Origin of the sequence: Flavobacterium aestivum, from assembly GCF_026870175.2 — a bacterium.
Classification (GTDB): Bacteria; Bacteroidota; Bacteroidia; order Flavobacteriales; family Flavobacteriaceae; genus Flavobacterium; species Flavobacterium aestivum.
The window spans coordinates 403,699-460,882 of sequence record NZ_CP113977.2 but is presented as its reverse complement, the minus strand read 5'-3'; the positions used below and the strand labels follow the sequence as shown (position 1 = coordinate 460,882).

The following is a 57,184-nucleotide window of genomic DNA, read 5'->3' as shown; positions in this document are numbered from 1 at the left end:
TTATTCCTTTAAAAAAGGTACTAAATTAGGGTTGACGATTCCGTTGAGAAACCCAAAAGATGATGCAGGAATTAAGGATAAGGCCAAAAGAGATGCATTGCGATACAAAGGAATTGTTCTGCATTTGTTGGTTGTAGATGGCAAGGATGGTGAAATGAAAATAAAAATGGGAAGTCTGTCAGATAAAAATAAATCAACGGCTAGTAAATAGATTCACTTAACATTTTGAATAGAAATAAAATCAAAAAAATAAATATAAACTTCATATGAAATGAGCGTGACCGTAAATTGGTCGCAAACACCAATGATGATATGCGAATTACATATGACCTATAAAAAATAATAAATATCAACATATGAAAACACTTTTTTTAAGCTTAGCGGTATTGGCATTAGTTAGTTTTGACTCTTTGCGTTATAATGAATTGGATGAAAAACAAGAGATTAATAAAACTCTCGATGCATGGCACAAAGCTGCAGCTGAAGCGAATTTTAATGCTTATTTTGGAACGTTGACGGATGATGCGATTTACATAGGAACAGATCCAACAGAAAATTGGGATATGAATGCTTTTAAGGCTTTTGCAAAACCTTATTTTGACAGGGGGAGAGCCTGGAATTTTACAGCATTGGAACGTCATATTTATTTTGATAAATCGGGTAAGTTGGCTTGGTTCGACGAGCTGTTAAATACACAGATGAAAATTTGTAGAGGTTCTGGTGTGCTTGTAAAGATCGGTAAGGAATGGAAAATTAAACACTATGTTTTGTCCATGACGGTTCCAAATGACAATACAAATGCAGTAGTGAAAATTAAAGAAGGGATAGAGGATGTCGTGATAAAAAACCTTCAGGCGAAGAAATAAGAATGATATTAGGAATCTTCTGAAAACAGTAATTCTACTAGATGGTCATCTCTTAGATAGATATCATTATAAAAACAGATTTCCCCGGAATCATTAACCCATGCTGTAAAATAGCTAATATGAATTGGGATTTTATGTTTGAGCATACAAGTGGTTTCCTTTTCTCCTTTCATGGCATTGTTGATCTTGTCAATAGGCCAGTCGGGATTATCTTTTAAAATTACAATAGCCAATTCTTTGGCCTTTTGTACATTGATGCAGCCATGACTAAATGTTCTGTATTCCATATCGAATAGATTTCGAGCTGGAGTGTCATGAAGATAGATACCATTGGGATTAGGAAAAATAAATTTAACCAGTCCCAAGGAATTATTTATTCCGGGCTTTTGTCGAGCATTTCCGTTGTTCCATTCTATATTGTGTTTAGTTAGATAATCTTTGTCATTATCCATTTGTACTTTTAGTTCACTTTCAATAATGCTTTTGGGAATATTCCAGTAGGGACTAAACACAATACTGTTTATATTAGCACTAAAGACAGCGGTTTCGGTAATAACTTGTCCTAAAAACACATTCGATTCCAGTTCCTTTTTACCATTTTTTTTATAAACTAATTTAAAGGATGGAATATTTATAATTACATATTCGTTGGCATTAGCTAATTTTGGATCAATCCATCTACAGCGTTCCATATTTATCATAATGGTTTTAATGCGTTCTTCGGCAGGAATGTTCATTTGTCTAATGTGTCTATATGTAATGGTATAATTAACCTTAAAGCCGTTTCTTTTTTTAAAATTCAATACGCCGGCCATCATCTCATCATCATATATATTGAGTTTGGAATCCCGTTTTAAATTTCCGTTAATGGTGAGCCAATGTCTGATTTGGCCAATGACTTTGGAGCTGTCATTTGGTTTCAATTCTTCTGCTTGGGAAATGGAATCTATGTAATTCCAACCACCTTCTTTTTCTATTTGTCGGTATTTTTTTAAAACATCCCGGAGTTTGTAATATTGATCGAATACTAGGTTTTCATTTCTATTTAGCAATTCTGGATTGACTAATAGGGAATCCAATAGATTTGCATAAGAAATATTCTTTCTTGGGATAAACCAGCCTGTTTCCTGTATTTTTTTAGTGTCCATACCGTAAAATACTTTTTGAGCATAAAAAACGTATACGGTAGATAACATTATTTCGGTATTGATTTGGGAAAGTTTATTGATCGGTTTATCATAAAGAAGCTTGTCAAATTTATCTTTATAAGGCAAACGGGAATTTAATCCTTCTTCATCGAGAAGATTTGCTTTAGTATATAATACATCGGCAAATTCGATAAGTCCAGTGCGATTATACCAAATTGACTTAAAATTTCTTTTTTTGTATATAATAGTAACGTCTGGTTGGTATTTTTTTAGAGAAGGATATTGTTTGAAAAAACTAGAAATGGCAGTTTTATCAATATTAAATGCAGATTTATTCTGTTGCGATTGAGCCAAAGAAGTGCCATCAATCGTTAGATTTTCTATTCTGTCACGGTAGAAAGAAATGAGCGAAAGAGTCAATACTATAATTATTATGAATAAAACTTTTTTTTTCATCAAATAATTATTTTATATAAAGGTAAGCAAATTTGCTCTTAGCTAAAAGTAAAAGGAGGCGAAGTTTGCTGCAGAATGACTTTGGTTGAATGTTTTTCGATACCAGTTTTTGGTTCAAAAAAATGACTTGAGGAAATAGGTAGAATATGTTTTTATAGAGATAAAGATGTTCTTCTTAAAAATACGGGTTAGTGATTAAAATCTTCATTTTTTCTTTATCAAAGCTTTCGGTCTTATATAATTGCTTAATTTTGCCGAAATTGTAATTATATCGTGGGAAGTAAAAATAAATTAAAAAGGTTCAAAGAAAACGAAACATTCAATAATGTTTTTCAACCAACAAGAGAAGAAGTAGTAGGTGATTTATTTCCGCTAAAGGGCAAATGGAATTCAGATTTTTTCAAGAACGAAAATCCATTGGTTTTGGAATTAGGTTGTGGTAAAGGTGAGTATTCTGTTGGATTGGCCGAAAAATACCCCAATAAAAACTTTGTAGGAATCGATATCAAAGGAGCTCGTTTCTGGCGTGGTGCAAAAACTGCGGTAGAGACAGGTTTGCATAATGTAGCGTTCATCCGAACTCAAATTGAATTAATCAACCACATTTTTGCTGAAAATGAAGTTGATGAAATTTGGATTACTTTTCCAGATCCGCAAATCAAATACAAGAGAACTAAACACAGAATGACCAATTCTGAGTTTTTGAAATTGTATAAAAAGATATTGAAAAAGGATGGTGTTGTAAATCTTAAGACCGATAGCGAGTTTATGCATGGTTATACATTAGGATTGCTTCATGGAGAAGGACATGAGGTTTTATACGCAAATCATAATGTGTATGTAAATGAAGGAAGTCCAGAAGAAGTTACTGCTTTTCAGACATTTTACGAAAAGCAATATTTGGAAATTAATAAAGCAATTACGTATATTCGTTTTAAAATAAAATAGTATTTAGATTACAGTATTCCTTTTTATTTGCTGATGCAAATTATTTTTTGAGGATAAACTGAAAACTGGGACTGCTTCTTAATATTTTTATTGAGGAGAGACTAAAAACAAAAGATGGCTATAGTATTACCCTTTTTTTTTGGATTTGTTGCTGCTGCGGTTGGTATAACACCGCCAGGTCTTATCAATATGACTGCTGCAAAAGTAAGTTTGAAAGATGGCAGAAATGAAGCTATTTCTTTTGTCATTGGTGCTACGATAATAGTTTTTTTTCAAACTTTTTTGGCTCTGTTATTTGCCAATTTTATTGATAGCAGACCTGATATTATAAATAAGCTTCAGGAATTTGGGCTTTTTATATTTATAGCATTGACTATTTATTTTTTTTGGAAAGCAAAAAGACCTAAAATTTCTAAATCTGAAACAAAAACGCACAGTAAAACAAACCGTTTTTTTCTTGGGATGTTACTGTCTGCTTTAAACTTATTTCCTATCCCATATTATGTTTTTATAAGTATTACTTTGTCATCATATGGGTATTTCTTTTTCAATAAAGGATTTATTTTTTCTTTTGTTTCGGGCGTAGTTATTGGATCATTTTTGGTTTTCTATCTTTATATTTTGTTTTTCAAAAAAAGGGAGTCCAAATCCTCTTTTTTGATGAATAATGGGAATTACATAATAGGAACTATTACCGGTTTAGTTTCTTTATTTACACTGTTCAAACTTGCTAAAGTGTATTTTGGATAAATATCATGGAGACCACAAGCGATAATTTTTTCGAAAGGGTTTATGCAGTTGCAAGATGTATTCCGTACGGAAAGGTTACTTCCTATGGAGCCATTGCTAAGGTTTTAGGATCTGCACGTTCTGCTAGGATGGTAGGATGGGCAATGAATGCAGCCCACAATCTTGAGGATGTTCCGGCTCATAGGGTAGTGAATAGAAAAGGGATGCTTACTGGTAAACACCATTTTGATGGAACTAATCTCATGCAGCAATTACTGGAAAGTGAGGGAATTGTTGTAGTTGATAATCAAATTATGAATTTTGAATCTGTTTTTTGGGAACCCAAGATGATTGATTAATTTCTATGATGCCTGTTTTTTCTTTTTTAACTAAAAAGTATACTCTTCAAAAATACATTTACCACTATAGCTTTTATTGTAGACCTCCATCAATAAATCCAATCCAAATCCTTTAGAATTAGAACTTAATCCGTTATCTTTGCAATCTAAAATTAGTTTAAATAAAGATAATTTTCAAAGTCAAAATCTTGATTCAAAATCATAAAAAATAGCATCAGAATCAAATAAAAATAAATAGTAATTACGCATGAAATTAGATAGAAAAGACATTCTTAAAGCATTAGAAACAATAACTATTGCTGGTGAAGGTAAAAATATGGTAGAAAGTGGAGCCGTTGCAAACGTAGTCACTTTTGGTGATGAGGTTGTTGTTGATTTGGTATTACATACACCAGCAATGCATATTAAAAAAAGAGCTGAGGATGATGTTAGAAAAACGATATTGGAATTAGTTTCTCCAGAAGCCAAAATTAAAGTAAATATAAAAGTAGAGGTTCCTGAAAAAAATGAAGTCAAAGGGAAAGCAATTCCTGGGATAAAAAACATTATCGCTGTGGCTTCTGGAAAAGGAGGTGTTGGGAAATCAACAGTAACGGCAAATTTAGCAGTTACATTGGCTAAGATGGGATTCTCTGTTGGTGTTTTGGATGCTGATATTTACGGGCCATCAATGCCAATTATGTTTGATGTAGAAAATGAGAAACCGATTTCGGTTGAGGTTAATGGAAAATCAAAAATGAAACCTATTGAAAGCTACGAAGTAAAAATGCTTTCGATAGGATTTTTTACTTCTCCAAGTCAGGCAGTAATTTGGAGAGGACCAATGGCTTCTAAGGCTTTGAATCAAATGATTTTTGATGCAGATTGGGGAGAATTAGATTTTATGTTAATAGATTTACCTCCAGGAACAGGTGATATTCATCTTTCGATTATGCAATCATTGCCAATAACGGGAGCGGTAGTTGTAAGTACTCCTCAAGCTGTTGCTCTTGCTGATGCCAAAAAAGGAGTTTCTATGTTTTTGTCAGAAGCAATAAATGTACCGGTTTTGGGAATCATTGAAAACATGGCTTATTTTACACCGGAAGAATTGCCGGCAAATAAATATTACATTTTTGGTAAAGAAGGGGCAAAAGACTTAGCTCAAGATCTTGGAGTTTCATTTTTAGGTGAAGTGCCAATTATTCAGTCTATTCGTGAGGCAGGAGATTATGGTCGTCCAGCTGCATTACAAACAGGTTCAGTAATCGAAGGCGTTTTTGAAGAAATTACACGTAATGTGGTGAGTGAAGTAGTGAACAGAAATGAAAATTTAGCACCTACTGAAGCTATAAAAATTACAACAATGGCTGGATGTTCAGCTGTTAAGAAATAAACTTTTAAGGGGAAAATAAAATAGTTATGAAATTGCCATAATTTCAGAAAAACATAATTTGAAGAATGGCAATTTCGTATTCCTGTAAAAATAAATAGTATCTAGATATGAAAACAGAAGAATTAACCAAAAACGTTCTAATGGCGCTTGATGAAATCAGGCCTTTCCTGAACTCAGATGGAGGTGATATTACCCTCATTTCTATTGATGAAGGGAAGCATGTAAAAGTGCGTCTTGAAGGAGCTTGTACCAGTTGTAGTGTCAATCAAATGACATTGAGAGCAGGTGTTGAAACGACTATTAAGAAGTTCGCACCACAAATAGAAACGGTTGTTAATGTTTTGTAAGAGCATTGAAAAAGAGTTTGTTGTTTGTTTATAACACACTCTTTTTTTATAAGAAGTATATTAACTACATTTTTTTGTGGAATTAATACTATTATAAATGATGGTGACTGAATAGGCTCTTGTTAAATCCTTAATTTGTACTTGTTAAATTGAGATAAAAATGAATTTTTTAGATAATTATTAATGGTGAATTGTCAATAAAACTGCGGTTTTCTCTTTTATATCTAAAAATACATGTAAATAATTCAAGTATTTTTTCTTTGAAAATTCAAATAAAAATATACATTTGTAACACTAACCTACAACCTTGAATTATGAAGAAACAGTACTTATTAATTATTTTATTTTTATGCTTTTATAAAAATTACGGACAAGAACCAATACAAGAGGCATATGTGTCCAAAACATTAGTCAATGTTGATGAAGAGTGGAGTGAAGTGAATTACTCTTCGATGGTTAATGTTATGTCGAATAAGAAAGGTCAATTAAAGATTGTCAACGCTGAATTTTTGACTGAACTTAGTAATGGTAAAGCCAAAATGATAGAAGGAAGCGCATACAATTCTGCTGAGTTTACTTTTCAAACACTAACAAAAGAGAAAACAGAAAAAAATGGTTTGGTATACCTAACCTATGAGGGAAAACTAGTGTTTAAGACCCATGACGGGGCTTATGCGCCATCCTCAAAAATTGTTTTTATAATAAATCAAGCTGATATTATTGGTTTAAAAATTCTTAATAATGAAAACAAAAAAGAATTTCTATTAAACCTTGAAATAAAAGGATAAAGTTGTAGCTTAACAGCTTCAAACTAAAATACAAATTACAAGAATGGATGTTTTAATAAAAATCAAAGATAGAGAAGGAGTTGTTCATGAATTACAAGCGCCTACAGACATGGCGATGAATATAATGGAATTATGTAAAGCTTATGAGCTTCCTGTTGAAGGAACTTGTGGAGGAATGGCAATGTGTGCTTCTTGCCAATGTTATGTTCTTAATGATGTAGCGTTACCAGAAATGGGAGATGATGAAGAGGCAATGCTTTCTGAAGCTTTTTATGTAAAATCGAATAGCCGATTGGGATGCCAAATACCAATTACCGAAAATCTAGAAGGATTGGAATTAGAATTAGCTCCAGAATATTAATTAGAGTATTTAGTATCTAAGATTTATAGTTAATTAAAAAAAAGACATTCGTTCTAAAAACGAATGTCTTTTTTATTTTTAAAAATTATCGGAATAGCTTTTTGTCTGTAAAGACTCCTAACTTTTGATAAAAAAACAATCGAACAAGTAAGTTGTAAACTTTTCGAAAAGATGTAAGCAGTTTTGAGTTTGGGTATTAAAAGCCTTTTATAGCTTACATCAATAATGTAGTATCATTTTTAGTTCGTTGATTTATATGATCGAAACTTTAAGATGGTTTTATATCATGTGAAATTTCCGCGTTTATCGTTATTTGTTCTTCGATAGCATCCCATAGCCCTATTCTCTTTTCTAAGGCTAAAACCGAAATTTCTTGTACTTCTAACCACTTTTTTTGATTATCTCCGCAAAGATCAGTAATCATTTTCATTGCCATTGGGCCATGTTCATCAGCATCTAATTCGATATGTCTTTCAAAATAATACAGTAGCTTACTTAAATCGCTTGCTGGGAAATTGGCTTGAAAATTTCTCAATATTTCAGTGAACATACTTGGAATTAAATCTTCTCTACCAAAAGTAAATGCAGCAGCTATTTCATGTGGCTTTCCTTCTTCAATTACTCTGAAAGTAAAGTCAAGGAATGCTTTAATGTTTGGGTGTAAATTACTTTTTTTAATTGCAACAAATATATTTTGAAACGAATGAACCTCTTCTAAAAAACGGTCTATTGCTATAGTTTGAGCACCACAATCTTGCATAGCTTCGATATACATTTCAAAATGGCTCAAACGGCGTCCATCAATGCTTAAATCACTTTCTTCGGCAAGTACGATTTCATTAATCAAATACCTTATTTCCGGATTGGATGTTGCAGTCCACGGTGTTGTAGTACAGGTTAATTTTGCTTGTAAGGCTTTTAATAAAGACATGAAATCCCATACAGCAAATACATGATTTTCTAAAAATCGATGTAAATCATCTAATGTATTTACTTTTTTATATAAAGGATGATTTAATAATTGTTGTTTTTGGATTTGAATGCTTGAGTTTACTGTTGCAATATTCATCGTGGTATATTTTTGTGCAAAAATAAAAAAGCTTCTCGTTACCAAGAAGCTTTTATTATCAATTTTATAAATACTTTAATAGTTTGCTATCTTATTTGAATGCTGGGATTCCTGTTACATCCATTCCTGTGATTAACAGGTGTATGTCGTGTGTTCCTTCGTATGTAATTACTGATTCTAAGTTCATCATATGACGCATGATAGAGTATTCACCAGTGATTCCCATTCCGCCTAACATTTGTCTAGCTTCACGAGCAATATGTATAGCCATATCTACATTATTTCTTTTAGCCATAGAAATTTGTGCCGATGTTGCTCTTCCTTCGTTTCTTAAAACTCCAAGTCTCCAAGTTAACAATTGCGCTTTAGTGATTTCAGTAATCATTTCGGCTAATTTCTTTTGTTGTAACTGAGTACCTGCAATTGGCTTGTCAAACTGAATTCTTTCTTTTGCATAACGCAAAGCAGTATCATAACAGTCCATAGCAGCACCAATGGCGCCCCAAGCAATTCCATAACGAGCCGAATCCAAGCATCCTAGTGGTGCGCCTAAACCTGATTTGTTAGGTAGTAAGTTTTCTTTAGGAACTTTTACATTATCAAAGATTAGTTCTCCTGTTGATGAAGCACGAAGTGACCATTTGTTATGCGTTTCTGGAGTGCTAAAGCCTTCCATTCCGCGTTCTACGATTAAACCATGTATTCTTCCTTCTTCATTTTTTGCCCATACAACAGCAATATCAGCAAAAGGAGCATTCGAAATCCACATTTTGGCACCATTCAAAAGATAATGATCTCCCATGTCTTTAAAGTTGGTGATCATACTTCCTGGATCTGATCCATGGTTTGGTTCAGTTAAACCAAAACAGCCTATAAGTTCACCAGTGGCTAATTTTGGTAAATATTTCATTCTTTGTTCTTCGTTTCCGTATTTCCAAATAGGGTACATTACCAAAGAAGATTGTACAGAGGAGGTGGAACGAACACCAGAATCACCACGCTCAATTTCTTGCATGATTAACCCATATGAGATTTGGTCTAATCCTGCACCGCCATATTCTACAGGAATGTACGGTCCAAAACCACCTATTTCACCCAAACCTTTTACAATTTGTTTTGGAAATTCTGCCTTTTGAGCATACTCTTCTATAATAGGAGAAACTTCGCGTTTTACCCATGCACGGGCTGAATCACGAACTAGTTTGTGTTCTTCATTTAATAAATCATCTAGATTGTAATAATCAGGGGCTTGAAATAAATCGGGTCTCATAGTTTATGGTTTTTTAAAGCAACAAATTTACGTAAAAGAAATATAACAAAAATAATATAAATTGTTATATTATTCTAAAATATGCTTTAAAGTAGTATTTTTTCTATTCTATAGGTAATTTTTCTCTTAATAGTTGATTTTCTTTCTTTAGAGAATCAATTTCTATTTTCAAAATATTGATATACTCTTGCTGATTGTCTATCATTTCTTTAGGTATACTGTAATATTGATTGGAACTTATCTCTGGAGTATTGCTTTTTGAACTATCAGTTGGTATATATTCAGGTTCAAAAATGGTCTCAAAAGGAACTGATAAAATACTAGCTAATTTTTTCCATTCCTGATTGCTTATTTTGGTTTTTCCATTCTCTCTACGCCTGTAAGAATACTCCTCCATACACATTAAATCTGCTATTTCTTTACAGCTTAATCCTAGATTTTTTCGAATTTTAATCAATCTTGATTTTTCCATAAACATTGATATTTTGTTACGAATGTAAGGATATTATTTATATATGTTTAAAAAATGTGCGAAAATTGTTTGGTTTATGTAGATATGCGTTTTATTTATAAATATATATTTGAAAAAAAATAAACTTTTTACTGCAATTGGTTGTGTACAAAAAGTTATGAAAAAGTATATTTTTTTTAATAAAATAATAACCAACTGAACTTCTTTGGAAATTGAATTAAAGAAGTAAAAAGCAATCTGATTAATGATAAAATTAGTAAACCAATATCTTAGTTTAAACTTTTATTTAAATGCAAAAGAAGAGTTTGAAGAATTATTTCTTTCTCATCCCAATTATCCAAGTGTATTTGCTATAACAGATTCTTTAGATATGTTGTCTATAGAAAATATAGCGATAAAAGTTCCAAAAGAACAATTAGGTGAATTACCTCTTTCTTTTCTTGCTATTTATAATGATGATTTAGTTTTAGTGACAAAAAATGATAAGACTATTCAAATTGAGACTGAAAAAGGAGTAAAGTCTATTGTGACTATAGATGATTTTTGCAAAGGTTGGAATGGTGTAATAGTAGCAATAGAGCCTAATCAAGTTATTATAACTGAAGGTGAAATCAATATTAAATGGATAACATACGGTATTCCTACTGTAAGTTTAATTCTTCTATCCATTTTTTATAATAATTATAGCTTAAGTAATGCGATACTACTTTTTACTTCTGTAGTTGGTGTTTTGGTTAGCATTTTTATTGTTCAGGAAAAGTTTGGGTTAAAAAATGAAATAGTTTCGAAATTTTGCAATATTAATGCTAATGTTTCCTGTGATTCAGTTATTAAATCAGAGAAAGGTGATATAAATAAATGGATGGGTTTTACAGATTTACCATTGCTTTTTTTTAGCATTAATGTAGTTTCTATTTTATTGAATCCAATTTATTCCAGTAAAATAATCGGATTACTCAGTTTATTTTCATTCCCAGTCATTTTATACTCTATTTGGCTTCAAAAATTTCAAATCAAAAAATGGTGTATGCTCTGTTTGGTAGTATCCGCTATACTTGTTTTGCAAGGTTTGATAGGCTACTTTCTAGAGCAACCTTTGGTTACAGATATAGTTATTAATGATTTTAGTTATTTATTTTCTGTAATTGTCTGTACTTCTTTATGGTTAATGATAAAGCCAGTTTTAGAGACCAAGTTTAAAGCTGAAAATGAAGTGAAAGAACTGAAAAAGTTTAAACGAAGCTATTCTGTTTTCGAGTTTTTATCGAAAGAAGTTCCTGTGATGGATGGATTTGCTAAACTAAAAGGAATACAGTTTGGGAACAATAATTCGAGTGTAGGACTTTCTATTTTTCTTAGCCCAAGTTGCGGTCATTGTCATAAAGCATTTGAAGATGCTATCAATTTGGTTCGTAAGTATCCCGAAAAAGTATTCTTGAAGGTTTTATTTAATATTAATCCAGAGAACAATGACAATCCTTATAAAGCAGTTGTCGATAGTTTGTTAGAAATCAATAATTCATTTCCTGAAAAAATAGGAGAAGCAATTTCGGACTGGCATATACATAAAATGGGATTGGAACCATGGTTAAAGAAATGGAAAGTGGCGGCAATCTCGATGAAAGTAAATCAGCAGATTCAACAGCAATACGATTGGTGTCTGGAAAATGAGTTTAACTACACTCCTGTTAAGATTGTAAACGGGAAAAAATTTCCAAATGAATACAGTATAAGTGAATTGAAATATTTTCTAAATGATTTCTCAGAAGAGAAAGATTCTATAGAAATGGAAAGCTTAGTTGAACTTTAAAAATATAGACATAAATCTCAAGTGTCTTTAATTGATTGGGATATTAACTAACCTAACAAAAATTATAATCATGTTAAAAAACATTCTAGAATTAGAAGGAGTTCAAAAATTAAGTAAAAACGAGAAAAAGAGCATTAATGGAGGGCTAGCTTGCAGACCTGATGGTAGTTGTCCTAAAGGTTCATACTGTAATGATGAATTAGGGATATGTAGAGTTTATCCTAAAAATTAGACACAAGCCTCAAATGTGTTTAAATGATTGAGGGAATTTTTAAATCAACAAAAACTAGAATCATGTTAAAAAACATTTTAAAATTAGAAGGAGCTCAAAAATTAAGTAAAAACGAGCAAAAAAATATTTCAGGGGGAATTCATATTTGCGCTATAGACGGATGTATTAATCCTAGATACTATTGTACAAAAGTAGGATGTAAACCGCAACCAGAAGAAGTGTAATTAATTTCACTATTTAGATTTTAAAAGCCTAACCTAAATTCTCAAGTACTTTAAAGTGATTGAGGAGATATTAACTAACCTATAAAAATTATGACCATGTTAAAAAACATTTTAAAATTAGAAGGAGCTCAAAAATTATCTAAAAATGAGCAAAAAAGTATAAACGGAGGTTTAAAGGATTGTATTGATCCAACTACAAATAGATGTAAGTACATCAGCTTAGCTTGTGCTAGCCCATGTCGTCCAGAGTTACCGTAATAAATTTTAAATATTGATTGAGTCACTGACACAAGCCCTAAGTGTTACACAAAGATTGGGGTATTAAGTAAATATCAAAAACTATAATCATGTTAAAAAATATTCTAAAATTAGATGGAGCTCAAAAACTGACTAAAAATGAACAAAAAAGTATAAAAGGCGGTTTAGCTTGTGTAGGGGGAGTTTGTCCTCGTTCTTCGGGTACTTACTGTTGTTATGCAGGAAGTGATGAGGGAATCTGCAGACTTATTGGTCAGGCCTGTTTTTAAGTAAGCGTTTTGTATTTTTTCTGTTAGTGTAGAAGTAAAAAGTGCTTTTCTAATAGCAATGCAAAATTAATGTTAGGGAATAATACATCAATTTTTCCTCATTTTAAGATAAAAAACACAAGTCCCAAGTGTTTCAAAATGATTGGGATATTAACTAAATTAATTAAAAACTATTACCATGTTAAAAAAAATTTCAAACCTAGAAGGAGCTCAAGTGTTAACTGAAAAAGAGCAAAAAGTAATTAAAGGAGGTCTTCCATATTGTGAAACTGGATACCCAATTCGTATTTTCGAAAACGGTCGTTGGAGATGGATCTGTAGTACTGACGAGGTATAATACTCACAAACTACAGACACAGACACAAGCCTCAAGTGTCTTTAAAAATTGAGGAACTAATCAAACTTTTAAAATTTATATTATGTTAAAAAACATTTTAAACTTAGAAGGAGCTCAAAAATTGAGTAAAAAGGAACAAAAATCATTGAATGGAGGAATAACTAGATTCAATACTTGTCCATACGGAACACATCAATGTGAGGATTCAGGTCCTTATAAATGTGTTAAGAATGGAATAATGTGTCCATAATTATTTTTCATAAAATAAAAAGCTATGTAATAAAGAGTATTATTTCATAGCTTTTTTATTTGAAATTCAATCGACATCATGTTCCAAGTGTCTTTAAATAATTTGGGATATTAACTTAACCATAAAATATTATATCATGTTAAAAAGCATTTTAAACTTAGAAGGAGCTCAGGAATTAACTAAAAAAGAGCAAAAAAACATTAAAGCAGGTATTCCAGTAGGTTGTTACGTTGCATATTATCCAGGTAATTCTTTAGCAGAGTGTAGAGTGGAATACCCAAATGCAACTTATAATTCAATTAATCATACTTGCAGAGCGTTAGTGTGTGAAGAATTTTAATTTTAAAATCGATACCATGTTAAAAAACATTTTAAAATTAGAAGGAGCTCAAAAATTAACAAGAAACGAGCAAAAAAATATTCATGGAGGAGATGTTCCTCCAACTTGTTATGATCCTGAGACCGAATTGTATTCATGCCCACTTCGCGTAGGTAGAACTTGGATTTGTATTTATTGTTAAAACAGTTTAATACTGTAGATGAATCCCAAGTAACTTTAAATAATTTTAGTAAAACTATTAAATAGGATAACATGTTAAAAAACATTTTGAATTTAAAAGGTGCTCAAAAATTAACTAAAAGTGAGCAAAAAAGTATTAATGGAGGGATAACTGAAGTTTGTGCTAAAGCAATTAGTGGTGGATGGGCTATATATAAAGGATTTGGACCATGCCCTGCAGAATATCCTTTAGCTGGAGGAGGTTGTTGTTTCTCAATAGAATAATTTTCTTCTTATAATACGATAGTAATGAATTAAAATATTTCCTGAATAACTTTTCTGAGGAGAAAGTATTTGTAGAAAGGAGAATTTTAATTCAAATTTAAAGGCACACTAAAATATTCTTGAAATATAGAGACAAACCCAAGTGTCTTTAAATGATTGAGATTTTAACTAAATTAATAAAAACTATAATCATGTTAAAAAACATTTTGAATTTAAAAGGTGCTCAAAAATTAACTAAAAGTGAGCAAAAATCAATTAATGGTGGTAGAATGGCTTGTGATGCGACTCATTTATGTCCGAAAGGGCAATGTTGCGTGAGCGGGACATGTTGGTATTGTCTAGAACCTTAATGAGGTGAAAGGATAAAAAGATACAAATCCCAAGTATCTTAAAAGGATTGGGATGTTAACCAAACTATAAAAAATATATTATGTTAAAAAATATTTTGAATTTAGAAGGAGCTCAAAAATTAACCCAAAAAGAGCAAAAATCAATTAATGGAGGATTTGGATGCATCAAAATTTTTTATTGGACAATGATTGCTGCCGAGTGTGCAGAAGAAGGAGGTACATATAATGCAACTACTGGTAAATGCGCAGTAAAAGAAAATATTTGTGTATAGTAAAGGTTACTAAATTGTTATAAATATAAAGAGGAAATTTATTTCCTCTTTATTGTTTTTAATATTGATAAGTAAAATATTTTGTACTAAATTGCTTTCGAAAAAAAATAAGTTAAAATTGAAGAAATTCCCCAACTACAAACAGGCCGATTCTAAAGATTGTGGCCCTACCTGTTTAAAAATTATAGCCAAGTATTATGGCAAATCCATAAACATTCAAGAATTAAGAGATTATAGCGAGACGACCCGAGAGGGCAGTAATTTATTGTTTTTAAGTGATGCTGCCGAAAAAATAGGCTTCAGAACTTTAGGGGTAAAACTCAATTTAAAAAGTTTAGATGAAGTGCCTTTGCCTTGTGTTTTGCATTGGAACAAAGAACACTACGTAATCCTATATAATATTAAAAAAGGGAGATATTTTATTTCAGATCCTGGTTTTGGATTAATCGATTATAGTGAATCAGATTTTATAAAATTTTGGATAGGTAATAATGCCGATGATACTACACAAGAAGGTATAGCATTATTACTGGAAGCTACCCCTAAATTTTTTCAATCTGAATTTGAAAAAGAAGAGAACAAAGGATTAGGATTTGGTTTATTGTATCAATACATATTGAGATACAGGTCATTTTTAATACAATTAACAGTTGGCTTATTGGCAAGCAGTTTATTGCAGTTAATTTTTCCTTTTTTGACACAAAGTATTGTCGATGTAGGGATTCAGAACCAGAATATTAATTTTATTTATTTAATTCTGTTTGCGCAATTGTTTCTTTTTGCCGGGAAAACAGGCTTAGAGCTTATTCGAAGTTGGATACTTTTACATCTTTCTACCAGAATAAACATTTCCTTAATTTCAGATTTCTTTATAAAATTAATGAATTTACCCATTTCATTCTTTGATGTAAGGATGACAGGAGATATTCTGCAGCGTATAAATGATCATCATCGTATAGAAAAAATTCTAACCACATCTTCCTTAAATGTATTGTTTTCTGTAATCAATATGATTATTATGGGAGGAGTATTAGCCTATTATAACCTAAAGATTTTCTTTGTTTTTTTTGCGGGAAGTCTTCTTTATTTTGGTTGGATTACCTTGTTTCTTAAAAGACGAAAAGAATTGGATTATAAACGATTTTCGGAGGTAAGTCAGGAACAGAGCAAAGTAATGGAACTTATAAACGGGATGCAGGAAATTAAACTGCATAACGCCGAAAAACAAAAAAGATGGGGTTGGGAATATGTACAGGCAAGATTGTTTAGGGTATCTATAAAGGGGTTGGTATTAGAACAAACGCAAACGATTGGTTCGTCTGTCATAAATGAATTAAAAAATATCTTTATTATTTTTCTTTCGGCAAAATTAGTGATAGATGGATCTATTACTTTGGGGATGATGATGGCGATAAGCTCTATTGTTGGGAGTTTGAATGGTCCAATTACCCAACTTATCGAGTTTGTTCGTGAATTGCAAGATGCAAAAATATCATTGGCGCGTTTGTCAGAAATTCACGAAAAAGAAGATGAATCACAACAAGAAATACATCAAACACATGATATTCCTAAGGACAGTGATATAATAATAAAGGATTTATCTTATCGTTATTTGGGGTCAGATATTCCGGTATTAGACAATTTGAATCTAAAGATTCCAGCCCGAAAAGTTACCGCTATCGTAGGTGTAAGCGGAAGTGGAAAGACTACTTTAATGAAATTGTTGCTTAAATTTTATGATCCAGACAAAGGAGAAATCAATTTAGGGAATACGCAACTCAAGAATATAGCACAAAAATCTTGGAGAGACAATATTGGTGCTGTAATGCAAGAAGGCTTTATATTTAATGATACTATTGCCAATAACATAGCGGTAGGAGTAGGTATAATTAATAAAGAACGATTAGTCTATGCCGCTGATGTGGCTAATATTACTGAATATATTTTAGGGTTACCGCTAGGATACAATACTAAAATAGGTACAGAAGGAGTAGGGATGAGTACTGGACAAAAGCAGAGATTACTTATTGCCAGAGCAGTTTATAAAAACCCAGAAATGTTATTTTTTGATGAAGCAACATCAGCTTTAGATGCTAATAATGAAAAAGTAATTATGGGTAAATTGGATATTTTTTTCAAAAACAAAACAGTGGTGGTTATTGCACACCGATTAAGTACAGTGATGAATGCCGACCAAATTGTGGTACTCGACAAAGGAAAAATTATCGAGATGGGAAGCCACTCTGCATTGGTAGAACAAAAAGGGAACTATTTTGAATTGGTTAGAAATCAATTGCAATTAGGGAACTAAGCTTGATTATGGAAGCTGGAAATAAGAAGTTTTTTATTTCAGTCTTCCAGTTTCAGTTTTTCAAATTATATCATAAAAATAATCATATCTAAAATTCAACAATAAAAAAATGCCTGAATTACCTGCTTCAAATACCGACTTTCAACTTCGTAGTGAAGAAGTTCAAGATATTCTTACTCGTGTTCCGCACTGGATGATTCGTTGGGGAACGGTTTTAATTTTTGGAATCATAGTAATGCTTTTTTGTGTGTCTTGGTTCTTAAAGTATCCAGATGTAGTAAGCACAGAAATTGTTATTACAACTGCAATTCCACCAGAAAAAATAGTGGCTAAAACTACTGGAAGAATCGAAGCTATTTTAGTAAAAGATAAAACAGCAGTTTTAGAAAACACGACACTTGCCATAATTGAGAATAATGCCAATTATAAAGATGTATTTGTTTTAAAGAATTGTTTGAATCATTTTGATCTAAACGGAACTGCAAAATTCCCTTTTCATTTACTTCAAAATGCTCAATTAGGAGATATAGAAAGTGCATATGCTATTTTCCAGAAAGAATATTCGGCAGAAGAACTCAATACAGAACTACAACCTTATCAAATAGAAAACAAAGCACAACGTTCTGAGAATATTGAAATAAGAGCGCGTTTGAAGTTGTTAGAGCAACAAAAAGTAATAAATGAAAGCGAATTGCAACTTCAAAAAAATGATGTCAATCGTTTTGAATCCTTATATAACAAAGGAGTTGTTTCTGCACAAGATTTTGAAAATAAAAAATTAGGATATCTACAAGCCGAAAAGAATTATAAAAGTCTATTGTCCTCAATATCTCAATTAAAGTCATCTTTGATTGATAACACAAAATCAAGCCAAAGTTCACAGATAAATGGGACTAAAGAAACGGTAAATTTAGATAGAAGTGTCACACAAGCTTTTTATCAATTGAAAAAAGCAATAAAAGATTGGGAACTGACCTATACTTTAAAAACATCTGTTTCTGGTGTGGTTACATTTTTACAAGTTTGGACAAAGAATCAATCCATAACAACTGGAGACAATGTATTTTCAATTATACCTACAATAAAAGAAGGATACCTTGGTAAAGTAAAAGCTCCTGCATTGAATTCCGGAAAAATTAAAGTGGGACAAAAAGTAAATATTCGTTTGTTTAATTTCCCGGATAGAGAGTTTGGTGTTTTAAGAGGTAAAGTAAGTAATATTTCTTTGGTACCAGATAAAGAAGGTAATTTGCTAATAGATGTATCTTTGCCAAATGGATTAGAGTCTTCTTATAAAAAGCAAATTCCTTTTCAACAAGAGATGAAAGGCTCTGCGGATATTGTAACCGAAGATTTGAGATTGTTAGAACGTATTCTCTACCAGTTTAGGGATATTTTTAGAGCAGAGTAGTATTGGACTTATCTCCTGTTTTAAGATAAAACTGATAATTAAAAGAGATATAAGAAAGTAAGCAAGAAGTGTTGGTTAGAACTAGGTAATTTTGTAATATTGGAGGATAGATTAATAGATGTTAATCAGCAGTTTTCCCCAAATCAGCCAAAATCAAAATTATGAAAAAACAAATAGCGCTTATTTTATTATTAGTAGCAGGGTCAATCGGGTATTCACAAACACAAACACAAGCTCTAAATTGCAGTAAGTTTAAAAACTTCAAAGCGTATAATCCGGATTATCCTAAAAGGACTTTTGTGGTAAAAGGCGCCACTCAAGAAAGTTATGACAATGGAGTGCTTCAATTGGTTTGGAGTGTTAAATGGATCAGCGACTGTGAATATGAAATCACTTGCGTTAAAAAGCTTGGCGAATCTCAGATGGAATTAGGAGACAGAATTATCATGACAATTGTGAGTATTGACGACGACTGTTTTACTGTTAAAAGAACTTTTTACAGTAAAAATTTTCCAGAAGGGGATGTTGATCCAGGCAGTACATATTGTCTAGCGAAGTAGTTGATAGTTAAATGAAACCACCATAAAGATTTTTTCTTCTGAACCGTCCTAAAATAGGTTGACAGATTAATATTAATTTTATTAACTATATCGTAAATTATTGTAATGAGAAAATTGAAAACAATTATTTTCAAAACAATAAAAGAATAAATGTGTTGAATTACGATTTGATGTCTGTAGATATAAACACTGACAATGTAGAAATAATCAATTGATTAAAACTTGATGTAAAACTTAAAGAAGATCCAGATTACTGGAGAAACAACAATTTCATTTCTGAGGATGTGAAACTACATCTTCAGATAAAAATCCTTAGTCAGTTCAATATATTCAGGAGTATAGACATGTCTTGCTGTTTCAATTATCAATTCATTTGTCAAAATAGTAGCGTTTTCATTTCGGCAAAAAGCCAATAAACTGCGCTTGATTTCGGTGGTAGGAGTTCCTTTAACTCTAGTGATTTTTATAGGATACAATTCGTATTCTTTAGCAAGAGCAATAAAGTTTTCCTCTTCTTTGAACGGAATGATAACAGCGAACACACCGTTTTCTGAAAGTAATAAATCTGCGGCTTCAATTAAGTCTTCAAAAGGCATAGCATCAGCAAAACGGGCAAGATCACGTTGTCCGTTTTCGGATTTATAGTCTTCGGTATAAAAGGGAGGATTGGAAACAATTAAATCGTATTCATCTTCAGGTTCTTCGACAAATTCGTCTAATCCTGCATGAAAGCAAAAAAGACGGTCACCCCAAGGAGAGTTCTCAAAATTGTCTACGGCTTGTTCGTAAGCGTCTTCGTCAATTTCTAAAGCATCAATTTGTTGGGCATTACTTCTTTGTGAGAGCATTAAAGCAATGATACCGGTTCCGGTTCCAATGTCTAAAACACTAAAAGGATTGTTTTCTATTGGAGCCCAAGCGCCTAATAAAACGCCATCAGTTCCAATTTTCATAGCTGTTTTATCTTGTTTAACAGAAAATTGCTTGAAAGTAAACATGGGAAATTAGATTTCAGATTGTAGATTACTTCGTCAGTTCGCCTTTTAGACTCGGGTAACGAATATTGATTTTAGATTTTTTAAACTGAAAAAACGATTGGAAACAGAACCTTTTCTTAAAGATACATTTCGATTAGTCCTTCAGGTAAATCCATAATGACTTTTTTGTTTTCCCTGTCAATTTTTACAAGAAAATGGTCGACCATAGGGATAAGGATTTCGGTGTCTCCTTTGAGTACTTCAAAAAGAGGCTGAGCTGTGGTATCGTTGATTGATTGAATATCTCCAACATATCCCAAGCGTTTGTCTTCTACTTCAAAACCAATAACTTCATGAAAGTAGAATTTGTTACCTGTAAGTTTAGGTAACATTTTTAAAGGAAGGTATAAATCGTTGCCAATTAAAGCATCGGCAGCTTCCTCTGTATCAATATCTTCGAAACTGATTCTAAGAAAATCATTTTTGTGTAAGGAGCTATTTTCAATAAAAAAAGGAATCAAGTGTTTGTTGCATTCAACAAACACTGATTCCAAGTTTTCGTATAACTCAGGTTCGTCTGTGTCTAAATAAGCCAGAACTTCACCTTTGAAACTAAATTTTTTGGCGATTTTACCCAAATAGAAACAATCTTCTTTACGCATTTTCGCCTTCTAAATTATGCTTCAGTTGTTTCGTTATTTTCTTCAGCAGCAGGAGCTTCTTCAGCTTCAGTTTCAGCAGGAGCCTCAGCAGCAGCTGCAGCAGCAATAGCATCAGCTTCAGCTTGTGCAGCAGCAGCTAAACGTTTTGCATTAACTTCTTGTTCTGCTTTAAGAGCTTTAGCTTTAACATCAGCTTGCGCTTTAGATAAACCGTCTTTTTTAGCATTAACTTTTCCAGCTTTAGCTTCTAACCAAGCTGCTAATTTTGCATCAGCTTGCTCTTGAGTCAAAGCTCCTTTACGGATACCTCCATCAAGGTGGTGTTTCAATAAAGCACCTTTGTAAGAAAGAATAGCTTTTGCTGTATCAGTAGGTTGAGCACCATTGTGCAACCATTTTACTGCGCTATCAAGATTTAAATCGATAGTTGCAGGATTGGTGTTTGGATTGTAAGTACCAATTTTTTCTAAGTATTTACCATCTCTTTTTGAGCGTGCATCTGCAGCTACAACCCAGTAAAAAGGTTTTCCTTTTTTTCCGTGTCTTTGTAATCTAATTTTTACTGACATAATCGTGTGATTAAATTTTGAGGTACTCGACCTCGATTAATTAAGGGTGCAAAGATACATTTTTTATTGAAACAAACTAATATGATTATTACTTTAATGATTGATAATGTATTAGAAGTGTTTTGTTCTTTATTTTTTTGAAATTGATAAAGAGAAAAATAGTTGGTTTTTCAGTGTAAAAATAGAGATTCAATACAAAACCAAATGATTCTATATCATAAATAAGCTAATTTATAGTTATTTAGAAAAAAAATAGTCTACATTTGTTTTAACTATTATAAATAAGTACTTATGAATATTTTTGTTGGAAGCCTTCCATTCAGTATTGAGGAAGCAGATTTAAGAGAGTCTTTCGAGGCTTACGGAGCAGTTGATTCAGTTAAAATTATCACAGATAAATTTACAGGAAGAAGTAAAGGATTCGGTTTTGTTGAAATGGCAAATGACGATGAAGCTCAGAAAGCAATTGACGAATTGAATGGGGCTACAGTTCAAGGACGTTCAATCGTTGTAAACAAATCTGAACCTAAACCAGAAAGTGAAAGAAGAAGTTTTAACAACAACCGTGGAGGATACGGAAACAACCGTGGTGGAGAAAACCGTGGCGGTGGAGACAGAGGAAGATATTAATATTTTTTTCAATCATATTATAAAAAAGGTGTCAATGTAAATTGACACCTTTTTTTGTGTTTTATTTTACAAATTGGCAACAAGCCAGTCACCCACTTCACTAGTAGAGTAAGGTTTGGCTCCTTTGGCAACTAAATCTTCGGTAACAATTCCTTCTGCTAAAGATTTATTAACGACAGTTCTGATAGCATCTGCTTCGGCTTTTAATCCAAAGGCATCCTCAAACATCATTGCAGCAGATAGAACAGTTGCTAGTGGATTAGCAATATTCAAGCCCGTTGCTTGTGGGTAAGATCCGTGTATTGGCTCGTATAATGAAGTATGTTCACCCACTGAAGCTGATGGCATTAATCCCATTGATCCCGAAATAACAGAAGCTTCATCTGTCAAAATATCTCCAAATAAATTCTCCGTAATCAATACATCATATGAGTTTGGCCATTGTACCAATCGCATTGCAACCGCATCTACAAATTCATAACTCACTTCAACCTCAGGATAATCTTTTTCCATAGCTTGAACGGTTTCTCTCCACAAACGAGAAGTTTCTAAAACATTCGCTTTATCTACACAACACAATTTTTTTGAACGTGTCATTGCAAGTTCAAATCCTTTTTTTGCTAAACGTTTAACTTCGTCTCTAGTGTATACACAATTATCAAAGGCTGTTTCACCATCGTCTCTTCTTCCTTTTTCTCCAAAATAAATTCCTCCGGTTAATTCTCTTAAGAAAACCAAATCGGTTCCTTCGATACGCTCTTTCTTCAATGGAGAATTATCAATCAATGACGGGAAAGTAAAGGTTGGGCGCACATTGGCAAACAAACCTAATTTTTTGCGCATTAATAATAGTCCTTGTTCAGGACGAACGGTTGCGCTTGGGTTGTTATCATATTTTGGGTGTCCAATAGCCCCAAAAAGAACAGCATCGGCAGCCATACAAATTTCATGTGTTTCGTCTGGGTAAGGAACACCAACGGCATCAATAGCACAAGCACCGGTAAGAGCAGGTGTCCAAGTGATTTCATGATTGAATTTTTTGGCAATGGCATCCGAAACTTTAACAGCTTCGTTTATTACTTCTGGTCCGATTCCGTCTCCGGCTAAAAGGGCAATATTGAATTTCATTATATTTTTTATTTAAAGATTGAATTATTTAATTATTTAAAGATTGGAGTTTTAATTTTTTAATCTTTAAATCTTTCATATTTTAATTAGAAACTACATTCAGCATTTTTTGAGTAGCAATGATAGCGGCAACGGTCTGGTCAGAGTCTAATCCTCTTGTTTTAAATTCTTTTCCGTTATGTGTCCATGTGATGATGGTTTCGCATAATGCATCCGAGCTACTGCCAGGAGGAATACGAACCGCATAATCGATTAATTTTGGTAAAACCATTTTTTTGGTTTTATAAATTTTAGAAAGTGCATTCATAAAAGCATCAAATTGTCCATCACCTTGTGCATTTTCTTCTATAATTTCTCCATCAATTTTTAAGCAAAGTGTAGTCGAAGGGCGTAATCCTTTGGAGTGAACCAAGATATACGATTCTACTACAATTTTTTCTTCATAAGAATGACTGTCTAATACATCAGAAATGATATATGGTAAATCTTCCTTGGTAACAGTTTCTTTTTTATCTCCCAATTCAATGATTCGTTGGGTAACTAATTTTAAATCTTCAGGATTTAGTTTTAATCCTAATTCTTGAAGATTCTTTTCGATATTGGCTTTTCCGGATGTTTTACCTAAAGCATATTTTCTTTTTCTTCCAAAACGCTCCGGAAGTAAATCATTAAAATATAAATTGTTTTTGTTGTCACCATCTGCATGAATTCCTGCGGTTTGTGTAAAAACATTATCACCTACAATAGGTTTGTTTGCTGGGATTCTATAACCTGTAAATGTTTCGACCAATTTACTTACGGAGTATAGAGATGATTCTTTTATATTGATTTTTACATTTGTAATGAAATCATTTATTACAGCAACGGTACTTTCCAGAGGAGCATTTCCGGCTCGTTCACCCATTCCGTTTACGGTAACGTGTAATCCGTTGATACCTGCTTTTACAGCTTCCATAACATTGGCAACACTTAGATCATAATCATTATGAGCATGAAAATCAAAATGTATGTTGGGATATTTGGCGGTAATTTTAGATATAAATTCAAAAGTATCAGTTGGAATAAGAACACCTAAAGTATCTGGTAATAATATTCTCTTAATAGGTTGAGTCGTTAAAAAATCTAAATATTGAAAAACATATTCAGGGGAATTACGCATTCCGTTACTCCAATCTTCCAGATAGATATTTGTGGCTATTCCATTTTCATTTGCAAAAGCAATAGATTGGGCAATTTCGGAAAAATGTTGTTCAGGTGTTTTTTTTAATTGATGTGTTAAGTGGTTTAAAGAGCCTTTAGTTAATAAATTTTGAACTTTGGCTCCAGCTTTTTTCATCCATTCTATAGAAATACCACCATCGACAAAAGCCAATACTTCGATACGATTGTCATATCCTTTTTCCTGAGCCCAGGACATAATGCCTTTTACACCTTGAAATTCGCCTTCACTTACACGGGCAGAGGCAACTTCGATACGATCAATGTTTAATTCTTCAAGCAATAATTGTGCAATGGTTAATTTCTCCGCAGCAGAGAAAGATACTCCCGAGGTTTGTTCACCATCGCGAAGTGTAGTATCCATTATTTCAATTTTTCTTTTTTCCATATTTTTATTGCTGTTAGTATTGATGAAGCATTTTTGATTAAAATGGTCTTTTAGCGTTCATTTGATTATTTGATTCCTCCAAACACAGAGAAATTACTGTTTTTATGCAGGACGTCAACATATGAAAATCCTGTTTTTTTTAATACATCCAATTGGTAGATTACTGATCGTGGTGTGTCCTCTTTGGCAATGTAATCAAATACATTTTCTTGATAGGCTACACCACCAACAGATTGTAAATAATCCGAATAACGTTTCCACATTAATTGGTCAATAGCAGGATGATCGTGTTTGATTAAATCTGAAATCCAAAAACAGCCTCCCTTTTTTAAACTTTTATATATTTTGGTGAAGACCGTTTCCCATTCTTCATCTGATCTTAAATGATGCATGGCAGCACCAGTAACCACAATGTCGAAAGTTTCATCAGGCAATTCCATATTCAAAAAATCGGTTTGAATAGCAGTGATTTTCCCTTTAGAAACTTTAGAAATTCTTTCTATTGCTTTGTCCAGCATAGGTTGACTCAAATCAATCAAAGTGGAATCAAAGTCAGGAATAAGACTTAATAATTTTAAAGAATAATTGCCTGCACCACAGCCCAAATCCAAAACCTGTTTGGCATCAGGGCAACAGGCGCTAGCTGCTTGGGTTAATAATTCTAAACTCAAAGTGGCGTCAATAGTACTGATTTGGCCTGTTTCTAGATTAGAAAAACGCTCTACTTCATTGTCAAAGCGCTGTTGTATTTCAGATAATGTTGATTTCATTTTTATAATTTAAAATTGCTTTTTATTCTCAAAAACCATCTCATAGTGTTCTACAACTGGGAATGGATTGTAATAATGATGTAACAATTTTTTCCATTCGAAATAGGCTTCGGATTCTCTAAAGCCAATGGTATGATCTTCTAATTTTTCCCAATCAACCAGTAGCAAATATTTGTTTTCTTCCTCAAAGCATTTTCTCAAACTATGATGTATATAACCAGGAATCGATTGAATAAATTGACTGGCAATGGCAAAGTCTCTTTCAAAATGAGTTTCTTCTCCTTTTTTTACCTGTAGAATAGCCATTTCTAAAACCATATCTATTTTTATTTACAAACCCGACAGATTTTGAAAAATGTGTCGGGTTTCTTGCTTAACTAATTGTATTTGTTTTTTTAGTAAGGCAGTTTATCTGCAAATCCCGTAATTTCTTCTTTAATGTTTTGCAAATAGTCAATATCATCAAAGCCATTAATCATATTGTTTTTTTTGTATCCATTAATGGCAAAAGATTCTTTTTGACCAGTTACTTTAAGCGTAATGGTTTGTTCTGGCAAATTGATTTCTAATTCTGTTTTAGGATCAGCTTCGATAGCTTTAAAAATAGTTTCGGCAAATTCTGGACTAACTTGTACAGGTAGAACACCAACATTCAAGCAATTTCCCTTGAAAATGTCTGCAAAGAAACTAGAAACTACTGCGCGGAATCCGTAGTCATAAACCGCCCAAGCTGCATGTTCTCTTGAAGAACCAGAACCAAAGTTTTTTCCGCCTACTAATATTTTTCCGCTATATGTTTTGTTGTTTAAAACGAAATCTGCTTTAGGAGTATCGTCCCCATTGTATCTCCAGTCTCTAAAAAGGTTGTCTCCAAAACCTTCACGTTTTGTAGCTTTCAGGAAACGAGCAGGAATGATTTGATCCGTATCTACGTTTTCTATTGGTAGTGGCACTGCACTACTAGTAAGGATATTAAATTTATCGTATGCCATTTTGTTTTGCTTTAGGCTGTAGGCTTTAGGCCTTAGGCTTTTCCCACAGTTGTATTATTATTTGCTTTAGGCTTGTAAGCTATGAGCTGTAAGCCTTTTTTAGATGTTCGTTACTTGCTTAAAGCCTATAGCTTAAAGCTTATTGCTTCTTATAAAAGATCTCTCGGATCAGTCAATTTTCCGGTAACGGCAGCAGCAGCAGCCATAATAGGACTTGCTAGTAATGTTCTGGAACCAGGACCTTGGCGACCTTCAAAGTTTCTATTTGATGTACTTACAGCGTATTTTCCGGCAGGAACTTTATCATCATTCATTGCCAAACAAGCGGAACAACCTGGCTGACGCAATACAAAACCAGCTTCAGTAAGGATATCTAAAAGACCTTCTTCTTTGATTTGTGCTTCTACAACATGTGAACCCGGAACTAACCAAGCAGTAACGTTGTCTGCTTTTTTTCTGCCTTTAACAATTTCTGTAAAAGCTCTAAAATCTTCAATACGACCATTGGTACAACTTCCTAAGAAAACAAAGTCAATAGGTTTGCCAATCATGACGTCATTTTCATGAAAGCCCATGTAGGCCAAAGATTTTTTATAGGTTTCTTCACCACCCTCAACTTGATCCGCGTTTGGAATATGTTTTGTAATACCAATTCCCATTCCAGGATTGGTTCCGTAAGTAATCATTGGTTCTATGTCTGCAGCGTCGATGTTCAATTCAGCATCAAAAACAGCATCAGCATCAGTTTTAAGAGTTTTCCAATAGGCAACTGCTTTATCCCAGGCTTCACCTTTTGGAGCATATAAACGTCCTTTCAAGAAATCGAATGTAGTTTGGTCAGGAGCAATCATACCACCACGGGATCCCATTTCTATACTTAGGTTACAAACGGTCATACGACCTTCCATAGTCATTTCTTCAAAAACATTTCCTGCGTATTCTACAAAATATCCTGTACCTCCAGAAGTGGTTAATTGTGCAATGATATAAAGTGCTACGTCCTTTGGACCAACACCTTTGCTCAATTTTCCGTTTACGTTGATACGCATTTTCTTTGGTTTAGGCTGCATGATGCATTGGGTAGACAAAACCATTTCTACCTCCGAAGTTCCAATACCAAAAGCGATAGCTCCAAAAGCACCATGGGTAGAAGTGTGAGAGTCACCACAAACAATAGTTGCACCAGGTAATGTAATTCCGTTTTCAGGACCTACAACGTGAACAATACCGTTTTTTTGATGTCCTAATCCCCAGTGAGAAATACCATATTCAGCTGCATTATCTTCAAGTGCTTTCAATTGATTAGCAGATAAAGCATCGGTAACAGGTAAGTGTTGGTTAATAGTAGGGGTGTTGTGATCTGCTGTTGCAAAGGTACGTTCAGGGTATAATACCTTGATACCTCTTTCTTTTAAACCTAAAAAAGCAACAGGACTGGTCACTTCGTGAATGAAATGACGGTCAATAAAAAACACATCTGGTCCATCTTCTATTTTACGCACCACGTGTGCATCCCATACTTTGTCGAATAATGTAGTACTCATTTTTAACTATTTTTTAGTGTATTTCTCTTTATACAATTAGGATAAAATTCCTAACAATTATATCATTGAACGCAAATTTAGAAAAGAAAAAAAAGGCGCCAATTTTGAAAAAAGGTTTTATACGATACCCAAAAAAGGATTTAAGTATCTATTGTACTTTAGTTGATGATTTTTGACAAAAAAATATTCTTTTCAATTTGACTTTAAATTTCTTTTCAAAGTTACTTTAATGTTAATTGTCGAGATTTTGATAATTCGTAAATTTATCGCAAAAACGGGGTTTAAAACAGGTATTTGTTTAAAAAATAAGCTAAAAATATCAAAAAACAACGGTTGTTGTCGTAGTTTGTATCTTGGCAGTTTTATAAAAATGAATAAAAAAATCAATTTATTTAGTTATTGATAATACATAATAGGAGTTTTTTGCCTCCCTTTTTTTTGATAAAAACTACGACATCCAAAAAAAGAGATGAGATAGATATTTGATTAAGAAATAGGTTTTTGGGAAGAATCAAAAGGGGTAAAATTTAAAAATTATTCAGGTGTTGGGTTGTTTATCTACTCCGATAAATAGCTTTAAATGAAATATATGGAGTTTTGCTGATAATGAAGTATCCTCAACTCAAATCGCATTATGATTAGAGTAGTTTTTATTTTTTTTACGAATGAAGCTACAAAATATAGTACTTGAAGTTTGCTTTTTTTTAATGCGGTTTTGTTAATAACTTCCGTGCCTCAATCCCTATAAAAAAACTAAATTTGACCCTCTGCCATTTTGAGTTTGTATGTTTTTTATAATCCATAAAATCAATATTTTAGGGTGATACAAAACTTAGGATTGAGAACTTTAATTTTTGCTTTTTAGAAACTATGTACTTAATATTCGATACCGAAACCACAGGATTACCCAAGAAATGGGGAGCACCCATTTCTGACACAGACAACTGGCCTAGATGTGTGCAAATCGCATGGCAGTTGCACGATGACATGGGGAAACTTATCGAGCATCAGGATTATTTGGTAAAACCGGAAGGATTCAATATTCCGTATGATGCTGAGCGTATTCACGGAATTTCTACTGAATTGGCCGAAGCAGAAGGTATTTCTCTGGCTGAAGTTTTAGAGAAATTCAACGTTGCTTTAGGCAAAGCCAAATTTATTGTGGGTCAGAATCTTGGTTTTGATGTCAATATTATGGGTTGCGAATTCTACAGAATGGGAGTTGCTTCGCCTATGGGAGAGATGCCAATTCTGGATACCTGTACTGAGGTTACAGCTTCGTTATTAAAATTACCGGGAGGTCGTGGAGGAAAATTCAAATTACCAACCTTAACAGAATTACACGAATATTTATTTGAAACTACATTTGCGGAAGCACACAACGCCACCGCCGACGTTGAGGCTACCACACGTTGTTTCCTGGAATTAATCCGTAGGGATGTTTTCACCAAAGAAGAACTAGATGTTGAGGTAGGTTATTTTAAGGATTTCAAAAGTAAAAATCCGCTTGAGTTTGAGTTAATCGGTTTAAAACATATCAACCTAAAAGAAGCATCGGACAAAATCCGACTTCAATTTAGTGAAAAAAACACTTTTTCGGTTTCTAAAGAAGAACTAGCCGATAATAAAAAAGCATTGATAGATGCGTCTTTTGCACATCTTCATAACCATACACAGTTTTCAGTTTTACAGTCGACCATAAGTATTGGAGGTTTAGTTTCGGTTACGGCCAAAAATAAATTTCCTGCTGTAGCAATGACAGATACTGGGAATATGATGGGGGCATTCCATTTTGTGAGTGCGGTCATGAATCACAACAAAGCAGCTTCTTCCAAAAACAAAGATTTGGTAGAAAATGGAGAAGAGCCAACGGAAACTGAAATCAAACCTATTGTAGGTTGTGAATTTAATATCTGTGAGAACCATTTGGATAAATCCAAAAAAGACAATGGATATCAGGTGGTTTTGCTGGCTAAAAACAAGAGCGGGTATCATAATTTAGCCAAGATGGCTTCTATTGCTTATACAGAAGGATTTTATTACGTACCCAGAATAGATAGAGCGATTGTCGAAAAATACAAGGAAGACATTATGGTTTTGTCTGGGAATTTATACGGAGAGATTCCGAGTAAGATCCTGAATATTGGTGAGAATCAAGCCGAAGAGGCCTTGCTTTGGTGGAAAGAACAGTTTGGCTCTGATTTGTATCTTGAAATTATGCGTCATAATCAAGAGGATGAAAATCGTGTAAATAAAACCTTGATTGAATTTTCGCAAAAGCACAACGTAAAGTTAATTGCTACCAACAATACTTATTATGTAAATAAAGAAGATGCTAATGCGCACGACATTTTGTTGTGTGTAAAAGATGGAGAGAAGCAGGCTACGCCTATTGGTCGTGGTCGAGGGTATCGTTATGGATTACCTAATCAGGAATACTATTATAAGTCGGAAGAGGAAATGAAAAAACTCTTTGCGGATTTGCCTGAAGCCATTGCCAATATTCAAGAAATTATAGATAAGGTAGAAATTTACTCGCTGTATCGCGATGTATTGCTTCCTAAATATGATATTCCGCAAGAGTTTGTTGTACCGGAAGACGAGACAGATGGAGGTGTTCGAGGTGAAAATGCTTATTTAAGACACCTTACAATGGTAGGGGCACAAAAAAGATATGGCGAAATTACTCCCGACATTCAAGAGCGATTGGATTTTGAGTTACTCACCATTTCCAATTCGGGTTATCCGGGATATTTCCTAATCGTACAGGATTTCATTGCGGAAGCTAGGAAAATGGACGTTTCGGTTGGTCCCGGTCGTGGTTCGGCAGCGGGTTCCGCCGTAGCTTATTGTTTAGGAATTACGAATATTGACCCGATAAAGTACGATTTGCTTTTTGAGCGTTTCCTGAATCCGGATCGTGTGTCCATGCCCGATATTGATATCGATTTTGATGATGAAGGACGAGGTCGAGTAATGGATTATGTAATCAAAAAATATGGAGCTAATCAGGTAGCGCAGATTATTACCTACGGTAAAATGGCAACCAAGTCAGCAATTCGTGATACGGCTCGTGTGCTGGATTTGCCTTTGTTTGAAGCCGATAAAATTGCAAAGTTGATTCCTGGGATGATGCCTTCTAAGTGGAATTTGGCCCGTTTTATTTCGGAAAAAGAAGAGGAGGTCAAGAAAGCCTTGCGATCGGATGAGTTTGAAAATGTAAAAGAACTGATTACGATTGCCAATGAAGATAATTTGGCAGGAGAAACCATCCAGCAGGCAAAAATACTGGAAGGATCGATGCGAAACACAGGTATTCACGCCTGTGGGGTAATCATCACGCCATCGGATATTACTAATTATGTACCGGTAACTACAGCCAAAGATTCGGATTTATACGTAACCCAGTTTGACAACTCCGTTGCCGAAAGCGCCGGACTGTTAAAAATGGACTTCTTGGGTCTGAAGACCCTAACCTTGATTAAAGACACAGTAAAACTGGTAAAATATAGAACTGGAATCGAATTAGATCCAGACACTTTCCCGATTGACGACATCAAGACCTACGAATTGTTCCAGAGAGGTGAAACGGTTGGGATATTCCAATACGAGTCACCCGGGATGCAAAAATACATGAAGGATTTGAAGCCTACAGTTTTTGGAGATTTGATTGCGATGAATGCTTTGTATCGTCCAGGACCTTTGGAGTATATTCCATCCTTTGTTCGAAGAAAGAATGGTGATGAAGAAATCAAATACGATTTAGATGCCTGTGCCGAATATTTGTCGGAAACCTATGGAATTACGGTTTACCAAGAGCAAGTAATGCTTTTGTCTCAGTCTTTGGCAGGGTTTACAAAGGGTGAGGCCGACGTTTTGCGTAAAGCGATGGGTAAAAAACAAAAGGACGTACTAGACAAAATGAAACCTAAGTTCGTTGCCCAAGCAGCTGAGAAAGGACACGACTCAGCGGTGTTAGAAAAAATTTGGAAAGACTGGGAAGCTTTTGCGAGTTACGCCTTCAACAAATCACACTCTACTTGCTATGCTTGGATTGCTTATCAAACGGCTTTTCTAAAAGCGCATTATCCTGCCGAATATATGGCGGCAGTTTTATCTAATAACATGAGTGATATCAAGCAGGTGTCGTTTTTTATGGAAGAATGTAAGCGTATGGGATTGCAGGTTCTTGGGCCAGATGTCAACGAATCGTTTTATAAGTTTACGGTAAATGATGATTACGCAGTTCGTTTTGGAATGGGTGCTATAAAAGGAGTAGGGCAAGGAGCTGTAGAAACTATTGTAGAGAACAGAAAAGACGGAAAATACAAGTCTATTTTTGACTTAACCAAGCGTATTGATTTGCGTGCTGCAAATAAAAAAGCACTTGAAAATTTAATTTTGGCTGGAGGTTTCGACTCGTTCGAAGGGACAACTAGAGCACAATATTTCCATGATGATGGAGACGGAATTACATTTTATGAAAAATCCATTAAATACGGATCTAAATTTCAGGAGAATGAAAACTCGTCGCAAGTAAGTTTGTTTGGTGAAACCAGCGATGTACAAATAGCGGAACCAATCGTGCCTCCTTGTGAAGATTGGAGTACGATGGAGAAATTAGCCAAAGAGAAAGAGGTGGTTGGAATTTATATTTCAGGGCATCCGCTGGATGACTATAAGTTTGAAATGAAATATTTTTGTAATGCCAAACTCGAAGCTTTAAAAAATATGGAGCAATATGTAGGTAAGAACTTGACCTTTGGGGGAATTATTACCAATGTACAGCATCGTGTAGCGAAGAACGGAAAAGGTTGGGGAACCTTTATGTTAGAAGGATATGACGAAAGTTATGAATTTAAAATTTTTGGAGAAGAGTATTTAAGGTTTAGACATTTCTTTATCCAAAACAATTTTACATTCATGAAAGTGTTGATAAAAGAAGGTTGGACAAACCAGGAAACAGGTAAAAAAGCAGAGCCAAGAATGCAATTTGTATTGGTTCAATACTTGCAGGATGTGTTGAGTACTTTTGCTAAAAAACTGATCCTTTTGTTGAATATAAAAGACTTGGAAGCTGAATTTATCCATAAACTGAATCGCCTTTTTCAAGAAAATAAAGGTGATAACACCGTTACTTTTGAAATCATGGAGTTAGAAAAGATAAAACGAATCGTAGAAACAACCCCTGAGTTTGCAGAAAGCGAAGAAGAAACTTTTGTGGATGAAAATGAAGAGGCAGCCGAAGTGGTTGAGAGTAAAACAGTAACAGAAGTAGAGGAAATAAAAGTAGTAACCAAATTATCGATGGCAAGTAGGAAGTTGAAAGTTCAAATTTCGAATGAATTATTGTTCGAATTAGAGAAAATGCAGATTAATTTTAAGTTAAATTAATTTTTTAAAAGTTAAAATTAAAGTGATTTTATATTTTTTGTGTTAAAATTATGCATGCATAGTAAAAAATTAGCCCAAGTATTAAAAATAGTATTAATTGCGAGTTTTGATGACTAAAAGAGTTGTTAAAAATATCTAAAAATATTTTATGTTTGTGCAAATTAATTAACAAAGAAATATGAAAAAAGGGTTATTATTATTCGGATTATTGGTTTCTACAATGACTATGGTAGGTCAAACTACAACAACTACTGCAGACAGTAAGCCGGAAACTTGGTATTTTAAATTAGGAGGTTCTTATTTTGTACAAACTGCAGCTACAGAATTTCCAGTAGTTTCTGGAGCATTGCCTAATACAGATGTATATGCTGCAAACGGAACTACTTTGGTTTCTAGAGAAACAAATCATGGTTCTTTTGGAGAAGGATTCCGTACAGGTTTAAATGTAGGATATCGTTTTTCACCACGTTTAGGAGTTGAGATGGGATTCAATTATTTCACAGGTGCTAGCAAAACTATGGTTGAGACTGTAAATAGATTAGTTGCACCAGGTGTTTTTGTTTCAGGAAAAGCTGAAGGGAAAATCACAGCTTTTGATATAGCTCCAGCTGTTGTTTTGTTTTTAGGTGAAACTAAAGGATTTGAGCCTTATTCTAAAGTTGGGGTTATTGTTCCAGTTGTAGGGGATTTAACAATCAAAACAAACAGAACTTACACAACTCCTGCAGGTGTAACAAATACGTATGGTAAAGAAGTGGTGTTGCCAAACCCAACAGTTGGTTTCATGGCAGCTTTAGGTACATCTTATAAATTAGGGAAAAACATTTCTGTTTTTGCTGAATTGGAATACCGTAATTTTACAGTTCACGGAAAAACTAAAGAAACTAAAACGTATACTGAAAATGGTGTAGATAAATTAAACACGCCAACTGGTTTCCGTCCTGATGCATCTTACTCTGCAAGTCACGTAGATTATGTTGAGCAAATTAATACTACTTCTAACAGTAAGGTAACAAATGCAGCTGGTTTTGATAATACTAAAGCTACTGATGATATTAGTTCTTATGTTGGAATTAGTGGATTAGGTTTGACTTTTGGATTGAAATATAGCCTATAATCAAATACGATTGAAATATATATTAAAGACCTTCTGAAAAGAGGGTCTTTTTTTTTGGTCTAAAGTTTATTGGAACGCTAATGCAAGAGAAAATCATTTTGCACCTAGTCTTTAGGGTGAGACTAAAAAAATTGAATTACAGCAGGAAATCGAAGATTAAATAGTTCCAAATTATTCGAAAATAATTAATAATAATGCATTGAGAATAGAAACTAATTATGTAGTTTGGCAAAATCACAAATTGCCTTTTCGGTTTTATAAAATTGAAAAGCAATTTTGAAAAATAACAGTACATTTACCACTTTTTTACAGACCACCCCCTTAATGAAAACTTACATAAATACCTATATAAATAACTTTAGAGGTTTTTCTAAAGAGATTTGGATACTAACACTTATTACCTTTATTAATCGAGCAGGAGCAATGGTAATGCCATTTTTGGCTAAATACTTGCACGAATATCTTTCATTTTCTTTTGAAGATGTGGGCTGGATGATGGCCTGTATAGGGCTTGGTTCGCTTGCTGGGACTTGGCTTGGGGGAAAACTTACAGATAAAGTTGGTTTTTATACCATCATGCTTTTGAGTTTATTACTCGTTGGACTTGGATTTATATCCTTGATGTTTCTTTATGAGTTTACAGAAATCTGCATTGGTTTATTTGTAATCAGCGCTATTGCAGATATGTATAAGCCCGCCATGTATGTGGCAGTGGGGAATTTTAGTACCAAAGAAAATCAAACAAGATCATTAACATTGATTCGTCTTGCGGTAAATCTAGGATTGGTTTCAGGGCCAGTTTTTGGAGGGCTTATTATTGCTAGTGGCAATTATGAATACCTTTTTTGGGCGGATGGACTAACATGTGTTATTGCAATTGTTGTTTTTATGTTGCTTATTGACGAACGTAAAATAACACAATTTCAAACACTGAAGGTAGAGGAAGCAAAGGTTAGTTTTAATGTTTTTAAAGATTCTAATTACATTGTTTTCTTGTCTGCCAGTTTTGTTACAGCCTTTTTGTTCTTTCAATTGTTTACTACTGTTCCAGTTTATAACACCACTAAATTTCACCTCAATGAAGTAGAAATTGGATTGATTTTATCTTTGAATGGATTGATTATTTTTTTGCTGGAAATGCCCTGTGTGAGCTATTTGGAAAAAAGAAAAACGGAGCCTTCCAGAGTAATACTTTTTGGTTCGTTTTTTATGCTGTCAGGTTTCTTTTGTTTACTGGTTGCTAATTGGATTCCTGTGCTGTTATTGAGTATTATCTTGATTACGATAGGAGAGATATTAATCTTTTCATTTTCAAATACCTTTGCCTTGTCACGAGCTAAAATTGGCTTTAAAGGACGATATATGGGAATGTATACAATGTGTTTTAGTTTAGCACAAATCCTGAGTCCTAAAATAGGATTTGCTGTAATTGGAAAATTTAGCTTTATGACCAACTGGGTACTTATGTGTGTGATTGGGGCTTTAGGTATTGTTTTGTATTTTTCATTAAACAGAAAAATTAATACTGAAAGAAGTGCTGCTGTTGTTGTTAAACAAAATATTTAATAATAATTCTGCCTCTAGGCTGACTTGTGTCTATTCTTACTAGCAAAGATCAGACAAGAAATTGTTTCGTCAGTTTGTCGTCGTTTGTTCGGCTTATTTTCAGAATAAAATCGTATGAACTTGTGTAATTCGTGTTAATTCTTCTTCTAAATCCTACATTAATTTGATGTAGGTAGAATAATTGTGATTTATAGGTGAATTTTTTTTGAATCATTTATATCTAGGTTCTAGAGAGTTATGAGTGATTTGTTTTTGAAGGCGAAAAAAGCTGGGAGATCTTATTAAAAAAAGGACTTAGATTGATTTTTTTGTGTAAATTTCGGACACATTCATGTTGTGGTTTAGAGTTTTTTATGACTGTTTATTAATGATTTGGATGCAGGCATATCATTAAAATAAAATCCAAAAGAATGGAAAATGAACAACTGAGTAATAATCTAATCAATAAAAGTTTTAAAACGGTCATAGTTGTATTGACATTAGTGTTGTTAAGCGGGTTATTTTATATTAATAAAAGGTCAGATCGTTCTAAAGAAGTTATAGCAACACTCCAAAATCAAAAAGAATATACCCTGAAAGAATTGCGATTATCTGAATCAAAGCTTAATAAAGTATTGGTAGATAATAGTAATTTGTCTAAACAACTGGTGGCTGAACGTACCAAATTGAAAAAATTAATCGCAGAGTATCAAAAAGCAGATGTGAGTGAAAGCTTGAATTTAAAGTATCAGAAAAAGTCGCAAGATCTTCAGAATAATGTGTTCTTTTTGATGAAAGAATTGGACAGATATAAAAAGAAGGCTGATAGTACAAGTGTAGCACTTGTAAAAACAAAGAAAAATAACGATAATCTACAGTCTAAGAACAGTGATTTGAAAACTCAAAACAAAAAATTGAGTGATAAAATAGAAGGAGCTGCGGTATTATCATATCTTGATTTTAAGGTTACACCTTTCAAACTAAGAAATTCAGGTAAGCAACTTGAAACCGACAAGGCAAGTAAGGTAGATTTGCTGAAAATAAGCTTTACAATTGCTGAAAATAAACTGTCTAAAGGCAAAGAAAAAAAGTATTATATTCAAATCATTGACAACATCAATAATGTTTTGGGTGAAAAGAAGACTATACTTTTTGGTAAAAAGAGTCTAGTTTATAGTATTATAAGCACTGTGAATTATAATAGCAAATCGATTACGGTTGATACTGAAATCCCAGTAAGTGATTTGACAAAAGGAATGTATTATGCCAATGTTTTTGATGAATCTAATATGATTTTGTCAACCAGCTTTGATTTGAGATAAATAATAGAACTCTAGTAAAAGGATTTTTGAGGTAATAGATTTCTAAGTATGTAGCTGTAAATAGCTTGTTCATTGGGCTTGTTTTGGTATATAGACGAATTAAAGCGGTATCTTAAAAATTAAAGAAGGGTTAGAGATAACTATTAATAATACATTTATAATGAAAACTAATTTGGGAATGACGTTTGGTTGGTTTTTAATTTCTAAATTTGTACCCTAGTTAAAAGGAATAAGCATTTAACATAAAATAAAATAGTATGGCATTAGCAATAACAGATGCTACTTTTGAAGAAGTAGTTTTGAAATCAACGCAACCAGTAATGGTAGATTTTTGGGCAGCATGGTGTGGACCTTGTAGAATGGTTGGACCAATCATTGATGAACTAAGCAACGAGTACGAAGGAAAAGTTGTTGTAGGAAAAGTTGATGTAGATGCAAACCAAGAATTTGCTGCAAAATATGGAGTTAGAAACATTCCTACGGTATTGGTTTTCCATAACGGAGAAGTAGTAGGAAAACAAGTTGGAGTAGCTCCAAAACAAACATATGCAGATAGCTTAGACGCATTGTTGTAATCTAAATTGAAATAATTAAAAAAGGTCTGACGAAAGTCAGGCCTTTTTTTGTGGTGTACATCAAGATTATGCTCTATTGTTTTTTATTCATTGAGTTTAACAATCTTTCAATCATTAAATTGTTTTAATCTTTCGATCTTTTTAAATACTTTTGAAAGATGAAGATTGAATCACAAATAGAAAAAATATCTAGTTTTCAGCATTTAGAATTGCTAGCCAATCAAGTGGTGGAAGGTTTTATTTCTGGAATGCATAAAAGTCCGTTTCATGGATTTTCGGCAGAATTTGCGGAACATAAAGTATATAATACAGGCGAGAGCACTAAACATATTGATTGGAAATTATTTGCCAAGACTGATCGTTTGTATACCAAATGCTTTGAGGAGGAGACAAACTTGAGATGTCATATTATTATTGATAACTCCTCATCGATGCATTATCCCAAATTGAAGAACGGTCAGTTGTTTTATGAAAGTAAAATAGGTTTTTCGGTATTGGCATCGGCAGTTTTAATGAATTTGTTGAAGAAGCAAAGAGATGCAGTTGGATTAAGTGTGTTTTCGGATAGTTATGAGTATTATGCGCCAGAGAAAGGAAGTGATCGTCATCATAGAATGATTTTGAACAAGCTGGAAGAGCTTTTGGATAATTCAAAAGAGAAAAAGCAGACGGATACAATTACTTATTTGCATCAGATTGCTGAGAAAATCCATCGTCGTTCGATGATTATTTTGTTTACGGATATGTTTCAGTCTGAAAATGAAGAAGCACTTTTCAGTGCATTACAGCATTTAAAACATGATAAGCATAAAGTAGTCTTGTTTCATGTGGTTGATAATGAAACGGAGCTTAAATTTGATTTTGACAATGCTCCAAGGAAGTTTATTGATGTAGAAACTGGAGATGAGGTAGTGGTTTTTGCCGATAATGTGAAAGAAGAATACGAAAAACAGGTGAGTGATTACTTCAAAAAGCTCGCTTTGACCTGTGCTCAAAACAAAATTAAGTACATTCCGGTTGGAGTAGGTGAAAGTTTTGAAAAAATTTTAATGACGTACTTGGTTGAAAAACAAAACTTTGGATAATATTACAAAAAAACATTTAAAATTCTTTGATAAAAGGCTTGTGTAAACGAAAATCTATTGTATCTTTGCCACCGCAATAAAGCAGAGGTTTGGTAGTTCAGTTGGTTAGAATACATGCCTGTCACGCATGGGGTCGCGGGTTCGAGTCCCGTCCAGACCGCTAATATTGGGGAAGCCTTTCGTAACAGAAAGGCTTTTTTTGCCAATATACAATATCTAAAGCTAGTTGTGTTGTTTTCTCGTCAAAGGACGAGATCGGTTTGTAGTTAGACCAATGAAAAGCTTTCCAATGCTTCTGAATTTATTCAGAATCTACGGATGGCTTTTTTGATTTTAAAGGGGTTCTAAAGGGATTTGAAATTTTTTTTTAATCTTGTGTTATAAAATAGTTGCGTAAACGAAAATCTATTGTATATTTGCACTCGCAATAAAACAGGGTTTGGTAGTTCAGTTGGTTAGAATACATGCCTGTCACGCATGGGGTCGCGGGTTCGAGTCCCGTCCAGACCGCAAATATTGTTTAAAGCCTTTCTTAACGGAAAGGCTTTTTTTTATGTATAATTTTAAAACAGTATGGCTTTATTTTGCCATACAATCCAAAGAAACAATCCCAGATACATCATACATACCACAAACTTCATAAATGAGGATGCTAAGAAGCCCAATAGTGAGCCTGTGGCAGCTTTTAGAGCGCGTTGATGATCTTTGTTGTCATAAATAAGTTCACCAATCAAAGCGCCAACAAACGGTCCTATTAGAAAACCCAAAGGAATAGGGGTGAAAATACCAACGACCAAACCAATATTGGTTCCCCAGATGCCATACGAACTCCCGCCAAACTTTTTGGTCCCTTTGGCGGGAATAATATAATCTAAAACGGTTAGTATAATAGTAATCAATAAGGAGATCCCGAGAATCCAATAATTAGCAGAAACGGCTGTAGTAAAGTATAATAATAGAATTCCAATCCAACTAATGCTTGGCCCAGGAAGGACAGGAAGGAAACTACCAAAAACTCCAACAACAACACAAGCGAAGCCTAATAACAAAAGCAGGATATCCATAAAAATATTTTTAGTAATTTTGATGCCGAAAATGCAATACACATTTCATATACGAATATGAGAAAAATAATTGTATTTTTATAAAACATATTAATTCCATTCAAAAAGTAAACATTGAAGCAGTATTCTCTTTTTTTAGTATTCATTCTTTTTAATTCCTGTCAATATTTTGACAAGCAAGTTCCTTCTGAAAAGGAATTGTTGCAAAAGGAATTGAAGGCAATCAATTGGAAAGAAGTTGATGAATACCCATCAGTTGTTGATTGTGAAAAAATTGAAGACAAAAAACAGCGTCAGCAATGTTTTTTTGAGGTTTTAACGCAATTAATACAGGAGAAATTGTGTAATGACACTCTAGCAATGCTTTACCCGGAGTTAGACACAATTGAAGTAAAAGTGACTATTTTTCCTAATGCAACAATGAAATTCGAACCGCAATTTCCCAAAGATTCGGTTGCTTATGATACCATAAAAATTGACAGTATCTTGAAAGCTCGTTTAGTAGATTTTCCTAAAATCAATCCAGCAATCAAACGCGGATTACCTGTAAAGACCCAATTTATACTTCCTGTAATTCTAAAAGTGGAGTAGAATATATTTTTGATTTTTACTTAATAGAGGTAATCAAAAATCTAAATTCTAAAATTTGCAATCTAAAATCTCCTCCCTTTCCATTCGTATTTTCCAAAAATAGAATACAAAGCAACAGCGGAACTGAAAAATGGATACCACAAACTACTTAAAAGCAAATAACGAATTTTGCGTTTAGTCAAGAAATGATTGGTTTGTGTTATTAATAGTCTGTCAATGCTAAATTTGATCAGGAAATATAAAACAATAAAAAAATAAGGTAGTAAATTAAAAAGAGTAAGAACAAAACAAGAAATAAAACTAAAATTCCCTATAAAAACAATCAGTCCCAACTTTTTTCCAAAACTACTTTGATAGGATGTGGTTTTAGAAGCCCAGCGAGCACGTTGGTAAAACAACGATTTCCAATCATTCGTAGGTTTTGTGGTTACAATAGTATTCTTCGATTTTAAATAAGCGACTTTTTCTGGGTATTTGGATATGGCTTTTTGTAACAAAAAAACATCATCGCCGCTGGCAATTGTATTATTGCCCTCAAAGCCATTTAGTTTTTGGAAAAATGATTTGGTGTAGGCAAAATTGGCACCATTGCACATAAAACCATTTTTAATTCCAAAACTGCCTATGGTTGCGCCCTGTAAACTAGCCAAATCCAATTGTTGGAAATGATGCAAAAAGGAGTTCTGGCAATCGTAGGTAACTGCACCTGCAACCATCGAAACGTGATTTAGCTGAATAAAATTATCTAAACTTAACAACCAATTTTTAGGAACCGCACAATCGGCATCGGTGGTGATGACCCAATCGGTTTTTACGATTTTCATGGCAGTTGTAATAGCATCTTTCTTGGGAGAATTTGAAATCCTAATATTGTCAATTAACGAAATTTGAAATCTAAAATCGTTAATCTCAAATTTTAAATCAGAAGCGTCATCAACCAAAATCACTTCAAATAAACTTGTCGGATAATTCAATTTCGAAAAGCTATCCAATAAAACCGGTAAATTTTCGGCTTCATTTCGAAAAGGAACAATGATGCTAAAGCTTGTTTTTGGCGTTAAGCCAAGGTATTCAAAAGAATTTATTTTGGTAAAACCAAAAATGAGCCAACCAATAGTAATCAGATAAACGAGCAAAATCGCACTAAAAATAATTGCAATCATACTTTATAGGATTAATTTGTTTTTACGGTTCCTTCTTTTGGGGTTTGAGATACTTTAAAATTCAATACATAATAACTTCCAATGGCTACAGGTAGAACAACGTTTAAAAACCACATTAGCGTAGAGATAAAAACCACTACCCACTCATTTACACCTAATATCCCAAAGAAGTAAACTGCCACACTGCCTTTTACGGCAAAGTCCAAAAACTGAAAAGTAGGCAATGAAGAAGCCAGAAAGTAAACACTGGTTATGGCTGACATTAAAATTAAATAAGGCAAATCAACATCAAAAGCTAAAAACAAAAAATAGCATTGGTGCGAGAAAACTATATATCTGAGAATTGCCAGAATGGTATTTTTTTGATGAATTGATTTTGGGATTTCATTGATTTTATGAATCAGCTTCTCGATAGAATACCCTTTGATATTGACTTTCTTTGAAAAAAATAATATTCCAAAAAGTAAAAAACAAATTCCAAAAAGGATAGCAATAGATTTTGGAGTGATTACATTGTATTGTGCATTGAAATACAATAATCCAAAAATGCCAAAAATTATGGTTAGAATCATTTGAATTCCGTTGCAAACCAAGTTTAAAAATACGACTTTTTTAGTATCTTTTTTATCAAAATACAATGCTTTTCCGGCATATTCGCCAACGCCGTTTGGTGTAAATAATCCCGCTGTAAGTCCTGCCAATACTTGTTTGGTAGCCTCGCCCAAAGAAATAGAATGAAGATAGGAAACCAAATATTTCCATTTTAAAATTTCGAATAAGCGGTTCAATACGCTCAATAGCAAAATAAAGCTGATTCCCAAAACCGACCAGTTTTTATGGAATAGTACCAAGAATTTTTGCCAGTCCAGTTTGTCGTTGTTGGCCAATTGGTTGTAAATAAAATAAAAGGCACCTCCAACAATCAAAAGTTTGATTAGAAGTACAAGGAATTGCTTAGTTTTGTGAGGTATTGAAATCATACCGCAAAGTAAAGGAAAAACTATAAGACTAAGCCAAGCAAAGGTCAATAGAGATTTACAAATTTTTTAGTTTGTTTATGAGCTCTAAACTTCGTGAAAACCTGTGCTAACTTCGGTTATCTTTGTGTAATATTTGAATGATACACATAAAACTAATTCTATAAAGAAATGGGCAATAACAAAACTTGGCACGAAAAACACAGAGAGGGATTAGGCTTTGGGAGTCGTTTAGCTGATTCTGTAGCCAAAGGCATGGGATCTTGGCGATTCATTATTATTCAAACTGTATTTGTAGGGGTATGGATGGGATTGAATGTTGTTGGTTATATATACCATTGGGATGCTTATCCTTTCATATTACTGAATCTTCTTTTCTCGACACAGGCTGCATATGCTGCACCGATTATTATGATGTCTCAAAACAGACAAAGCGAAAGAGACAGGGTTCAGGCACAATCTGATTATCAGACGAATGTTGATGCGAAGCTGGAAATTGAAGCTTTGGCAGTCCGGTTGGATAAAATCGAAACGGAAAAGTTAGATAAAATAATTAAGATGCTGGAAGAAATGGAAAATAATTCGACTAAGTAAATCAAAACAGCATCATTACCATAATTTAAAAATAGACCTTGACAGAAGAACGTATTATATTAGGAATAGATCCGGGAACCACTATTATGGGTTTTGGATTGATAAAAATTGTCAATAAGAAAATGCAATTTCTGCAACTCAACGAATTGCAATTATCTAAATACGACAATCATTACCAAAAACTAAAAATCATTTTTGAAAGAACTATAGAACTAATTGAGACCCATCACCCAGACGAAATTGCGATTGAAGCACCTTTTTTTGGCAAGAACGTACAATCGATGTTGAAGCTTGGGAGAGCGCAAGGCGTGGCAATGGCAGCAGGGCTTTCCAGAGGTATTCCCATTACTGAGTATGAGCCTAAAAAAATAAAAATGGCCATTACCGGAAACGGAAATGCCAGCAAGGAGCAAGTGGCGAAAATGCTTCAACAATTATTAGGATTAAAAGAATTGCCTAAAAATCTAGACAGTACCGATGGACTAGCAGCTGCAGTTTGTCATTTTTTTAATTCAGGAAGAGTAATTGGCGAAAAAAGCTATACTGGTTGGGATGCTTTTGTGAAGCAAAATGAAGATAGAGTTAAGAAATGAATCAATGAGTCAATATGACAATGAGATAATTTAATTGACGGATTATCTAATTTTCTAATTGACAAATTATCTAATTAAAATGAGCGGGATCTACATACACATACCATTCTGCAAGCAGGCTTGTCACTACTGTGATTTTCATTTTTCGACTTCAATGAAGAAGAAAGAAGAGATGGTTTTGGCTATAGCTAAAGAAATCAGAATGCGTAAAAGTGAGTTTAAAGATGAAATAGTAGAAACTATTTATTTCGGGGGAGGAACCCCATCTGTATTGCAGATTTCAGAACTAAGATTTTTGATTGACGAAGTATACAAAAATTACAAAATATCCGAAAACCCAGAAATAACAATTGAGGCGAATCCGGATGATTTATCGAAAGAAAGAATAATTGAATTGTCGGAAACTCCAATCAACAGACTAAGCATTGGAATTCAATCCTTCTTTGAAGATGATTTAATCATGATGAATCGTGCGCATAATTCAGCAGAAGCCAAAAAATGTTTGGAAGAAGCGACGAAATATTTTGATAATATTTCACTCGATTTGATTTATGGAATTCCGGGAATGAGTAACGAGAAATGGAAACAAAATATAGAAACAGCTTTGTCTTTTGATATACCACATATTTCGAGTTATGCTTTGACGGTAGAGCCAAAAACGGCTTTGAATAAACTCATTCAAACAGGAGAAATAGCTAAACCCAATGATGAATCGGCGCAAGAGCATTTTACGATTTTGGTGGAAACATTGGAGGCCAATGATTTTATCCATTATGAATTGTCAAACTTTGGGAAAGCCAATTATTTTTCAAAGAACAATTCAGCTTATTGGTTGGGGAAAAAATATATAGGAATTGGTCCTTCGGCGCATAGTTATAATGGTGTTACACGAAGTTGGAATATTTCGAATAATTCTCTCTATTTAAAATCTATTCAGGAAGATGTACTACCCAATGAAATTGAGATTCTTACCGTAGCAGATCGTTATAATGAATATATTATGACAGGTTTGCGAACGATTTGGGGAGTTTCTTTGGATAGAATCGAAGCTGAATTCGGAAGTAAATATTTAGATTATTTACTCAAGCAAGCTCAGAAATTCCTAAACGATGATTTACTTTTTATTGAAAATGCTATTTTGAAACCAACCCCAAAAGGAAAGTTTTTGACAGACGGAATTGCATCAGACTTATTTTACTTAAATTTGGAATAAAAATTAGATTGCAGATGATGTAGATGCGTATAAGACTGATAAAAAATCTGCAATAGAGTATCCGTAAAATAAGTGTTCAATTATGATAGCAACCATCAACAACGAATTTAAAATCGATTTATCAAAACCCATTGATATTTCGATTCCGATAACGAATACAGATGAGAATCCAATTGCTTGGTATATAGAAAAACCAGTGATAGAGCCTGTTGTTTTTGATGATTGGGTAGGCAAGGTTTCGGAAGGCAAATCGTCTACCAACTTCAATAATATTACTTTCAACCCGCACGGACACGGAACACATACAGAATGTTTAGGGCATATTACAAAAGAGTTTTACAGCATTAATCAATCGTTAAAGGAGTTCTTCTTTATGGCCGAATTGGTTTCAATCGTACCCGAGATGAAAGGGGAGGATTGTGTGATTACCAAAGATCAGATTAAAAGAGAGTTGAGTAGTTTGACTTTGCTAGATACAAAAATTGATGCTTTAATTATCCGTACGATGCCCAATTTTAAAATCAAAAAAACACTGAAATACTCGAATACCAATCCGCCTTATTTGGCAGAAGATGCGGCAATTTTTATTCGCGAAAGCGGAATTCAGCATTTATTAATCGATTTACCAAGTGTGGATAAAGAATATGATGAAGGTAAATTATTGGCTCATAAAGCGTTTTGGAATGTAAAAGATGTCATTAATTTAAATGCAGATGCAAGATTAAATAGTACCATAACCGAAATGATTTATGTTGCTGATGAGGTAGAGGACGGAATTTATGTATTGAATTTGCAAATAGCCTCCTTCGAGAATGATGCGAGCCCAAGTAAACCCATTTTATACCGTCCTTATGTTAGTTAATGGGTAAATAGAAATTTAAAATAAAACATTATGATTACCGTTTCTACAGATAAAAAGAAACTAGATGTACCATTTATTCAACATTTTTTGAAAGATATTTATTGGGCTGCCGGAAGAACAATAAAAGAGGTACAAGCCACAATTGACAATTCATTTTGTTTTGGAATTTATTTAGATGATAAGCAAATTGGCTTTGCCAGAGTAATTACTGATTATGTGGTTTTTGCTTATATGATGGATGTTTTTATAACCGAAGAACATAGGGGAAAAGGATATTCATCAATCTTAATTTCAGCGATGATGGAAGAACCGATTTTGAAAGAGGTTAAAATATGGAGATTGGCAACAAAAGACGCTCATTTTTTATATGAAAAATTTGGTTTTAAAGCATTGGCTTGTCCAGAAAGAATGATGGAGAAAATAGTATGATGAAAAAAGTATTATCTTAAATTAATTTGCATACTCTTAAATGTAATACATAAGATCAATAAAAATGAATATTATTAGCATATGAGAAAAGTTATAGCACTAGAGGAATTGGGGCTCTTTATACTTGGTATTTATTTTTTCAATCAATTGGAATATGCTTGGTGGTGGTTTTTGGTTTTAATTTTAGTACCGGATTTTTCTATGATTGGGTATATTTTTGGAGATAAAGTGGGAGCTTTTAGTTATAACTTAGTGCATCATAGGTGTGTTGCCATTGTAGTATACTTGATTGGGATTTATTACACCAATTCGGCAATTCAACTTTCAGGAGTGATTTTATTTGCACACTCCTCTATGGATAGGATGTTGGGGTATGGATTAAAATATGAAACAGGATTTAAGTTTACCCATTTGGGTGAAATTGGAAAATAATAAAAAATATGAACCTAGAGACCTATTATGAATATTGCCTTTCTAAAAAAGGAGTTACGGAACATTTCCCATTCGATGAAGATACTTTGGTCTTCAAGGTAGGTAGTAAAATGTTTGCTTTGTCATCTTTAATACAATGGGAAAAAGGAAGTCCATCGATAAATCTTAAGTGTGATCCGGAACGCGCACAAGAGTTACGTGCAGAGTACGATGCGATTCAGCCAGGTTATCACATGAGTAAAGTTCATTGGAACACTATTGCAGTAAATAAAGATGTCTCGGACTCTTTTGTTAAAGAATTGATAGACCATTCATATGAGTTGGTTTTCAAAAGTTTAACAAGGAAAATTCAAAACGAAATTATCGAATTAGAAAATTAGGCATTACTTTTGTATAAACAATTATAAAAAACACAGCAACTCAGCAAGATTATAAAAATGAAAGAACAAATTAAAAAGTTTTTAAACGAAGAACAAGATCCTAAAGCTATTGAAAAAGTAACCTCAAAATTGCAGGATATTTTAATGAAAAATGAAGAAGTAGGATATATTGCCGTACAAAAAAAACCAGGATTAACAGTGCTTCCGGATAGTATTGTATTGACTAATAAAAGAATTATCATTTGTCAGCCTAAAAATTTAGGTCTGTCTATGAATTTTATTGATTACACTTGGGATGATATTGAAGGTACTTTTGTAAAAGAAAATATTCTTGGATCTGAATTTTCTTTTTCTACTAAAACAGATATGCAGGTTTCGATAGATTATATTCCTAAGATTCAAGCTCGAAAAATATTTACATACGCCAAAGAGCAATTGGATATTTTGAAAAATGGAGCTGCTTCGGCTGCTCCAATTACTAATGAAGTTTTGGAGTCTTTAATTGGTGAAACAGAAATGATTGAAGAGATAGAAACAGAAGAAGTAACTGATTTTGCCGAAATAATGCCAGTTGTTTCTAATTATACTGAGCCTGTTGCAGAGCCAGTACCAGCTTCTGCAGAAAAGAAAGCTAGTGAACTGTCACAAGATGAGCTTTTTGCAAAACTTCAAAATTATAAAAAACTCCTTGATAACGGTTTGATTTTACAAGGTGAATACGATGCTCTCAAAAAAGAAATTTTGAGTCAGATGTAGTTTATTTAAATACTACTTATACAACAAAAGCCGACAATAATTAATTGTCGGCTTTTGTTTATTAGGTTTTTTAATAGGTAATACGTATTTTTAAACGTTTAATTTTCTGTATTGTAAAGGTGAGGTATGTTTCAGTTCTTTGAATTTCCTGTTAAAATTGGAAATATTGTTAAAACCACATAGTTCGGCAATCTCTATGACGGAAAGTTCACGATTTTTCAATAATAATTTACTTGCTCGTTCTATGCGAATATCAATTAAGAACTGAAAAAAAGTTTTATTGGTTCTTAATTTAAAATAGCGACAAAATGCATTTTTGGTCATATTAGACAAAGAAGCAATTTCTTCAAGAGAAATGTCTCGTTGATAATTGGTCATTACATAGTCAAAAACTAATTGCATTCTTTTACCTTCTCTATCGGTAAAAGGTTTGTCATAGATGAAATTGGAAAGGGCTATCTTCTCATGCTGACAAATGCTTTTGATTATTTTAAAAAATATCAAAAAGCGATCAAATTCACTGGCATTTCTTAGTTTTTTGAATTGATCTGCTGTTTTTTGTGAAATTTGATTTACTTTGAAACCGTTTTTTATGGCGGCAAAAAAGGGTTCAAGAGTTTTAAATTCTGGGAGATCAAAAAAATTGTTACCGAAAGAATTCGTTGTGAAAAATAAAGTCATCATGACTGATGTTTCATTAGTGTTGATTTCACTTCTAAACACATGGGGTAAATTGCTTCCCAGTACAACAACATTTCCTTTCTGGTAGCCAGTGATTGTGTCCCCAACTAGAATATTTCCTTCTCCATTGGCAATATAGCTAATTTGGATTTCTTCATGTTGGTGTAATTTTCCATAAAAAACAATCTCTCGATCTTCTTGGTAAATCAGAGCCTCTTCTTTAGGTTTTGGTATTTTAAAGGGGAATACTTTCATTTTTAGTGGTTTGGTTGTTTCAAATATAGGAATAATTTGCATATATTATTCAAAAATAACAATTTTTTTTATATATGTGGTAATATAATATTTCTTTTGGATAATTTATTGAATGTTTTATCTGTGTTAAATAATTAATTTTGAATAAAAAAAATTAGTGATTATGAGTATTCAATGGAAAGGCGTAATGCCAGCAGTTACAACTAAATTTACTGCGGACGATAAATTAGACTTCAACATGTTTGAAGTAAATGTAAAAGCACAACTGGAAGCAGGGGTTAGCGGGATAATTTTAGGGGGAACTCTAGGAGAGGCTAGTACCTTACTAGAAGAAGAAAAAAGAGAGTTGGTTAGAGGTACTGTTGGAATTGTTGGTGGGCAAGTTCCTGTTATTATGAATATAGCAGAACAAACGACTCGTGGTGCTATTGCAGCAGCTAACAAAGCAGAAGAAGATGGGGCAAAAGGTTTGATGATGTTGCCTCCAATGCGTTATACAGCTTCAGACTATGAAACAGTTGTTTATTTTTCAGAAGTTGCAAAAAACACTTCATTGCCAATTATGGTATATAACAATCCAGTTGATTATAAAATCGAGGTTACATTGGATATGTTCGAAGAGATGTTGAAATATGATAACATTCAGGCTGTAAAAGAGTCTACAAGAGATATTTCGAATGTTACAAGAATCATTAATCGTTTTGGGGATCGTTTGAAAATACTTTCTGGAGTAGATACTTTGGCTTTAGAAAGCATATTGATGGGATCTCATGGTTGGGTATCTGGTTTGGTTGATGCTTTTCCTGCTGAAACGGTTGCTATCTTTAATTTAGCTAAAGCTGGAAGAATAGAAGAAGCTTTAGCTATTTACAGATGGTTCTTGCCTTTATTAGAGTTAGATATTAATGCGCATTTAGTTCAGAATATTAAATTGGCAGAAGTAGCTACAGGTTTAGGAACAGAGTTTGTTCGTGCACCTAGATTGCCACTTCAAGGTGAAGAAAGAGAAAAAGTTTTAGCGATTATTGCTGAAGGACTTAGAACAAGACCAACATTACCAGATTACAAAAATTGTAACGGTAACGTGTTGGTGTAATTTTTTTTTAATTTTTTTAGATTGTTGGTTTTGGGGTAGCTCTTTTGTGGGCTACCCCTTTATTCAAAATTTTTATAGATACAGATATAAATAGTGATTTGGATTTATGTTTTATAGTTTAAATGTAAAAGAATCAAAATTAAATAACGAACAATGATAACAGGGAAAAATTATATAGGAAGCCAATTAAAGGCTAGTGGGGATAAAACTTTTAAAACTTTTAACCCTCAGTTAAACACAGAAAATCCATGGTCATTTGTTGAGGCAACTTCGGCCGAAATTGAAGAAGCAGCTGCTTTGGCAAATGAAGCTTTTAAAGTTTACAAAAACTGTACAGGCAAGGAGAAAGCAGCTTTTCTAAATGCAATTGCAGATGAAATTTTAGCAATTGGAGATCCATTATTAGATCTTTATTGTGCTGAATCTGGACTGCCTAGAGGAAGAGCCGAAGGAGAAAGAGGAAGAACGATCTTTCAATTGCGTTCTTTTGCAGATATGCTTATTGAAGGAAGTTGGTTAGAAGCAACATTAGATACTGCAATTCCGGATAGACAACCTCTTCCTAAAGAAGATTTGCGTAAAATGCTTGTTCCTATAGGACCTATTGTTGTTTTTGGTTCTAGTAATTTTCCATTTGCTTTTTCAACAGCTGGAGGAGATACGGCTTCTGCTTTGGCAGCAGGTTGTCCGGTTATTGTAAAGAGCCATTCAATGCATATTGGTACTGGAGAAATGGTTGCTTCAGCAGTTATCAAAGCAGCTCAAAAGACAAATATGCCTGAAGGTGTTTTTTCAAATCTTATAGGTAGTGGTGTTGTTGTTGGAGGTGCATTAGTAAGTCATCCACTTGTAAAAGGGGTTGGATTTACAGGAAGTATCAAAGGAGGTAGAGCATTATATGATTTAGCTTCACAACGTCCAGAGCCTATTCCGGTTTTTGCAGAGATGGGAAGTATAAATCCTGTTGTTGTTTTACCAAAAGCTTTAGAAAACGAAAGCAAAAAATGGGCAACAGTTTATGCTGGTTCAATCACATTGGGGACTGGTCAATTTTGTACTAATCCAGGATTGTTATTAGGTATAAAAGGAGAAGATTTAACTCGCTTTATTTCTGAGTTATCTACAGAAATTGAAAAAATTGCTCCATCATGTATGTTGCACCCTTCAATTCATGCCGACTTTAATCAAGGAAGAGAATTGTTGAAATCTCAAAGCGGAGTTCAAACAGTTGCTGAATATAAAGGTGAAATAGCACCTAATTTCGCTTCACAAACTTTGCTTACAGTAGAAGGAAAAACGTTCTTAGAAAATCCAACTTTAAGTCATGAAGTTTTTGGTCCGTTTTCAATCATTGTTCAGTGTGATGATGAAGCTCAATTGACTTCAATTATTGATCAATTAGCAGGACAATTAACAGCTACTGTTCTTGCTGAAGGATCTGAAATAGAAAATTACAAAGCTGTTATAGCAGCTTTACAAAATAGAGTAGGTCGAATTATTTTTAATGGAGTCCCAACTGGAGTAGAGGTTTGTCCATCAATGATTCATGGAGGACCATATCCAGCATCGTCAGATTCTAGATTTACAGCAGTCGGATTAGATGCAGTAAAACGTTGGGTTAGACCATTCAGTTATCAAAATTGGCCAAATGCTTTGCTGCCAATTGAATTGCAAGACGAAAATCCATTAGGAATTTTAAGATTAGTAAATAGCAAACAAACATATTCACATATAGAAAAATGTCAAGAAAAACCTTTTTTTGCGTAGATGCTCACACTTGCGGAAACCCTGTAAGAGTTGTTGCTGGTGGTGGGCCTAATCTTGTTGGAGACAACATGAGTGAGAAACGACAACATTTTTTATCCGAGTTTGATTGGATCCGAAAAGGGTTAATGTTTGAGCCACGAGGTCACGATATGATGAGTGGTAGTATTTTATACCCACCAAGTAATCCTGATAATGATTTTGGAATTTTATTTATAGAAACATCAGGTTGTTTACCAATGTGTGGACACGGAACTATTGGTACCATTACTATCGCTATAGAAGAAGGTTTGGTAACTCCAAAAGTTCCTGGAAAAATAAAAATGGAAGCTCCAGCAGGTTTGGTTGAAATCGAATACCAACAAACAGGTAAAAAAGTTGACTGGGTTCGTTTGACAAATGTGAAATCTTACTTGGCAGCCGAAGGACTAACAATTGACTGTCCGGAACTAGGTGAAATCACTTTTGATGTAGCCTATGGAGGAAATTATTATGCTATTGTAGATCCTCAAAAAAACTTTTCAGGGGTTCAGGATTTTACAGCTGCTAAGATTGTGCAATACAGTCAGGAAGTTCGTAAACGCATTAACGAAAAATATCCAGACTATTTTATACACCCAGAAAATGATACCATTCGCGACGTAAGTCATATGCTATGGACTGGAGATCCATTAGATCCAAGTTCTTCGGGTAGAAATGCGGTTTTTTATGGTGATAAAGCCATCGATCGTTCTCCTTGTGGAACAGGAACTTCAGCAAGATTAGCACAGCTTCACGCTAAAGGGAAATTAAAAGCAGGAGAAGATTTTATTCATGAAAGCTATATCGGTAGTAAATTTATCGGTAGAGTAGTAGAAGAAACCTCAATTGGAGATATAAAAGCAATAGTACCAAGCATTCAAGGATGGGCTAAAGTTTATGGATATAATAATATCATAATCGATAAAGAGGATGATCCATACGCATTTGGTTTCCAAGTAATTTAAAATAATAATCTATAAAATTCATTAGCCGTTGAACCGGTTTCAGGCTAATGAATTTTTACATTTATAATAACAATGAAAAAAGTAAGCATAGTAGGTGGAGGAATAATAGGGTTGTGTACAGCTTATTATTTAGCAAAAGAAGGCTATGAAGTAGTAGTTTTTGATAGATCAGATTTAAGTGATGGTTGTTCTTACGGTAATGCTGGAATGATTGTTCCGTCACATATTATTCCCTTGGCACAGCCAGGAATGATTGCTCAAGGTATCAAATGGATGTTTGATAGTCAAAGTCCTTTTTATGTGAAACCTAGATTGAGTTCTGATTTAATAAAATGGGGGATGCAATTTTACAAATACGCAAATCTTAAGCATGTCGAAAATTCGATGATAGCATTGCGTAATTTATCACTATTAAGTAAAGAATTGTATCGTGATTTTGCTCTTGAAAAGAATTCTTATTTTTATGAAGAAAAAGGACTTTTAATGCTTTATAAAACAGATAAAGTAGCAGAAGAAATTTGTCATGAAGCCAAGTATGCAGAACATTTGGGATTAGAAGTTGATTATCTTTCAAGAGCAGAAGTGGCTAAGTTGGAAGTAGGAACTAAAACTGATGTGATTGGTGCAGTACATTATAAGAGTGATGCACATTTGTATCCACAAAAGTTCATGCAATTTATAAAAGATGAATTAACTCGATTGAATGTTAAAGTTATATCTAATATTCAGGTAAAAGATTTTACATTGAATAATAATTCAATTTCTGAGATTATTACTGATAAAGGAACTTTTTCTACAGATGAGGTTGTTTTGGCTGCAGGATCTTGGAGCCCGGAAATTGCTAAAAAGTTAAATATTAAATTAAGCATTTTACCAGGTAAAGGGTATAGTTTTACTCTAAAAGATCAAGAGAATAAGCCTGCTATTCCAGCAATTTTGTGTGAAGGAAAAGTAGCTGTAACTCCTATGAATACAGATATTCGTTTTGGTGGAACTATGGAAATCACACACACCAATGACACGAAAATCAATGCGAAAAGACTTCAGGGAATTGTAAATAGCATTAATGAGTTTTATCCAGACCTAAAAGTAGATAGACCGGCAGAAAAAGATACGTGGTACGGATTTAGACCTTGTACGCCATCTGGAATGCCAGTAATTGCAAGAGATAAAAATATAAAAAATTTGGTATTGGCTACAGGGCATGCTATGATGGGATTAAGTCTTGCACCGGCTACAGGTAAAATAGTTACTGAAATAATTTCAGGAAAAGCGACATCTGTAAATACTAATATGTTTCAAGGTTAATTATGAGATACGCAACTATATCATCTTCTTTATTTGAAAAAAATAGAGATAATTTTTGCGAGGAAATGTCTTCCAATGCAATTGCTATCCTTTCATCTAATGATGTAATGCCTACTAATTGTGATGATGTAATGGGTTTTGCACAAAACAATGATTTATTTTATCTATCAGGAATTGATCAAGATGAAACTATATTATTGTTATATCCAGATGCTTATAAAGAAGAAAACAGAGCAATTTTATTTGTAAAAGAAGTAAGTGAGCATTCTAAGTTGTGGGAAGGTGATTTTTTGACCAAAGAAGAAGTATCTCAAATTTCAGGAATTAAAAACGTAAAATGGGTTCATGAGTTTGAGAAAACATTACAACTTTTCGCTTTTGAAGCCGACACTTTTTATTTAGGACATAATGAACATATAAAAAGAGTCACTTCTGAAATGACTACTAGGCAGGATCGCATGATACAGTGGTGTAAAGAGAAATATCCTTTACATCAGTATGACAGAGTAGCAAAAATAACACGACAATTAAGACCTGTAAAATCCGATGAAGAAATTGAACTTATAAAAAAGGCAATTTCTATAAGCATTGAAGGATTTAAAGGACTTTTGAAAGCGGTTAAGCCAAATTGTAAAGAATACGAATTAGAAGCAGAACTTACTTACGAATTGATTAAAAATGGCGGAACACGTCATGCCTTTAAACCAATTATGGCTTCTGGTAAAAATGCGTGTGCGCTGCATTATAACTCAAACGACGCTATATGCAATGATGGAGACATGGTTTTAGTCGATTTTGGAGTATGCTACGGAAATTACAATTCGGATACTACAAGATGTGTTCCTGTAAATGGAAAATTTTCACCTCGCCAGCGAGATGTATATCAGTCAGTATTGAACTGTTTGAAAGAAGGATCTAAGCTGATAAAGCCAGGAGTTCTGCCTAAAGATTATGAAAAACAAATGGCATCTTTGGTAGAAAATGAATTACTAGAACTTGGTTTGATCACTAGAAAAGAAATTGCTGCACAAAATCCTGATTTTCCGGTTTATAAAAAATACTTTATGCACGGTACAGCTCACCATTTAGGATTAGATGTTCACGATGTTGGACTTTATTCCCGTCCTTTCGAAAAAGGAATGGTGCTTACTTGCGAACCGGGAATTTATATTCCAGAAGAAGGTATCGGTTGCCGATTAGAAAATGATTATCTACTTACTGAGAATGGTAATTTTAATTTAACAGGGGCTTTACCAATTGAGATTGATGAAATTGAGTTTTTAATGAATAGTTAAAAGTGATAATAGTGTAGAATATTTTTTTAAAATAATAAAAAAACTGGAATGATTCATTCCAGTTTTTTTTTGTCCAATATTTAATACTTTATAAGTAAAGTATTATAAATGTGTTTTTTGGATCATAACGTGATAATATACAATTATTTAATGTTAAAATAATATTGACTGACTGATTGCTTATTCTATATTTTTATAAAAAAATGATACAGTATTTTATAACGTGGAATTGTAGCCATTTGTAAATCTGTATTTTAAAAGGATTGGTGTTATATAAATAACCTATTTTGTTTAGATTTTTATGATCTAAATGAAAGTATAATTTCATCCTTTTTTAGATTTTTTTGAATTGTGTAATGTCTTTTTTTTAAGAGTTGACAATAAAAAAAGTTGCATAAAAACTAACCCCAAAAACAAAATTTAATGAAACCAAAAAACTACTTAGCATTAGTTTTTTTCTTTTTATTGACTTTGAATTCTTTCGCCCAAAAAAATGCCATAGGTTGCGGAACAAAGCTATCTGAAAAGGAAGAAGCTATTTTTAGACAATCGTTGTCTAAATTAGAAAGCTTCAAAAGAGCTAATAAAACCAAAAGGACTGCTTTAGATCCGTATGTTATTCCCGTAGTATTCCATATTTTAACAGACGGAAAGGGATCTCTTACTAAAGCAAAAATGAAATGTAGGATAGATGATGCTCTCCTTATTGCAAATAAAGATTTCAATGGTTTGTTTCCAGAATTTAATAATACAGATCCAAGATTTGATGCTGTAAAATCGAAATTACCTATTCAATTTGTTATGGCAACTGTTGATCCTGATGGTAATTATATGGAAACAGCTGGATTGGATTGGCATGCAGATGCTCATGTTACTGACGGATATGACGAAAGGAAATTCGATTATATGTGGTATGGTAAAAACGGAAAATACTATTTAGATGTTGTAATAGTAGATGAGCCTAATACTGGCCAGGGAACCAGTGGTTCCGGACATGCTTTTTTACCTTATCAGAATGTACGCCCACACGTAACTTTTAACTATGGTTTTATAGGAAGCACTTGTGGTTCTTGGTCATCTCCAACTTTTGCAAAAGTATTTACTCATGAATTAGGCCATTATTTTGGATTGAAGCATACTTTTCAAGATAATTGTGATCCTATTAATGATGGTATGGCAGATACACCTCCAACAACTCAAGCATTTGGTTGTGAGAGAAATAAGCTCAACAGTTGTGGGGTATATGCCAATCTAGAAAATCATATGGATTATAATACAGATTGCCAAAACATGTTTACTAAGGACCAGGTAAATGCTATGACGCGTTGGCTTGAGGATAAAACTGATGGTTATTATCCTAGAGGGTTTTTATGGCAAACAGCTAATCTTGTTGCTACTGGAGTTATATCATCTGCTCCTATTGCTAATATTTCAAGTAACAACACATCTATTTGTGCAGGAAAGTCTATCCTTTTTAAGGATATATCTAAGGGATTACCAACAACAAGAACTTGGACATTCGAAGGAGGAACGCCTGCAACTTCTACAGCGATGAACCCTACGGTAGTGTATA

At 33.4% G+C, this 57,184-nt stretch carries 62 protein-coding genes and 2 tRNA genes (2 of these 64 running past the window's edge); 47 read left to right on the top strand and 17 right to left on the bottom strand.

All coding sequences use genetic code 11. The annotated features are described in order from the left end of the window. Both OZP08_RS02075 and OZP08_RS02070 read left to right on the top strand, forming a co-directional pair. On the top strand, positions 1–211 hold the 3' portion of the coding sequence (locus OZP08_RS02075; protein WP_281322877.1) for an AsmA family protein. Its footprint begins 2,270 nt before the window's first position; only the last 211 of its 2,481 coding nucleotides appear in the window; the start codon falls outside the window, past its left edge; the stop codon is at positions 209–211. 145 nt (positions 212–356) lie between these two features. Further along, on the top strand, positions 357–866 hold the full coding sequence (locus tag OZP08_RS02070) for a nuclear transport factor 2 family protein (RefSeq protein ID WP_281322876.1): 510 nt from the start codon (positions 357–359) through the stop codon (positions 864–866). A gap of 8 nt (positions 867–874) precedes the next feature. On the opposite strand, the gene OZP08_RS02065 is transcribed toward OZP08_RS02070, so the two are convergent. Further along, entirely contained in the window at positions 875–2,470 is a 1,596-nt protein-coding gene (locus OZP08_RS02065; protein WP_281322875.1) for a L,D-transpeptidase family protein, read from the bottom strand. A gap of 273 nt (positions 2,471–2,743) precedes the next feature. Between OZP08_RS02065 and trmB the strand changes: the two genes are divergently transcribed. The 7 genes from trmB to OZP08_RS02030 all read left to right on the top strand — a co-directional run bounded on the left by trmB (position 2,744) and on the right by OZP08_RS02030 (position 7,377). Next, positions 2,744–3,418 carry a tRNA (guanosine(46)-N7)-methyltransferase TrmB gene (gene trmB / locus OZP08_RS02060; protein ID WP_268848093.1) on the top strand — a complete coding sequence of 225 codons (675 nt, stop codon included), beginning with the start codon at positions 2,744–2,746 and terminating at the stop codon, positions 3,416–3,418. A 114-nt stretch (positions 3,419–3,532) separates the two neighbouring features. Then, positions 3,533–4,168, top strand: coding sequence for a LysE family transporter (locus OZP08_RS02055; protein ID WP_281322874.1), 636 nt, complete (start codon positions 3,533–3,535; stop codon positions 4,166–4,168). 5 nt (positions 4,169–4,173) lie between these two features. Continuing rightward, positions 4,174–4,506, top strand: a complete 333-nt coding sequence (locus tag OZP08_RS02050; RefSeq protein WP_268848092.1) for an MGMT family protein — start codon at positions 4,174–4,176, stop codon at positions 4,504–4,506. Between the two features lie 247 nt (positions 4,507–4,753). Beyond that, positions 4,754–5,881, top strand: coding sequence for an Mrp/NBP35 family ATP-binding protein (locus OZP08_RS02045; RefSeq protein WP_281322873.1), 1,128 nt, complete (start codon positions 4,754–4,756; stop codon positions 5,879–5,881). 107 nt (positions 5,882–5,988) lie between these two features. After that, on the top strand, positions 5,989–6,228 hold the full coding sequence (locus OZP08_RS02040; RefSeq protein WP_268848091.1) for a NifU family protein: 240 nt from the start codon (positions 5,989–5,991) through the stop codon (positions 6,226–6,228). A 314-nt stretch (positions 6,229–6,542) separates the two neighbouring features. After that, positions 6,543–7,016, top strand: a complete 474-nt coding sequence (locus OZP08_RS02035; RefSeq protein ID WP_268848090.1) for a hypothetical protein — start codon at positions 6,543–6,545, stop codon at positions 7,014–7,016. 43 nt (positions 7,017–7,059) lie between these two features. Further along, on the top strand, positions 7,060–7,377 hold the full coding sequence (locus OZP08_RS02030) for a 2Fe-2S iron-sulfur cluster-binding family protein (protein WP_268848089.1): 318 nt from the start codon (positions 7,060–7,062) through the stop codon (positions 7,375–7,377). Positions 7,378–7,645: 268 nt separating this feature from the next. On the opposite strand, the gene OZP08_RS02025 is transcribed toward OZP08_RS02030, so the two are convergent. From OZP08_RS02025 to OZP08_RS02015, 3 genes are all read right to left on the bottom strand, one after another. Then, positions 7,646–8,446 (bottom strand): DUF3050 domain-containing protein, encoded by an 801-nt coding sequence (locus OZP08_RS02025; RefSeq protein WP_268848088.1) that lies wholly within the window; start codon positions 8,444–8,446, stop codon positions 7,646–7,648. A gap of 91 nt (positions 8,447–8,537) precedes the next feature. Next, the gene (locus tag OZP08_RS02020) at positions 8,538–9,716 is read right to left on the bottom strand and encodes an acyl-CoA dehydrogenase family protein (RefSeq protein ID WP_281322872.1); all 1,179 of its coding nucleotides are present in this window, start codon (positions 9,714–9,716) and stop codon (positions 8,538–8,540) included. Between the two features lie 103 nt (positions 9,717–9,819). Continuing rightward, positions 9,820–10,188, bottom strand: a complete 369-nt coding sequence (locus tag OZP08_RS02015) for a helix-turn-helix domain-containing protein (protein WP_268848086.1) — start codon at positions 10,186–10,188, stop codon at positions 9,820–9,822. Between the two features lie 244 nt (positions 10,189–10,432). On the opposite strand from OZP08_RS02015, the gene OZP08_RS02010 reads away from it, so the two are divergent. From OZP08_RS02010 to OZP08_RS01945, 14 genes are all read left to right on the top strand, one after another. Beyond that, on the top strand, positions 10,433–11,998 hold the full coding sequence (locus OZP08_RS02010) for a vitamin K epoxide reductase family protein (protein ID WP_281322871.1): 1,566 nt from the start codon (positions 10,433–10,435) through the stop codon (positions 11,996–11,998). A gap of 70 nt (positions 11,999–12,068) precedes the next feature. Continuing rightward, positions 12,069–12,230: a hypothetical protein gene (locus OZP08_RS02005; protein WP_281322870.1), complete on the top strand. Its 162-nt coding sequence runs from the start codon at positions 12,069–12,071 to the stop codon at positions 12,228–12,230. A 23-nt stretch (positions 12,231–12,253) separates the two neighbouring features. Next, positions 12,254–12,454 carry a hypothetical protein gene (locus OZP08_RS02000; RefSeq protein ID WP_281322869.1) on the top strand — a complete coding sequence of 67 codons (201 nt, stop codon included), beginning with the start codon at positions 12,254–12,256 and terminating at the stop codon, positions 12,452–12,454. A gap of 96 nt (positions 12,455–12,550) precedes the next feature. After that, on the top strand, positions 12,551–12,712 hold the full coding sequence (locus OZP08_RS01995; protein WP_268848082.1) for a hypothetical protein: 162 nt from the start codon (positions 12,551–12,553) through the stop codon (positions 12,710–12,712). An 89-nt stretch (positions 12,713–12,801) separates the two neighbouring features. Further along, the gene (locus OZP08_RS01990) at positions 12,802–12,981 is read left to right on the top strand and encodes a hypothetical protein (RefSeq protein WP_268848081.1); all 180 of its coding nucleotides are present in this window, start codon (positions 12,802–12,804) and stop codon (positions 12,979–12,981) included. Between the two features lie 178 nt (positions 12,982–13,159). Continuing rightward, entirely contained in the window at positions 13,160–13,318 is a 159-nt protein-coding gene (locus OZP08_RS01985) for a hypothetical protein (RefSeq protein WP_281322868.1), read from the top strand. Positions 13,319–13,400: 82 nt separating this feature from the next. Beyond that, the gene (locus OZP08_RS01980; RefSeq protein ID WP_268848079.1) at positions 13,401–13,568 is read left to right on the top strand and encodes a hypothetical protein; all 168 of its coding nucleotides are present in this window, start codon (positions 13,401–13,403) and stop codon (positions 13,566–13,568) included. A 136-nt stretch (positions 13,569–13,704) separates the two neighbouring features. Next, positions 13,705–13,908: a hypothetical protein gene (locus tag OZP08_RS01975; protein WP_281322867.1), complete on the top strand. Its 204-nt coding sequence runs from the start codon at positions 13,705–13,707 to the stop codon at positions 13,906–13,908. A 16-nt stretch (positions 13,909–13,924) separates the two neighbouring features. Continuing rightward, positions 13,925–14,089 (top strand): hypothetical protein, encoded by a 165-nt coding sequence (locus tag OZP08_RS01970; protein ID WP_268848078.1) that lies wholly within the window; start codon positions 13,925–13,927, stop codon positions 14,087–14,089. 71 nt (positions 14,090–14,160) lie between these two features. Continuing rightward, positions 14,161–14,352: a hypothetical protein gene (locus OZP08_RS01965; RefSeq protein WP_268848077.1), complete on the top strand. Its 192-nt coding sequence runs from the start codon at positions 14,161–14,163 to the stop codon at positions 14,350–14,352. A gap of 430 nt (positions 14,353–14,782) precedes the next feature. Further along, positions 14,783–14,974, top strand: a complete 192-nt coding sequence (locus tag OZP08_RS01960) for a hypothetical protein (RefSeq protein ID WP_268848076.1) — start codon at positions 14,783–14,785, stop codon at positions 14,972–14,974. Positions 14,975–15,092: 118 nt separating this feature from the next. Beyond that, the gene (locus OZP08_RS01955) at positions 15,093–17,285 is read left to right on the top strand and encodes a peptidase domain-containing ABC transporter (protein WP_281322866.1); all 2,193 of its coding nucleotides are present in this window, start codon (positions 15,093–15,095) and stop codon (positions 17,283–17,285) included. Between the two features lie 109 nt (positions 17,286–17,394). Continuing rightward, complete coding sequence (locus OZP08_RS01950) at positions 17,395–18,696, top strand: HlyD family secretion protein (protein ID WP_281322865.1); 1,302 nt, start codon at positions 17,395–17,397, stop codon at positions 18,694–18,696. 161 nt (positions 18,697–18,857) lie between these two features. Further along, a complete protein-coding gene (locus OZP08_RS01945) occupies positions 18,858–19,256 on the top strand; it encodes a hypothetical protein (RefSeq protein WP_268848073.1) in 399 nt (132 codons plus the stop codon). Positions 19,257–19,546: 290 nt separating this feature from the next. On the opposite strand, the gene OZP08_RS01940 is transcribed toward OZP08_RS01945, so the two are convergent. The 3 genes from OZP08_RS01940 to OZP08_RS01930 form a co-directional block, all read right to left on the bottom strand. Beyond that, entirely contained in the window at positions 19,547–20,254 is a 708-nt protein-coding gene (locus tag OZP08_RS01940; protein WP_281322864.1) for a tRNA1(Val) (adenine(37)-N6)-methyltransferase, read from the bottom strand. 116 nt (positions 20,255–20,370) lie between these two features. Further along, a complete protein-coding gene (gene rimM / locus OZP08_RS01935) occupies positions 20,371–20,895 on the bottom strand; it encodes a ribosome maturation factor RimM (RefSeq protein ID WP_281322863.1) in 525 nt (174 codons plus the stop codon). 14 nt (positions 20,896–20,909) lie between these two features. Further along, on the bottom strand, positions 20,910–21,464 hold the full coding sequence (locus tag OZP08_RS01930) for a 30S ribosomal protein S16 (protein ID WP_268848070.1): 555 nt from the start codon (positions 21,462–21,464) through the stop codon (positions 20,910–20,912). A gap of 291 nt (positions 21,465–21,755) precedes the next feature. Between OZP08_RS01930 and rbp the strand changes: the two genes are divergently transcribed. Next, positions 21,756–22,094 (top strand): RNA-binding regulator, encoded by a 339-nt coding sequence (rbp, locus tag OZP08_RS01925; RefSeq protein WP_268848068.1) that lies wholly within the window; start codon positions 21,756–21,758, stop codon positions 22,092–22,094. A gap of 66 nt (positions 22,095–22,160) precedes the next feature. On the opposite strand, the gene leuB is transcribed toward rbp, so the two are convergent. From leuB to leuC, 6 genes are all read right to left on the bottom strand, one after another. After that, positions 22,161–23,222 (bottom strand): 3-isopropylmalate dehydrogenase, encoded by a 1,062-nt coding sequence (gene leuB, locus OZP08_RS01920; protein ID WP_268848067.1) that lies wholly within the window; start codon positions 23,220–23,222, stop codon positions 22,161–22,163. An 82-nt stretch (positions 23,223–23,304) separates the two neighbouring features. Further along, positions 23,305–24,828 (bottom strand): alpha-isopropylmalate synthase regulatory domain-containing protein, encoded by a 1,524-nt coding sequence (locus OZP08_RS01915; RefSeq protein WP_281322862.1) that lies wholly within the window; start codon positions 24,826–24,828, stop codon positions 23,305–23,307. Positions 24,829–24,893: 65 nt separating this feature from the next. After that, complete coding sequence (locus OZP08_RS01910) at positions 24,894–25,598, bottom strand: class I SAM-dependent methyltransferase (protein ID WP_281322861.1); 705 nt, start codon at positions 25,596–25,598, stop codon at positions 24,894–24,896. Between the two features lie 9 nt (positions 25,599–25,607). Further along, complete coding sequence (locus OZP08_RS01905; RefSeq protein ID WP_268848065.1) at positions 25,608–25,916, bottom strand: antibiotic biosynthesis monooxygenase family protein; 309 nt, start codon at positions 25,914–25,916, stop codon at positions 25,608–25,610. Positions 25,917–25,993: 77 nt separating this feature from the next. Continuing rightward, positions 25,994–26,590: a 3-isopropylmalate dehydratase small subunit gene (leuD, locus tag OZP08_RS01900; RefSeq protein ID WP_268848064.1), complete on the bottom strand. Its 597-nt coding sequence runs from the start codon at positions 26,588–26,590 to the stop codon at positions 25,994–25,996. Between the two features lie 149 nt (positions 26,591–26,739). Beyond that, positions 26,740–28,134: a 3-isopropylmalate dehydratase large subunit gene (leuC, locus tag OZP08_RS01895; RefSeq protein WP_268848063.1), complete on the bottom strand. Its 1,395-nt coding sequence runs from the start codon at positions 28,132–28,134 to the stop codon at positions 26,740–26,742. 870 nt (positions 28,135–29,004) lie between these two features. Between leuC and dnaE the strand changes: the two genes are divergently transcribed. The 8 genes from dnaE to OZP08_RS01855 all read left to right on the top strand — a co-directional run bounded on the left by dnaE (position 29,005) and on the right by OZP08_RS01855 (position 39,682). Further along, on the top strand, positions 29,005–33,528 hold the full coding sequence (dnaE, locus tag OZP08_RS01890; protein WP_281322860.1) for a DNA polymerase III subunit alpha: 4,524 nt from the start codon (positions 29,005–29,007) through the stop codon (positions 33,526–33,528). 178 nt (positions 33,529–33,706) lie between these two features. Then, positions 33,707–34,645: an outer membrane beta-barrel protein gene (locus OZP08_RS01885; RefSeq protein ID WP_268848061.1), complete on the top strand. Its 939-nt coding sequence runs from the start codon at positions 33,707–33,709 to the stop codon at positions 34,643–34,645. A 324-nt stretch (positions 34,646–34,969) separates the two neighbouring features. Continuing rightward, the gene (locus OZP08_RS01880; protein ID WP_281322859.1) at positions 34,970–36,211 is read left to right on the top strand and encodes an MDR family MFS transporter; all 1,242 of its coding nucleotides are present in this window, start codon (positions 34,970–34,972) and stop codon (positions 36,209–36,211) included. Between the two features lie 410 nt (positions 36,212–36,621). After that, positions 36,622–37,512 (top strand): DUF8428 domain-containing protein, encoded by an 891-nt coding sequence (locus OZP08_RS01875; protein WP_268848059.1) that lies wholly within the window; start codon positions 36,622–36,624, stop codon positions 37,510–37,512. A 257-nt stretch (positions 37,513–37,769) separates the two neighbouring features. Then, positions 37,770–38,087 (top strand): thioredoxin, encoded by a 318-nt coding sequence (trxA, locus tag OZP08_RS01870; RefSeq protein WP_077377586.1) that lies wholly within the window; start codon positions 37,770–37,772, stop codon positions 38,085–38,087. A gap of 158 nt (positions 38,088–38,245) precedes the next feature. Further along, positions 38,246–39,172, top strand: a complete 927-nt coding sequence (locus OZP08_RS01865) for a DUF58 domain-containing protein (protein WP_268848058.1) — start codon at positions 38,246–38,248, stop codon at positions 39,170–39,172. 86 nt (positions 39,173–39,258) lie between these two features. After that, positions 39,259–39,332, top strand: a tRNA-Asp gene (locus OZP08_RS01860). Positions 39,333–39,608: 276 nt separating this feature from the next. After that, positions 39,609–39,682, top strand: a tRNA-Asp gene (locus OZP08_RS01855). Between the two features lie 53 nt (positions 39,683–39,735). Here the strand turns inward: OZP08_RS01855 and OZP08_RS01850 are convergent. Continuing rightward, positions 39,736–40,236: a DUF456 domain-containing protein gene (locus tag OZP08_RS01850; RefSeq protein ID WP_268848057.1), complete on the bottom strand. Its 501-nt coding sequence runs from the start codon at positions 40,234–40,236 to the stop codon at positions 39,736–39,738. 114 nt (positions 40,237–40,350) lie between these two features. Here OZP08_RS01850 and OZP08_RS01845 point away from each other — a divergent pair, with 114 nt between their 5' ends. Then, on the top strand, positions 40,351–40,827 hold the full coding sequence (locus OZP08_RS01845; RefSeq protein WP_268848056.1) for a hypothetical protein: 477 nt from the start codon (positions 40,351–40,353) through the stop codon (positions 40,825–40,827). 62 nt (positions 40,828–40,889) lie between these two features. On the opposite strand, the gene OZP08_RS01840 is transcribed toward OZP08_RS01845, so the two are convergent. After that, complete coding sequence (locus OZP08_RS01840) at positions 40,890–41,990, bottom strand: glycosyltransferase family 2 protein (protein ID WP_268848055.1); 1,101 nt, start codon at positions 41,988–41,990, stop codon at positions 40,890–40,892. 11 nt (positions 41,991–42,001) lie between these two features. Continuing rightward, positions 42,002–42,970, bottom strand: a complete 969-nt coding sequence (locus tag OZP08_RS01835; RefSeq protein ID WP_268849416.1) for a lysylphosphatidylglycerol synthase transmembrane domain-containing protein — start codon at positions 42,968–42,970, stop codon at positions 42,002–42,004. A 168-nt stretch (positions 42,971–43,138) separates the two neighbouring features. On the opposite strand from OZP08_RS01835, the gene OZP08_RS01830 reads away from it, so the two are divergent. From OZP08_RS01830 to OZP08_RS01795, 8 genes are all read left to right on the top strand, one after another. Then, complete coding sequence (locus tag OZP08_RS01830; RefSeq protein WP_281322858.1) at positions 43,139–43,561, top strand: DUF1003 domain-containing protein; 423 nt, start codon at positions 43,139–43,141, stop codon at positions 43,559–43,561. 38 nt (positions 43,562–43,599) lie between these two features. Further along, a complete protein-coding gene (gene ruvC, locus OZP08_RS01825; RefSeq protein ID WP_281322857.1) occupies positions 43,600–44,154 on the top strand; it encodes a crossover junction endodeoxyribonuclease RuvC in 555 nt (184 codons plus the stop codon). A 79-nt stretch (positions 44,155–44,233) separates the two neighbouring features. After that, positions 44,234–45,367 (top strand): radical SAM family heme chaperone HemW, encoded by a 1,134-nt coding sequence (gene hemW, locus OZP08_RS01820; RefSeq protein ID WP_268848053.1) that lies wholly within the window; start codon positions 44,234–44,236, stop codon positions 45,365–45,367. Positions 45,368–45,449: 82 nt separating this feature from the next. Beyond that, a complete protein-coding gene (locus OZP08_RS01815) occupies positions 45,450–46,229 on the top strand; it encodes a cyclase family protein (protein WP_268848052.1) in 780 nt (259 codons plus the stop codon). Positions 46,230–46,259: 30 nt separating this feature from the next. After that, the gene (locus OZP08_RS01810) at positions 46,260–46,658 is read left to right on the top strand and encodes a GNAT family N-acetyltransferase (protein ID WP_281322856.1); all 399 of its coding nucleotides are present in this window, start codon (positions 46,260–46,262) and stop codon (positions 46,656–46,658) included. Positions 46,659–46,739: 81 nt separating this feature from the next. Beyond that, entirely contained in the window at positions 46,740–47,090 is a 351-nt protein-coding gene (locus tag OZP08_RS01805) for a DUF4260 domain-containing protein (RefSeq protein WP_268848051.1), read from the top strand. An 8-nt stretch (positions 47,091–47,098) separates the two neighbouring features. After that, positions 47,099–47,470 carry an MmcQ/YjbR family DNA-binding protein gene (locus tag OZP08_RS01800; RefSeq protein WP_268848050.1) on the top strand — a complete coding sequence of 124 codons (372 nt, stop codon included), beginning with the start codon at positions 47,099–47,101 and terminating at the stop codon, positions 47,468–47,470. Between the two features lie 57 nt (positions 47,471–47,527). After that, positions 47,528–48,226, top strand: coding sequence for a PH domain-containing protein (locus OZP08_RS01795; RefSeq protein ID WP_268848049.1), 699 nt, complete (start codon positions 47,528–47,530; stop codon positions 48,224–48,226). A gap of 90 nt (positions 48,227–48,316) precedes the next feature. Here the strand turns inward: OZP08_RS01795 and OZP08_RS01790 are convergent, their stop codons facing one another. Further along, positions 48,317–49,162 carry an AraC family transcriptional regulator gene (locus OZP08_RS01790; RefSeq protein WP_268848048.1) on the bottom strand — a complete coding sequence of 282 codons (846 nt, stop codon included), beginning with the start codon at positions 49,160–49,162 and terminating at the stop codon, positions 48,317–48,319. A gap of 163 nt (positions 49,163–49,325) precedes the next feature. Here OZP08_RS01790 and OZP08_RS01785 point away from each other — a divergent pair, with 163 nt between their 5' ends. The 6 genes from OZP08_RS01785 to OZP08_RS01760 form a co-directional block, all read left to right on the top strand. Then, positions 49,326–50,258, top strand: coding sequence for a dihydrodipicolinate synthase family protein (locus OZP08_RS01785; protein WP_281322855.1), 933 nt, complete (start codon positions 49,326–49,328; stop codon positions 50,256–50,258). A gap of 153 nt (positions 50,259–50,411) precedes the next feature. Beyond that, a complete protein-coding gene (locus OZP08_RS01780) occupies positions 50,412–52,025 on the top strand; it encodes an aldehyde dehydrogenase (NADP(+)) (protein ID WP_268848047.1) in 1,614 nt (537 codons plus the stop codon). Continuing rightward, positions 51,998–53,008 carry a 4-hydroxyproline epimerase gene (locus OZP08_RS01775; protein WP_268848046.1) on the top strand — a complete coding sequence of 337 codons (1,011 nt, stop codon included), beginning with the start codon at positions 51,998–52,000 and terminating at the stop codon, positions 53,006–53,008. The genes OZP08_RS01780 and OZP08_RS01775 overlap by 28 nt, the downstream gene beginning before the upstream one ends. A 72-nt stretch (positions 53,009–53,080) precedes the next feature. Continuing rightward, positions 53,081–54,316: an NAD(P)/FAD-dependent oxidoreductase gene (locus OZP08_RS01770; protein ID WP_281322854.1), complete on the top strand. Its 1,236-nt coding sequence runs from the start codon at positions 53,081–53,083 to the stop codon at positions 54,314–54,316. A 2-nt stretch (positions 54,317–54,318) separates the two neighbouring features. Next, positions 54,319–55,611 carry an aminopeptidase P family protein gene (locus OZP08_RS01765; RefSeq protein WP_281322853.1) on the top strand — a complete coding sequence of 431 codons (1,293 nt, stop codon included), beginning with the start codon at positions 54,319–54,321 and terminating at the stop codon, positions 55,609–55,611. A 423-nt stretch (positions 55,612–56,034) separates the two neighbouring features. After that, positions 56,035–57,184: the 5' portion of a PKD domain-containing protein gene (locus OZP08_RS01760; protein ID WP_281322852.1), read on the top strand. The gene runs 3,755 nt beyond the window's last position; 1,150 of the gene's 4,905 nt are visible here — the first part of the coding sequence; it begins with the start codon at positions 56,035–56,037; its stop codon lies beyond the right edge, outside the window.

What these genes read in the sequence shown, in the direction of transcription:
- OZP08_RS02005 (WP_281322870.1), top strand. Translation starts at nt 12,069, where the DNA reads ATGTTAAAAAACATTCTAGAATTAGAAGGAGTTCAAAAATTAAGTAAA.
- OZP08_RS01980 (WP_268848079.1), top strand. Translation starts at nt 13,401, where the DNA reads ATGTTAAAAAACATTTTAAACTTAGAAGGAGCTCAAAAATTGAGTAAA.
- OZP08_RS01805 (WP_268848051.1), top strand. Translation starts at nt 46,740, where the DNA reads ATGAGAAAAGTTATAGCACTAGAGGAATTGGGGCTCTTTATACTTGGT.
- OZP08_RS01830 (WP_281322858.1), top strand. Translation starts at nt 43,139, where the DNA reads ATGGGCAATAACAAAACTTGGCACGAAAAACACAGAGAGGGATTAGGC.
- OZP08_RS01885 (WP_268848061.1), top strand. Translation starts at nt 33,707, where the DNA reads ATGAAAAAAGGGTTATTATTATTCGGATTATTGGTTTCTACAATGACT.
- OZP08_RS01990 (WP_268848081.1), top strand. Translation starts at nt 12,802, where the DNA reads ATGTTAAAAAATATTCTAAAATTAGATGGAGCTCAAAAACTGACTAAA.
- OZP08_RS01905 (WP_268848065.1), bottom strand. Translation starts at nt 25,916, where the DNA reads ATGGTTTTAGAAATGGCTATTCTACAGGTAAAAAAAGGAGAAGAAACT.
- rbp (WP_268848068.1), top strand. Translation starts at nt 21,756, where the DNA reads ATGAATATTTTTGTTGGAAGCCTTCCATTCAGTATTGAGGAAGCAGAT.
- OZP08_RS01975 (WP_281322867.1), top strand. Translation starts at nt 13,705, where the DNA reads ATGTTAAAAAGCATTTTAAACTTAGAAGGAGCTCAGGAATTAACTAAA.
- OZP08_RS01875 (WP_268848059.1), top strand. Translation starts at nt 36,622, where the DNA reads ATGGAAAATGAACAACTGAGTAATAATCTAATCAATAAAAGTTTTAAA.
- OZP08_RS02065 (WP_281322875.1), bottom strand. Translation starts at nt 2,470, where the DNA reads ATGAAAAAAAAAGTTTTATTCATAATAATTATAGTATTGACTCTTTCG.
- trxA (WP_077377586.1), top strand. Translation starts at nt 37,770, where the DNA reads ATGGCATTAGCAATAACAGATGCTACTTTTGAAGAAGTAGTTTTGAAA.
- OZP08_RS02015 (WP_268848086.1), bottom strand. Translation starts at nt 10,188, where the DNA reads ATGGAAAAATCAAGATTGATTAAAATTCGAAAAAATCTAGGATTAAGC.
- OZP08_RS02000 (WP_281322869.1), top strand. Translation starts at nt 12,254, where the DNA reads ATGATTGAGGGAATTTTTAAATCAACAAAAACTAGAATCATGTTAAAA.
- OZP08_RS02050 (WP_268848092.1), top strand. Translation starts at nt 4,174, where the DNA reads ATGGAGACCACAAGCGATAATTTTTTCGAAAGGGTTTATGCAGTTGCA.
- OZP08_RS02025 (WP_268848088.1), bottom strand. Translation starts at nt 8,446, where the DNA reads ATGAATATTGCAACAGTAAACTCAAGCATTCAAATCCAAAAACAACAA.
- OZP08_RS02035 (WP_268848090.1), top strand. Translation starts at nt 6,543, where the DNA reads ATGAAGAAACAGTACTTATTAATTATTTTATTTTTATGCTTTTATAAA.
- OZP08_RS01950 (WP_281322865.1), top strand. Translation starts at nt 17,395, where the DNA reads ATGCCTGAATTACCTGCTTCAAATACCGACTTTCAACTTCGTAGTGAA.
- OZP08_RS01945 (WP_268848073.1), top strand. Translation starts at nt 18,858, where the DNA reads ATGAAAAAACAAATAGCGCTTATTTTATTATTAGTAGCAGGGTCAATC.
- OZP08_RS01815 (WP_268848052.1), top strand. Translation starts at nt 45,450, where the DNA reads ATGATAGCAACCATCAACAACGAATTTAAAATCGATTTATCAAAACCC.
- OZP08_RS01865 (WP_268848058.1), top strand. Translation starts at nt 38,246, where the DNA reads ATGAAGATTGAATCACAAATAGAAAAAATATCTAGTTTTCAGCATTTA.
- OZP08_RS02055 (WP_281322874.1), top strand. Translation starts at nt 3,533, where the DNA reads ATGGCTATAGTATTACCCTTTTTTTTTGGATTTGTTGCTGCTGCGGTT.
- OZP08_RS01765 (WP_281322853.1), top strand. Translation starts at nt 54,319, where the DNA reads ATGAGATACGCAACTATATCATCTTCTTTATTTGAAAAAAATAGAGAT.
- OZP08_RS02010 (WP_281322871.1), top strand. Translation starts at nt 10,433, where the DNA reads ATGATAAAATTAGTAAACCAATATCTTAGTTTAAACTTTTATTTAAAT.
- OZP08_RS02070 (WP_281322876.1), top strand. Translation starts at nt 357, where the DNA reads ATGAAAACACTTTTTTTAAGCTTAGCGGTATTGGCATTAGTTAGTTTT.
- OZP08_RS01810 (WP_281322856.1), top strand. Translation starts at nt 46,260, where the DNA reads ATGATTACCGTTTCTACAGATAAAAAGAAACTAGATGTACCATTTATT.
- OZP08_RS01965 (WP_268848077.1), top strand. Translation starts at nt 14,161, where the DNA reads ATGTTAAAAAACATTTTGAATTTAAAAGGTGCTCAAAAATTAACTAAA.
- OZP08_RS01775 (WP_268848046.1), top strand. Translation starts at nt 51,998, where the DNA reads ATGTCAAGAAAAACCTTTTTTTGCGTAGATGCTCACACTTGCGGAAAC.
- OZP08_RS01840 (WP_268848055.1), bottom strand. Translation starts at nt 41,990, where the DNA reads ATGATTGCAATTATTTTTAGTGCGATTTTGCTCGTTTATCTGATTACT.
- OZP08_RS01780 (WP_268848047.1), top strand. Translation starts at nt 50,412, where the DNA reads ATGATAACAGGGAAAAATTATATAGGAAGCCAATTAAAGGCTAGTGGG.
- OZP08_RS01785 (WP_281322855.1), top strand. Translation starts at nt 49,326, where the DNA reads ATGAGTATTCAATGGAAAGGCGTAATGCCAGCAGTTACAACTAAATTT.
- OZP08_RS01910 (WP_281322861.1), bottom strand. Translation starts at nt 25,598, where the DNA reads ATGAAATCAACATTATCTGAAATACAACAGCGCTTTGACAATGAAGTA.
- dnaE (WP_281322860.1), top strand. Translation starts at nt 29,005, where the DNA reads ATGTACTTAATATTCGATACCGAAACCACAGGATTACCCAAGAAATGG.
- leuB (WP_268848067.1), bottom strand. Translation starts at nt 23,222, where the DNA reads ATGAAATTCAATATTGCCCTTTTAGCCGGAGACGGAATCGGACCAGAA.
- OZP08_RS01985 (WP_281322868.1), top strand. Translation starts at nt 13,160, where the DNA reads ATGTTAAAAAAAATTTCAAACCTAGAAGGAGCTCAAGTGTTAACTGAA.
- OZP08_RS01770 (WP_281322854.1), top strand. Translation starts at nt 53,081, where the DNA reads ATGAAAAAAGTAAGCATAGTAGGTGGAGGAATAATAGGGTTGTGTACA.
- OZP08_RS01995 (WP_268848082.1), top strand. Translation starts at nt 12,551, where the DNA reads ATGTTAAAAAACATTTTAAAATTAGAAGGAGCTCAAAAATTATCTAAA.
- rimM (WP_281322863.1), bottom strand. Translation starts at nt 20,895, where the DNA reads ATGCGTAAAGAAGATTGTTTCTATTTGGGTAAAATCGCCAAAAAATTT.
- OZP08_RS02020 (WP_281322872.1), bottom strand. Translation starts at nt 9,716, where the DNA reads ATGAGACCCGATTTATTTCAAGCCCCTGATTATTACAATCTAGATGAT.
- OZP08_RS01880 (WP_281322859.1), top strand. Translation starts at nt 34,970, where the DNA reads ATGAAAACTTACATAAATACCTATATAAATAACTTTAGAGGTTTTTCT.
- OZP08_RS02030 (WP_268848089.1), top strand. Translation starts at nt 7,060, where the DNA reads ATGGATGTTTTAATAAAAATCAAAGATAGAGAAGGAGTTGTTCATGAA.
- OZP08_RS01850 (WP_268848057.1), bottom strand. Translation starts at nt 40,236, where the DNA reads ATGGATATCCTGCTTTTGTTATTAGGCTTCGCTTGTGTTGTTGTTGGA.
- OZP08_RS01835 (WP_268849416.1), bottom strand. Translation starts at nt 42,970, where the DNA reads ATGATTTCAATACCTCACAAAACTAAGCAATTCCTTGTACTTCTAATC.
- OZP08_RS01970 (WP_268848078.1), top strand. Translation starts at nt 13,925, where the DNA reads ATGTTAAAAAACATTTTAAAATTAGAAGGAGCTCAAAAATTAACAAGA.
- leuC (WP_268848063.1), bottom strand. Translation starts at nt 28,134, where the DNA reads ATGAGTACTACATTATTCGACAAAGTATGGGATGCACACGTGGTGCGT.
- OZP08_RS01795 (WP_268848049.1), top strand. Translation starts at nt 47,528, where the DNA reads ATGAAAGAACAAATTAAAAAGTTTTTAAACGAAGAACAAGATCCTAAA.
- OZP08_RS01940 (WP_281322864.1), bottom strand. Translation starts at nt 20,254, where the DNA reads ATGTTTACTTTCAAGCAATTTTCTGTTAAACAAGATAAAACAGCTATG.
- OZP08_RS02040 (WP_268848091.1), top strand. Translation starts at nt 5,989, where the DNA reads ATGAAAACAGAAGAATTAACCAAAAACGTTCTAATGGCGCTTGATGAA.
- OZP08_RS01930 (WP_268848070.1), bottom strand. Translation starts at nt 21,464, where the DNA reads ATGTCAGTAAAAATTAGATTACAAAGACACGGAAAAAAAGGAAAACCT.
- OZP08_RS01790 (WP_268848048.1), bottom strand. Translation starts at nt 49,162, where the DNA reads ATGAAAGTATTCCCCTTTAAAATACCAAAACCTAAAGAAGAGGCTCTG.
- leuD (WP_268848064.1), bottom strand. Translation starts at nt 26,590, where the DNA reads ATGGCATACGATAAATTTAATATCCTTACTAGTAGTGCAGTGCCACTA.
- OZP08_RS02045 (WP_281322873.1), top strand. Translation starts at nt 4,754, where the DNA reads ATGAAATTAGATAGAAAAGACATTCTTAAAGCATTAGAAACAATAACT.
- OZP08_RS01960 (WP_268848076.1), top strand. Translation starts at nt 14,783, where the DNA reads ATGTTAAAAAATATTTTGAATTTAGAAGGAGCTCAAAAATTAACCCAA.
- hemW (WP_268848053.1), top strand. Translation starts at nt 44,234, where the DNA reads ATGAGCGGGATCTACATACACATACCATTCTGCAAGCAGGCTTGTCAC.
- OZP08_RS01915 (WP_281322862.1), bottom strand. Translation starts at nt 24,828, where the DNA reads ATGGAAAAAAGAAAAATTGAAATAATGGATACTACACTTCGCGATGGT.
- OZP08_RS01800 (WP_268848050.1), top strand. Translation starts at nt 47,099, where the DNA reads ATGAACCTAGAGACCTATTATGAATATTGCCTTTCTAAAAAAGGAGTT.